Source organism: Acidiphilium sp. MT5 (assembly GCF_054767495.1).
Map to the genome: position 1 here is coordinate 229,121 of NZ_BAABMR010000004.1, position 43,018 is coordinate 272,138.

General features: G+C 62.3%; 39 protein-coding genes, 1 tRNA gene and 1 pseudogene (1 of these 41 only partly in view). 18 read left to right on the forward strand and 23 right to left on the reverse strand.

The features are described 5' to 3' along the window. From rpoC to rplK, 6 genes are all read right to left on the reverse strand, one after another. A protein-coding gene (gene rpoC / locus ACYUCQ_RS06575; RefSeq protein ID WP_460253709.1) for a DNA-directed RNA polymerase subunit beta' crosses the window boundary here: on the reverse strand, positions 1-123 show its beginning. Its footprint begins 4,041 nt before the window's first position; only the first 123 of its 4,164 coding nucleotides appear in the window; it begins with the start codon at positions 121-123; its stop codon lies beyond the left edge, outside the window. A 78-nt stretch (positions 124-201) separates the two neighbouring features. Further along, entirely contained in the window at positions 202-4,407 is a 4,206-nt protein-coding gene (rpoB, locus tag ACYUCQ_RS06580) for a DNA-directed RNA polymerase subunit beta (protein WP_460253710.1), read from the reverse strand. A gap of 190 nt (positions 4,408-4,597) precedes the next feature. After that, positions 4,598-4,978: a 50S ribosomal protein L7/L12 gene (gene rplL, locus ACYUCQ_RS06585; protein WP_460253711.1), complete on the reverse strand. Its 381-nt coding sequence runs from the start codon at positions 4,976-4,978 to the stop codon at positions 4,598-4,600. Between the two features lie 73 nt (positions 4,979-5,051). Continuing rightward, positions 5,052-5,585, reverse strand: a complete 534-nt coding sequence (rplJ, locus tag ACYUCQ_RS06590) for a 50S ribosomal protein L10 (RefSeq protein ID WP_460253758.1) — start codon at positions 5,583-5,585, stop codon at positions 5,052-5,054. Positions 5,586-5,862: 277 nt separating this feature from the next. Next, on the reverse strand, positions 5,863-6,555 hold the full coding sequence (gene rplA, locus ACYUCQ_RS06595) for a 50S ribosomal protein L1 (protein ID WP_460253712.1): 693 nt from the start codon (positions 6,553-6,555) through the stop codon (positions 5,863-5,865). 2 nt (positions 6,556-6,557) lie between these two features. Further along, positions 6,558-6,992, reverse strand: coding sequence for a 50S ribosomal protein L11 (gene rplK / locus ACYUCQ_RS06600; protein ID WP_460253713.1), 435 nt, complete (start codon positions 6,990-6,992; stop codon positions 6,558-6,560). Between the two features lie 242 nt (positions 6,993-7,234). Here rplK and ACYUCQ_RS06605 point away from each other — a divergent pair, with 242 nt between their 5' ends. After that, on the forward strand, positions 7,235-8,215 hold the full coding sequence (locus ACYUCQ_RS06605) for an aldo/keto reductase (protein WP_460253714.1): 981 nt from the start codon (positions 7,235-7,237) through the stop codon (positions 8,213-8,215). A gap of 77 nt (positions 8,216-8,292) precedes the next feature. On the opposite strand, the gene ACYUCQ_RS06610 is transcribed toward ACYUCQ_RS06605, so the two are convergent. The 6 genes from ACYUCQ_RS06610 to ACYUCQ_RS06635 all read right to left on the reverse strand — a co-directional run bounded on the left by ACYUCQ_RS06610 (position 8,293) and on the right by ACYUCQ_RS06635 (position 13,762). Then, complete coding sequence (locus tag ACYUCQ_RS06610; protein ID WP_460253715.1) at positions 8,293-8,958, reverse strand: OmpW/AlkL family protein; 666 nt, start codon at positions 8,956-8,958, stop codon at positions 8,293-8,295. A gap of 105 nt (positions 8,959-9,063) precedes the next feature. Further along, positions 9,064-10,464 (reverse strand): glutamate--tRNA ligase, encoded by a 1,401-nt coding sequence (gltX, locus tag ACYUCQ_RS06615; protein WP_460253716.1) that lies wholly within the window; start codon positions 10,462-10,464, stop codon positions 9,064-9,066. 24 nt (positions 10,465-10,488) lie between these two features. Next, on the reverse strand, positions 10,489-11,316 hold the full coding sequence (locus ACYUCQ_RS06620; protein ID WP_460253717.1) for a TIGR01459 family HAD-type hydrolase: 828 nt from the start codon (positions 11,314-11,316) through the stop codon (positions 10,489-10,491). Beyond that, the gene (locus ACYUCQ_RS06625; protein WP_460253718.1) at positions 11,313-12,383 is read right to left on the reverse strand and encodes a quinone-dependent dihydroorotate dehydrogenase; all 1,071 of its coding nucleotides are present in this window, start codon (positions 12,381-12,383) and stop codon (positions 11,313-11,315) included. Before ACYUCQ_RS06625 ends, ACYUCQ_RS06620 begins: the two co-directional genes overlap by 4 nt. Continuing rightward, complete coding sequence (locus tag ACYUCQ_RS06630) at positions 12,383-12,826, reverse strand: hypothetical protein (RefSeq protein WP_460253719.1); 444 nt, start codon at positions 12,824-12,826, stop codon at positions 12,383-12,385. The genes ACYUCQ_RS06625 and ACYUCQ_RS06630 overlap by 1 nt, the downstream gene beginning before the upstream one ends. Before the next feature lie 84 nt (positions 12,827-12,910). Next, entirely contained in the window at positions 12,911-13,762 is an 852-nt protein-coding gene (locus ACYUCQ_RS06635) for a fumarylacetoacetate hydrolase family protein (RefSeq protein WP_460253720.1), read from the reverse strand. Positions 13,763-13,947: 185 nt separating this feature from the next. Here ACYUCQ_RS06635 and aptA point away from each other — a divergent pair, with 185 nt between their 5' ends. Genes aptA through ACYUCQ_RS06655 form a run of 4 tightly spaced genes read left to right on the forward strand, consistent with a single transcriptional unit; the run spans position 13,948 to position 18,034 of the window. Next, positions 13,948-15,273 carry an omega-aminotransferase AptA gene (gene aptA, locus ACYUCQ_RS06640; protein WP_460253721.1) on the forward strand — a complete coding sequence of 442 codons (1,326 nt, stop codon included), beginning with the start codon at positions 13,948-13,950 and terminating at the stop codon, positions 15,271-15,273. Between the two features lie 43 nt (positions 15,274-15,316). After that, on the forward strand, positions 15,317-16,747 hold the full coding sequence (locus ACYUCQ_RS06645; RefSeq protein WP_460253722.1) for an NAD-dependent succinate-semialdehyde dehydrogenase: 1,431 nt from the start codon (positions 15,317-15,319) through the stop codon (positions 16,745-16,747). Between the two features lie 5 nt (positions 16,748-16,752). After that, the gene (locus ACYUCQ_RS06650) at positions 16,753-17,481 is read left to right on the forward strand and encodes an SDR family oxidoreductase (RefSeq protein WP_460253723.1); all 729 of its coding nucleotides are present in this window, start codon (positions 16,753-16,755) and stop codon (positions 17,479-17,481) included. 43 nt (positions 17,482-17,524) lie between these two features. Continuing rightward, positions 17,525-18,034 (forward strand): GlcG/HbpS family heme-binding protein, encoded by a 510-nt coding sequence (locus tag ACYUCQ_RS06655; protein WP_460253724.1) that lies wholly within the window; start codon positions 17,525-17,527, stop codon positions 18,032-18,034. Positions 18,035-18,038: 4 nt separating this feature from the next. Here the strand turns inward: ACYUCQ_RS06655 and ACYUCQ_RS06660 are convergent, their stop codons facing one another. From ACYUCQ_RS06660 to ACYUCQ_RS06670, 3 genes are all read right to left on the reverse strand, one after another. After that, on the reverse strand, positions 18,039-19,553 hold the full coding sequence (locus ACYUCQ_RS06660; RefSeq protein ID WP_460253725.1) for a S53 family peptidase: 1,515 nt from the start codon (positions 19,551-19,553) through the stop codon (positions 18,039-18,041). 157 nt (positions 19,554-19,710) lie between these two features. Beyond that, positions 19,711-20,010, reverse strand: coding sequence for a PilZ domain-containing protein (locus ACYUCQ_RS06665; protein ID WP_460253726.1), 300 nt, complete (start codon positions 20,008-20,010; stop codon positions 19,711-19,713). A 375-nt stretch (positions 20,011-20,385) separates the two neighbouring features. Then, positions 20,386-21,597, reverse strand: a complete 1,212-nt coding sequence (locus ACYUCQ_RS06670) for a glycosyltransferase (RefSeq protein ID WP_460253727.1) — start codon at positions 21,595-21,597, stop codon at positions 20,386-20,388. 145 nt (positions 21,598-21,742) lie between these two features. Here ACYUCQ_RS06670 and ACYUCQ_RS06675 point away from each other — a divergent pair, with 145 nt between their 5' ends. The 8 genes from ACYUCQ_RS06675 (at position 21,743) to ACYUCQ_RS06710 (ending at position 30,238) form a co-directional block, all read left to right on the forward strand. Continuing rightward, complete coding sequence (locus ACYUCQ_RS06675; protein ID WP_460253728.1) at positions 21,743-22,867, forward strand: alpha-D-ribose 1-methylphosphonate 5-triphosphate diphosphatase; 1,125 nt, start codon at positions 21,743-21,745, stop codon at positions 22,865-22,867. A gap of 79 nt (positions 22,868-22,946) precedes the next feature. After that, the gene (gene pcaH / locus ACYUCQ_RS06680) at positions 22,947-23,660 is read left to right on the forward strand and encodes a protocatechuate 3,4-dioxygenase subunit beta (protein ID WP_460253729.1); all 714 of its coding nucleotides are present in this window, start codon (positions 22,947-22,949) and stop codon (positions 23,658-23,660) included. Then, positions 23,657-24,187: a protocatechuate 3,4-dioxygenase subunit alpha gene (gene pcaG, locus ACYUCQ_RS06685; RefSeq protein ID WP_460253730.1), complete on the forward strand. Its 531-nt coding sequence runs from the start codon at positions 23,657-23,659 to the stop codon at positions 24,185-24,187. The genes pcaH and pcaG overlap by 4 nt, the downstream gene beginning before the upstream one ends. Positions 24,188-24,190: 3 nt before the next feature. Next, a complete protein-coding gene (gene pcaF / locus ACYUCQ_RS06690) occupies positions 24,191-25,429 on the forward strand; it encodes a 3-oxoadipyl-CoA thiolase (protein ID WP_460253731.1) in 1,239 nt (412 codons plus the stop codon). A gap of 5 nt (positions 25,430-25,434) precedes the next feature. Beyond that, entirely contained in the window at positions 25,435-26,610 is a 1,176-nt protein-coding gene (locus ACYUCQ_RS06695) for a lyase family protein (RefSeq protein ID WP_460253732.1), read from the forward strand. Continuing rightward, positions 26,589-27,329 carry an HAD-IA family hydrolase gene (locus tag ACYUCQ_RS06700; RefSeq protein ID WP_460253733.1) on the forward strand — a complete coding sequence of 247 codons (741 nt, stop codon included), beginning with the start codon at positions 26,589-26,591 and terminating at the stop codon, positions 27,327-27,329. The genes ACYUCQ_RS06695 and ACYUCQ_RS06700 overlap by 22 nt, the downstream gene beginning before the upstream one ends. 129 nt (positions 27,330-27,458) lie before the next feature. Further along, complete coding sequence (locus tag ACYUCQ_RS06705) at positions 27,459-27,944, forward strand: (2Fe-2S)-binding protein (protein ID WP_460253734.1); 486 nt, start codon at positions 27,459-27,461, stop codon at positions 27,942-27,944. Continuing rightward, positions 27,941-30,238 (forward strand): xanthine dehydrogenase family protein molybdopterin-binding subunit, encoded by a 2,298-nt coding sequence (locus ACYUCQ_RS06710; protein WP_460253735.1) that lies wholly within the window; start codon positions 27,941-27,943, stop codon positions 30,236-30,238. Before ACYUCQ_RS06705 ends, ACYUCQ_RS06710 begins: the two co-directional genes overlap by 4 nt. 4 nt (positions 30,239-30,242) lie before the next feature. On the opposite strand, the gene ACYUCQ_RS06715 is transcribed toward ACYUCQ_RS06710, so the two are convergent. After that, positions 30,243-31,001: an SDR family NAD(P)-dependent oxidoreductase gene (locus tag ACYUCQ_RS06715; protein WP_460253736.1), complete on the reverse strand. Its 759-nt coding sequence runs from the start codon at positions 30,999-31,001 to the stop codon at positions 30,243-30,245. 113 nt (positions 31,002-31,114) lie between these two features. Between ACYUCQ_RS06715 and ACYUCQ_RS06720 the strand changes: the two genes are divergently transcribed. Further along, a complete protein-coding gene (locus ACYUCQ_RS06720; RefSeq protein ID WP_460253737.1) occupies positions 31,115-32,239 on the forward strand; it encodes a zinc-binding dehydrogenase in 1,125 nt (374 codons plus the stop codon). A 90-nt stretch (positions 32,240-32,329) separates the two neighbouring features. After that, complete coding sequence (locus ACYUCQ_RS06725) at positions 32,330-34,552, forward strand: heavy metal translocating P-type ATPase (protein ID WP_460253738.1); 2,223 nt, start codon at positions 32,330-32,332, stop codon at positions 34,550-34,552. Here ACYUCQ_RS06725 and ada read toward each other — a convergent pair. Together ada and ACYUCQ_RS06735 are read right to left on the reverse strand one after the other, a co-directional pair. Further along, complete coding sequence (ada, locus tag ACYUCQ_RS06730) at positions 34,506-35,639, reverse strand: bifunctional DNA-binding transcriptional regulator/O6-methylguanine-DNA methyltransferase Ada (RefSeq protein ID WP_460253739.1); 1,134 nt, start codon at positions 35,637-35,639, stop codon at positions 34,506-34,508. The two genes, ACYUCQ_RS06725 and ada, sit on opposite strands and share 47 nt — an antisense overlap. Positions 35,640-35,873: 234 nt before the next feature. Further along, positions 35,874-36,314 carry a PaaI family thioesterase gene (locus tag ACYUCQ_RS06735; RefSeq protein ID WP_460253740.1) on the reverse strand — a complete coding sequence of 147 codons (441 nt, stop codon included), beginning with the start codon at positions 36,312-36,314 and terminating at the stop codon, positions 35,874-35,876. A gap of 168 nt (positions 36,315-36,482) precedes the next feature. Here ACYUCQ_RS06735 and ACYUCQ_RS06740 point away from each other — a divergent pair, with 168 nt between their 5' ends. Continuing rightward, a complete protein-coding gene (locus tag ACYUCQ_RS06740) occupies positions 36,483-36,878 on the forward strand; it encodes a VOC family protein (RefSeq protein ID WP_460253741.1) in 396 nt (131 codons plus the stop codon). A 69-nt stretch (positions 36,879-36,947) separates the two neighbouring features. Here the strand turns inward: ACYUCQ_RS06740 and ACYUCQ_RS06745 are convergent. Next, a tRNA-Arg gene (locus ACYUCQ_RS06745) sits at positions 36,948-37,024 on the reverse strand. Between the two features lie 34 nt (positions 37,025-37,058). Next, on the reverse strand, positions 37,059-38,051 hold the full coding sequence (locus ACYUCQ_RS06750) for an alpha/beta fold hydrolase (RefSeq protein ID WP_460253742.1): 993 nt from the start codon (positions 38,049-38,051) through the stop codon (positions 37,059-37,061). A gap of 48 nt (positions 38,052-38,099) precedes the next feature. Here ACYUCQ_RS06750 and ACYUCQ_RS06755 point away from each other — a divergent pair, with 48 nt between their 5' ends. Both ACYUCQ_RS06755 and polA read left to right on the forward strand, forming a co-directional pair. Then, positions 38,100-38,318 carry a zinc-finger domain-containing protein gene (locus ACYUCQ_RS06755; RefSeq protein ID WP_460253743.1) on the forward strand — a complete coding sequence of 73 codons (219 nt, stop codon included), beginning with the start codon at positions 38,100-38,102 and terminating at the stop codon, positions 38,316-38,318. After that, positions 38,315-41,056: a DNA polymerase I gene (gene polA / locus ACYUCQ_RS06760; RefSeq protein WP_460253744.1), complete on the forward strand. Its 2,742-nt coding sequence runs from the start codon at positions 38,315-38,317 to the stop codon at positions 41,054-41,056. Before ACYUCQ_RS06755 ends, polA begins: the two co-directional genes overlap by 4 nt. A 77-nt stretch (positions 41,057-41,133) precedes the next feature. Here the strand turns inward: polA and ACYUCQ_RS06765 are convergent, their stop codons facing one another. From ACYUCQ_RS06765 to ACYUCQ_RS06775, 3 genes and pseudogenes are all read right to left on the reverse strand, one after another. Further along, complete coding sequence (locus ACYUCQ_RS06765; protein ID WP_460253745.1) at positions 41,134-41,790, reverse strand: hypothetical protein; 657 nt, start codon at positions 41,788-41,790, stop codon at positions 41,134-41,136. 557 nt (positions 41,791-42,347) lie between these two features. Then, positions 42,348-42,854 (reverse strand): GNAT family N-acetyltransferase, encoded by a 507-nt coding sequence (locus ACYUCQ_RS06770; RefSeq protein ID WP_460253746.1) that lies wholly within the window; start codon positions 42,852-42,854, stop codon positions 42,348-42,350. 64 nt (positions 42,855-42,918) lie between these two features. Further along, positions 42,919-43,018, reverse strand: a pseudogene (locus tag ACYUCQ_RS06775) (IS5/IS1182 family transposase); the annotation flags it as partial.

A 43,018-nucleotide genomic window follows, 5' to 3' on the forward strand; every position in this document is an offset into this window, starting at 1 on the left:
CGGCTTCTTGATCTCGCCGAACGACCAGGAACGGATTTGCTCGGGTGAGGCGATTTGGATTTTAATTTGGTCGAAAGTCGCCGCCTGGCCAGTCTGGCCAAGAATTTTCATCAGGTCGTTCATCTCATATCCCTTTCACGGGGCCGTCGGGCGGGAACCCGGCGGCGGAATCGCCATTCATCATCAGAGAGCCGAAGCGGATCAGGTCGGGGTCGATTGATCGAGATCGACATTCAAACCAAGGGCTTTCAGTTCCTTGGTCAACACGTTGAAACTCTCGGGCACGCCGGCTTCGAAATTATCCTGCTCGCGCACAATCGCCTCATAGACCTTGGTGCGGCCAGAAACGTCATCGGATTTCACCGTCAGCATTTCCTGCAAGGTGTAAGCCGCGCCATAGGCCTCGAGCGCCCAGACCTCCATTTCGCCGAAGCGCTGACCGCCAAACTGCGCCTTGCCACCCAAAGGCTGCTGGGTGACCAAGCTATACGGCCCGATCGACCGTGCATGGATCTTGTCATCGACCATGTGACCGAGCTTGAGCATGTACATATAGCCGACCGTGACCTTGCGTTCGAACTCTTCGCCCGTTCGGCCATCGCGCAGCACCATCTGCCCGGACACATCAAGCCCCGCTTTTGCCAGCATCGCCTCGATGTCGGTAATCCGCGCCCCATCGAACACCGGCGTCGCAATCGGCACGCCCTTGCGCAAATTCTCGCAAAGTTCGTTCAGCTCGCGATCCGTCATCCCGGCAATTTCGCTGTTATAAATATCCAGCCCGTACACATCCTTGAGGCTGGTCAGCAAAGCCTGCCGCGCTTCGCCGTCACGACGATACGCATCATACAGCTCGCCGATTTGCCGCCCAAGATTGGCGCAAGCCCAACCCAGATGGGTTTCCAGGATTTGCCCGACATTCATGCGCGAGGGCACGCCCAGCGGGTTCAGCACCACATCGACCGGTGTGCCATCAGCCAAGAACGGCATATCCTCGACCGGCACGACCTTGGAAACCACACCCTTATTGCCATGACGCCCGGCCATTTTGTCGCCCGGCTGCAGCTTGCGCTTCACCGCGACGAACACTTTGACCATTTTCATCACGCCCGGCGGCATTTCATCGCCGCGCTGCAGCTTCTCGACCTTGCTTTCGAACCGACTTTGCAGCTTTTGCACCGCCGCATCGAATTCGCGCCGCAGCGTCTCAATCTCGGCCATCACCGCGTCGTCCTGAACGGTCAGGGTGCGCCAAGCGCCACGCGGGATTTCCGCCAGCACGTCCTCGGTGATTTCGGTGCCGCTTTTCAGCCCTTTGGCGCCCGCACCGGCCTTCTGGCCGAGCAGTTTTTCGCGCAGACGGCTGATAAAGGCGCGCTCTTGAATGCCGCGCTCGTCATCGCGGTCTTTGGCCAGACGCTCGATTTCGGCGCGCTCAATCGCCAAAGCGCGCTCATCCTTGTCCACCCCGCGCCGATTGAACACCCGCACATCCACCACCGTGCCGGACACGCCGGGCGGCAGCTTGGTGGAAGTATCCCGCACGTCCGAGGCTTTTTCACCGAAAATCGCCCGGAGCAGCTTTTCCTCTGGCGTCATCGGGCTTTCGCCCTTCGGCGTGACCTTGCCCACCAAAATATCGCCGGGGTTAACCTCCGCGCCGATATACACGATCCCCGCCTCATCGAGGTTGCGCAAGGCTTCCTCGCCGACATTCGGGATATCGCGGGTGATTTCTTCCTGGCCGAGCTTGGTATCGCGCGCCATCGACTCGAATTCCTCGATATGGATCGAGGTAAACATGTCATCGCGGCCAATCCGCTCAGAAATCAGAATACTATCTTCGAAATTATAGCCGCTCCACGGCATGAACGCGCACAAAACATTGCGGCCCAGCGCCAATTCACCCAGCTCCGTGGACGGACCATCCGCGATGATTTCGCCCTCAGCCACCCGATCACCCACGCGCACCAGCGGACGCTGGTTGATGCAAGTCGATTGGTTGGAACGCATATATTTGCGCAGACGATAAATATCGACGCCGGCCGTCGTGCCATCCTCGCCAGTGGCCCGCACCACGATGCGCGCACCATCGATCTGATCGACCACGCCAGCGCGCCGCGCCACAATGGTCGCACCCGAATCGCGCGCCACCGCCGCTTCCATGCCGGTGCCGACCAACGGCGCATCCGAGCGGATCAACGGCACCGCCTGGCGCTGCATGTTCGAGCCCATCAAAGCGCGGTTCGCGTCGTCATTTTCCAAGAACGGGATCAACGCCGCCGCAACCGACACGAGCTGCTTGGGTGACACGTCAATCGCGGTGACTTCCTCTGGCTTGACCAACCGGAAATCGCCATTGCGGCGCACCGAGACCAAATCCTCGGTCAATGTACCATCGCTGGTCTTCGGCGCATCCGCCTGCGCGACGGTGAGTTTGTCCTCCTCCATCGCTGACAGATACCGATATTCGTTCTGCACTTTGCCGTCTTTGACCATGCGATACGGCGTTTCGATGAAGCCGTATTTATTGACCTTCGCATAGGTCGCGAGCGAGTTGATCAGACCGATATTCGGCCCTTCCGGCGTTTCAATCGGGCAAATCCGGCCATAATGGGTCGGATGCACGTCGCGCACCTCAAAGCCGGCGCGCTCACGGGTCAAACCACCCGGCCCCAACGCCGATAGGCGGCGCTTATGGGTCACTTCCGAGAGCGGATTGGTCTGATCCATAAACTGGCTCAATTGCGAGGAGCCAAAGAACTCCCGCACCGCCGCCGCCGCCGGCTTGGCGTTGATCAAATCATGCGGCATCACCCCGTCAATATCAACAGAGCTCATCCGCTCGCGGATCGCCCGCTCCATGCGCAGCAGACCAACGCGATATTGATTTTCCATCAGCTCACCGACCGAGCGAACCCGGCGATTGCCCAGATTATCAATATCGTCGATCTGGCCGCGACCGTCCTTCAATTCGCACATGATCTGAATGGTGCGCAGAATATCGATTTTGCGCAGCACCCGCATTTGGTCATCACACTCAATGCCCAGGCGCATATTCATTTTGACCCGGCCAACCGAGGACAAATCATAGCGCTCGGAGTCAAAAAACAGGCCGTTCAGCAGCGCCTCGGCGGTCTCGCTGGTCGGCGGCTCGCCAGGGCGCATCACCCGGTAAATATCAACCAGCGCGTCATCGCGATTGGCGTTTTTATCCACCGCCAGCGTGTTGCGAATCCACGGACCGTTCGATTGATCGATCGCGAGCGTCGGGATCGATTCCAGCCCCGCCGCCTCGAATACGGCCAGCTTCGCCTCGGAAATTTCATCGCCTGCATCGGCGAAAATCTCGCCGGTATTCGGGTCGAACAAATCCTCCGCCACATAGCGGCCAATCACGTCATTGCGACCCACCAGTACCCGCTTGGTGGTCTCAGCAATTTTCCGTGCCGCCCGCGCGGTCAGTTTTTCATCGGTCTTCGCGACGATTTCACCGGTGTCCGCATCGACCAGATTTTCCGAAAGCTTCACCCCGCGGAACGCCTCGACATCGAAGGGTCGCGCCCAGGCCAAATCACCCTGCGTGTCACGAACCTGCTCAAACACCACTTGGCGATAGAACGCGTTCAGAATTTCTTCCGCGTCCATGCCCTTGATCTCGCCAATTTCCAGCTTCTCGCCCTTGGCCAGCCTTGCCGCGCGCAGGGCCTCGGTCGCCACACTATCGAGCGCATAGAGCAGCGTGGTGACCGGCAATTTACGCTTGCGGTCAATCCGGACATAAATCAAATCCTTGGCGTCGAATTCAAAATCGAGCCACGAACCGCGATACGGGATCACCCGTGCAGCGAACAAATACTTGCCGGATGCGTGGGTTTTGCCCTTGTCATGATCGAAAAACACGCCGGGGCTGCGGTGCATCTGGCTGACAATCACCCGCTCGGTGCCATTGACCACGAAGGTGCCATTGTCGGTCATCAACGGCATATCACCCATGTAAACAGGCTGCTCTTTGATGTCGCGGATCGACTTCGCGCCGGTATCCTCGTCAATATCCCACACGATCAACCGCAGCACCACCTTCAACGGCGCGGCATAGGTCATCCCGCGTTGGATGCATTCCTCAACGTCGTATTTCGGCTCTTCCAGCTCGTAATAGACAAATTCCAAACGACCACGGCCGGTAAAATCCTCAATCGGGAACACCGATTTGAAGACTTCCTGCAAGCCCGTGGTGGAACGCGCATCTGGCGTGACATGCATTTGCAAAAACGCGTCATAGCTCGCCCGCTGCACATCGATCAGATTGGGCATCGGCGTGACTTCAGGGATGCGCCCAAAGCTTTTGCGAATCCGCTTGCGGTTCACCGATGAAAGCCTGCTCGTGCCACCAATAATCACGTTCATATTTTGACCCTATCCCGATCTGCACCCACGCTGGCGCGCCCGAACGGCCCGCCACATTTCGCCCGCACGCGACCCAGCATTGCCTTAATGCTGGGGCACAACGCCAAACAGGCGGGCGCCAAAAGGCACCCGCCGGTTCAACTCCAACAAGCCCCGCCCGCGCCCCACCGAGCCGCGAACGGGATATGGATTACTGGATTTCGACAGATGCGCCCTGCTCTTCCAGAACCTTCTTGATCTTCTCGGCTTCGTCCTTGGTCGCACCCTCTTTGACGGTCTTCGGTGCGCCTTCAACCAAGTCCTTCGCCTCTTTCAAACCGAGACCGGTAATGGTCCGGATTTCCTTAATGACGTTGATCTTCTTGTCGCCACCCGACTTCAGGATGACGTCAAATTCGGTCTTTTCCTCAACCGGGGCCGCAGCCGCGCCGCCACCAGCCGGAGCCGCCGCAACCGCAACCGGTGCCGCAGCCGAAACGCCCCACTTCTCTTCGAGCAGCTTCGAGAGTTCTGCCGCTTCGAGAACGGTGAGAGCCGATAGTTCATCAACCAGCTTCGCTAGATCAGCCATGTTCGTATGTCCTTAATATGAGAGTTTGTGTGGTTCCATGCAAGCGCTATTCGCGCCCGCCAATTCAAGCCCGTCAGGCCGCCTCTTCCGTGGTGGCGTCATGCGCCTTGGCATAGGCCCCGAAGACCCGCGCGAGCTGCCCAGCCGGTGCCTGCAACACGCCCGCCACCTTCGTCGCCGGCGCTTGGATCAATCCAAGCAGCTTGGCGCGCAGCGCGTCGAGCGAGGGCAGTTCGGCAAGCGCCTTGACGCCAGATGCATCAAGCATCTGCGTTCCCAAAGCACCACCGACCAGCACGAACTTCTCGTTGGTCTTGGCGAACTCGACGGCAGCTTTCGCCACAGCGACCGGGTCACGCGACCACGCAAGCGCGGTCGGACCTTTCAGCAGCGGCTTAATCCCGTCGAACCGGGTCCCATCCAGGGCGATATGAGCCAGACGGTTTTTCGCGACCTTATATTGTGCACCCGCCGCCCGCATCCGCCGGCGCAACTCCGTGACATCGGCAACCGTTAACCCGTCATTACGGGTGATAACGATCATCGAAGTCTCGGCGAACACCGTCGAAAGCTGGTCGACGAAATCACGTTTTTCTGCGCGATCCACGTCGGTCTCCTCGCTTTGGCTTTGCACGTTTGGACCGTGCAAAACCGGGTTGCCCAGAGCGGCCAGGACCATCCCGGCCGCTCGCTCGCCTGTCCGTGAAATTGGAACCACCGGAGCATTGCTGCCCCGACACCCCATCTCCGGCTTGCGGGTTTCCCCCTTAAAACCCTCGCGGGTTACAGGCCGTCTTGGACAGGTTGATGCGCCGATTCACACCAGCGCACCCTCATGACGGCGCCAGACCCTAGGATCCGCCGCCGCGCATTGGTCAATTCAATCAAGCGGCCAGCGTCGATACATCAACCCGCACGCCGGGGCCCATGGTCGAGGACAAAGCTGCTTTTTGCAAATATGTTCCCTTCGCGCCGGTCGGGCGTGCCTTCTGGATCGCATCGACCAGGGCCTTCGCATTCTCGACCAGCTTTTCGGTCTCAAAGCTCGCCTTGCCGATACCGGCATGGATAATCCCCGCCTTCTCGGCGCGGAACTCCACCTGACCCGATTTCGCAGCCGTGACCGCACCCTTCACATCCATCGTGACGGTGCCCAGCTTGGGGTTGGGCATCAGGCCGCGCGGGCCAAGAATTTTACCCAAACGGCCCACCAGCGCCATCATGTCCGGGGTGGCAATGCAGCGATCAAACTCGATCTTGCCGCCCTGCACCGCCTCAGCCAAATCATCAGCACCCACGACATCAGCACCCGCCGCACGCGCCTCGTCTGCCTTCGCACCGCGCGCAAACACGCCAACGCGCAAGGTCTTGCCCGTGCCATTCGGCAACGAGATCAAGCCACGCACCATCTGATCGGCATGACGCGGATCAATGCCGAGATTGAGCGAGATTTCGATCGTCTCATCAAACTTCGCCGTCGCGTTGGTTTTCACCAAGGCCACCGCATCGCCCAACGCATAGGATTTATTATGATCAACCGCAGAGGCCGCTTTGGCCAAACGCTTATTCTTTGCCATGATCAGCCCTCCACCACCGAAAGACCCATCGACCGGGCTGAACCGGCCAACATGCGCACCGCGCCATCCACGTCATTGGCGTTCATATGCACCATTTTCGTCGCCGCGATCTCGCGCAACTGGCTCATCGTCACCCGGCCCACCGTGGCGCCCTTGCCGGTCGTGGTCGAACCCTTGGTGATGCCCGCCGCTTTCTTGAGGAAATAGGTGTTCGGCGGGGTCTTGGTGATGAACGTAAAGGTGCGATCGCCATAGGCGGTAATCACCACCGGCACCGGCATACCCACTTCCATCCCCTGGGTCGCAGCGTTGAAATCTTTGCAGAACTGCATGATGTTCAAACCACGCTGACCGAGCGCCGGGCCAACCGGCGGTGACGGATTGGCCTTACCGGCCGGAATTTGCAGCTTGATATAACCAACAATCTTTTTCGCCACGCGGCGATACTCCTCAATCTGATGGCCTCGCCTGAGCGAGAAACGCCAATAGACCGCGGTACAACCGGCCGAACCAACCCTGGTTCAACCTCCCGCGTTCTGGTGAAGCGGCGGCTATAGCGGGTTGCCCCGACGCTGTCGAGTCGCTTCTGCCTCCCTCTACGCGCATTGCCAAGCACCCCCACGCGCCCCATCTCCCCTCCATCATCCTTTCTCGAAATTTCCAGCACGGAGACTGCCCGATGAAAACCCGCTCACTTGGCGGCTTGACCGTCTCTGCCCTTGGCCTTGGCTGCATGGGCATGTCCGATTTCTACGCCGGCCGGGATGATGCCGAATCCCGCTTAACGCTGGAGCACGCGCTTGAGCGCGGCATCACCTTCTTTGACACCGCCGACATGTATGGCTTTGGTGACAACGAAATCCTGCTCCGCCCGTTCCTCAAAGCGCATCGGAGCAAAATCGTCCTCGCGACCAAATTCGGGAATGAGTTCACTGCTGATCGCCAGCGCGTCGGCGTCAATGGTCGCCCCGAATTCGTCAAGCGCGCCTGCGATGCCAGCCTGTCACGCCTCGGCATCGAGACCATTGATCTCTATTATCAGCACCGCGTCGATCCCAACGTGCCGATTGAAGAAACCGTGGGCGCGATGGCTGATTTGGTCAAAGCCGGCAAAGTCCGCCATCTCGGCCTCTCCGAAGCCGCTCCCGCCACGCTGCGCCGTGCCGTCAAAATCCACCCGATCAGTGCGCTGCAAACCGAATATTCACTCTGGACGCGCGATCCGGAGGGCGAATTGCTGGCAACGGTGCGCGAACTCGGCATTGGCTTCGTGCCCTACTCGCCGCTCGGTCGCGGCTTTCTGACCGGCGCGATCACCAAGCCCGACGATCTCGCCGCCGATGATTGGCGGCACAATAATCCGCGCTTTCAGGGCGAGAATTTCGTGAAAAATCTCAAGCTGGTCGAAGCCGTGCGCGATTTGGCGGCGCAAAAAGGCTGCACGCCGAGCCAATTGGCGCTGGCCTGGGTGCTGGCCCAGGGCGAGGACATCGTGCCGATCCCCGGCACCAAGCGCCGCACCTATCTCGCTGAAAATATCGGCGCGGTGGATGTGACGCTCACGGCCGATGATCTCGCCACGATCAACCGGATCTTGCCGCCGGGCACCGCCGCCGGCACGCGCTATCCGCAAGTCGCCATGGCCGCACTTAATCGTTAACGACGCGCCCCCGTGTGAGCGTGACGTGAGAGCGTGATTGGTCATCACCCATCACGCTCCCACCTTTGCTTGCTGCGTCAGAACCGATAGCCGACACCCGCACCGACAATGGTTGGGTCCAGATTGGTGTGGGCAATCACCGTGCCATGGCCAACGCTCGCCCGCGTTGAGACGAATGTTTGCTTGACCACGAAATTGGCATACCAATTGCCGCGCAGGCGGTAATCAAACCCCGCCTCAATCGCCGGGCCAATCCCGGTGCGATAGGTCACGGTATTCAGCCCCAGCGCCTTCAAATCCGCCGCCGTGTGCTGATCATAAAACAGCATCAGCGTCACGCCCGCACCAACATAGGGCACAAAATTACCCATGCCGCCAAAATGATATTGCATCGTCACGGTGGGCGGCAACACCCAAACGCTCCCGACTTTGACCGTGCCGAGCGCCGAATTATCCACCCACACATTATGGCGCGAGGTGCCGGCAATCGCCTCAACCGAGAGGTTTGGTGTGAAAAAATACGATAAATCCACCTCAGGAATGGCAGTGTTCGAAGCACTCACCGTACCGCCAATCGCCGAGACATTGCTCGACATGTTTTGCGGCAACACGCCATCCACCCGCAGGCGCACCATCAAATCACCGCTGGAAAATCCTGTCGGTTGCGCCAGCTGCGCCGAGGCCGGAGCCGCCACCGCCATCAGGGACGCCATGGCAACCCCGGCTAATAATTTGCGCATCATCTCTATTTCCTTCCGCATCAGGTCAGCGCTCAAGCGCGCCGACAACGCGAAGGAGTTTTAGGTGCCGCACCGCAGCACGCGTTGATTTAAATCAACTGTTTGCGATCACTCGGCCAGTATGGCAAAAACGCGACGCTCGACCTCGATCTGACCCAGTGTTGCCATCACCGCATCAATCGGCGAGCTGGTGGTGCTGCCGGTGAGCGCCGCGCGCAACGGTTCCGCAACGATGCCCAGTTTTTTCTCGACCGACTCGGCATACGCCACCATCGCTTGATACAAAGCCGGCGCGGTATAATCGGTCTGCGCGAAAGCCAGCAGCAAGGCCGACAAATCATCGCGCGCCTCTTCGGTGAGCAGCGCCAAAGCCTTGGGCGTGAAGGGCAGCGGCACCTCACGCACCAGAAACAGCGATGAGTCGGCCAGTTCCGCCAGCGTGCGGGCGCGTTCTTGTAAACGCGGCATCAAAACGCGCACCCGCTCGGCCCCGATAGCATCGAGCGGTCGCTCGAGCAGTGCCTCGATGCGGGGCAGCGTCAGCGCGGTCAAGCGGGCAGGATCGGCGGCGCGAAGCCACACCGCATTGACCTGGATCAGTTTTTTGTAATCCATTTTTGCGGCGCCGCGGCCCACACCATCCAGATCGAATAGTTTGATCTGCTCATCGCGCGAGAGAATTTCCGCATCGCCATGGCCCCACCCCAGGCGAAGCAGATAATTACACAGCGCCTCCGGCAGATAACCCTCATCGCGGAATTGCAGGGTCGAAACCGCGCCGTGACGCTTCGAAAGTTTGCCGCCATCCGGGCCGTGGATCAGCGGCAAATGCGCAAATTCTGGCCGCGCCCACCCCATCGCATCATAGATTTGCGCCTGGCGGAATGTGTTGGTCAAATGATCATCGCCGCGAATCACATGGGTAATGCCCATATCATGGTCATCGACCACCACCGCGTGCAGATAGGTCGGCACGCCATTGGAGCGCAGCAAAATCATGTCATCGAGTTCGGCATTTTGCACGCGCACCTCGCCCTTGACCCGATCATGCACCAAAGTTTCACCGCTGCGCGGTGCCTTCAACCGGATCACCGGCTCCACACCCGGCGGGGCGTCAGACGGGTCACGATCACGCCAACGGCCATCATACCGAAACGGCTTTTTCGCCGCATCGGCCTGCGCGCGCATCTCGGCCAATTCCTCGCGCGAGCAATAACAGCGATAGGCCGTGCCCGCCCGCACCATCGCCTCAGCAACCTCACGGTGCCGTTGATACCGGGTGGATTGAAACACGGCCGGCGCATCAGGCTTGAGATCGAGCCAATCGAGCACGTCAAAAATCACCTGCGTCGCCGCCGGCGTGCTGCGCTCGGTATCGGTGTCTTCCACGCGAAGCAAAAATTCGCCGCCATGATGGCGGGCGAACAGAAAATTGAACAAAGCCGTGCGCACGCTGCCAATATGCAGCATGCCGGTGGGCGAGGGTGCGAAGCGAACACGAATGGTCATGACCAATGCGCTATCACGAAACCCCTACCAAGTGAACGCGGGCAAAATCGCAACAGGGCTGAGCCCGGCGCTGGCGCAAGCGGCTTGCGCCTGTTCGGGCGTGAAGCTGTGGATACCCGCAAGGATCAACACCGAATCAATCCCAGCCGCCTTCGCCCCGGCAATATCGGTGCGCAGCGAATCCCCCACCGCGAGGGTGCGTTGGCGCCGCGTACCCAACATTGCGAGGGTGGGGCCATAAATGGCCGGGTCGGGCTTGCCACGGGTAATCACCGCGCCGCCGCGCGCTGCATAAATCCCGGCCAGCAAGCCCGCGCAAATAATACGCTTGCCCGCCCGCACCACTTCGAGGTCAGGATTGGCGCACACCATCGGCAAGCCCGCCGCCAAGGCCGCATTCAACACATCATCATAAGCCGCCGGATCGCTCTCGCCCGCCAAATCATCCGGGCCGGTATTCAGCAAAAAATCCGCTTGCTCCGCGCGCTCAACCTCAACCAACGGCAAATCGTCAAACAAATTCCGATCCCGCGCTGGGCCCAAATGCAATAAGCGCGAACCCAGCCCAGCAAAGGCCGGATCGGTGCGATCACGCAAGGCGCTATGCACCGCCTCGCCACTGCTCATCACCCCATCATGCAAATCCGGCGTGATCCCCATGGCGGCGAGTGCGGTCACCACAGCGGCAGCCCGGCGCGGCGCATTGGAGAGAAACACCACGCGCTTTTGCCACGCGCGCAACCAAATCAACGTATCAATCACCCCCGGATAAGGCTGCACCCCGTCATGCACCACACCCCAGAGATCAACGATGAACCCGTCATACGCGCTGGCAAGGTCGGAAAAGCTCATGGTGCCAACTCCGCCAGACGATCCGCATCACGCCCGATAATATCCGTGAGCTGCTCGCCGTCATATTGCGCAAGTAACCCCGGCAAACCCGCAACGATACGCTCGATCACCGCCGGACCCTGATACACAAAGCTCGTGTAAAGCTGCACCAAATGCGCCCCCGCGCGCAGCTTGGCGAAGGCTTGCGCCGGTGTCGCAACGCCCCCCGCCCCGATCAGCACCAGCCGATCCCCGGCGAGCAAACGGATTTTCGCGAGCATGCGCGTCGAGCGATTAAACAATGGCGCGCCGGACAGGCCGCCCGCCTCGCTGCGCGCGGCATCACGCAGGCTCTCCGGTCGCGCCAACGTGGTATTACTGATGATCAACCCGGCAACACCCTGCTCAAGAGCCATGGCCACCAGATCAGGCAGCGCCGCCTCATCCAAATCAGGCGCGAGCTTGACCAGCAAAGGCGGATGCGTCGGCACAGTCTGGGTTATCGCGCCGAGAATCGCCCCGAGCCGATCCACACGCTGCCAATCGCGCAGGCCGGGCGTATTCGGCGAGGAGACATTGATGGTGATGTAATCGGCATCATCGGCAATCTCTTGAACCAGAAACGGATAATCGACCAGCGGTTCCGCGCCCTCTTTATTGATCCCAAGATTAGCCCCGAGCATGGTGCGCCGCCCTGGCACGCGAGCAGCGGCGGCAAACCCTGCTTTGAACGCCGCGATCCCATGATTATTAAAGCCCATCCGGTTGATCAACGCTTGCGCGCCATGCAGCCGGAACAAGCGCGGTGCCGGATTGCCCGGCTGGGCGCGGCGGGTGACGGTGCCGGCCTCGATGAACGAAAACCCAACCCCGGCCAAGCCCTTCAGCGCGACCGCATCCTTGTCAAACCCCGCCGCCAAGCCAATCGGATGGGCAAGCTGACGGCCAAACACCGTGCTCGCGAGACGCGGATCAACAATCAGCGCCTGATGCCCCCAACCGGCGCGCAACGCAGCGATGGCGAGGCGGTGCGCCGCCTCCGGCGGAAAACGCTGCAGGAGCGGAACGGCCAGATCGGCGAGCGCCATTATTTCGCGAGAACCACAATCTCCGGCCCCGTCGGTGCCGGGGCCTTGGCAATCGTCGTCGGCCCGGCGAGCGAAACGTGGCTGGTGGCCACGCCATCAGCCACGATGGCATCCGCGACCAACGCCGCTTCCGGCGCAAGCGGGGCGAGCTGTTCTTCGGTCACACTCGGGATTGCCGCAGGCGGACCCGCCAAAGCCACGCGAAACTGCGCCGTCGGTTTAATTTTCAGCGCCGCTTTCACCGCATAACTCAGCGATGGCCCCCAATCAGCCGCGTTTGCGGGAATGATCACCAACGGCAATTGCCCATCAAACTTGGTCAGCGCCGCGACATTCACCAGCGACGGCGCATCGGCATACGGCCCCGGCACTTTCGGATGCGTCAACGCACATCCGGCCAAAGCGGGAACCACGATCAAAGCGAGGAGCGAAATTTTGCGCATGCCCGGCATTTACTGGAGTGCCGGGCAATCGACAATGGGCATCACCGCACACCGCCACCGCGTTACCGCAGCTTCATCTCCCGGTCACGCGCTGGCCCCGATCACGCGCTGACATTGTTCACCAAGCCCGGTCACGCCAAGCCGCATCACCTGCCCGGCCCGCAAAAATATCGGCTCCGGCTTTTTGCCAAGCCCCACGCCCGGCGGCGTGCCGGTGGCAATAATGTCGCCGGGCTGCAACGCAATGAAATCACTGACATACGAGACCAGCTTGCGCACACCAAAAATCATGGTGCTTGTATTACCCGTCTGCATGCGCTGGCCATCGACATCGCACCATAAATCCAGGTTCTGCGGGTCCGGCACCTCATCGGCGGTCACCAAATACGGCCCGGTCGGCCCAAAGCTGGGGCAACCCTTACCCTTATCCCAGGTGCCGCCGCGCTTCATTTGGTAATCGCGCTCGCTGACATCATTCACCACGCAATAGCCAGCAACATGCGCCATCGCCGCAGCCTCGGTGATATACGACCCGCCGGTGCCGATCACCACGCCAAGCTCCACCTCCCAATCGGTGCTGGTCGAGCCGCGCGGGATCACCACATCATCATTCGGGCCGGCATAGGCGCTGCCCGCTTTCAGAAAAATAATCGGCTCCGCCGGGATTTTCGCGCCGGTTTCGGCGGCGTGGTCGGCATAGTTCAGGCCAATGCAAATGAAATTGACCGGGCGCGGCACCGGCGGGCCGATGCGGGTATCGGCTGGCAGTAACGGCAAGGAAAACGGATCGATCGCGGCCAACGCCGCCAGCCGCGCCGGGGCAAGCGCCTCACCATCCAGCCGCACCAAATGGGCGGAGAGATCCCGCAACCCGCCCGCGCTATCGAGCATGCCGGGCTGTTCCGCACCAGGCACACCATGCCGAAATAATTTCATCTTTGCTCCCCTGAATTCAACGCCCCGCAAGCTTAGGCCAAGCCCCGCGCCAAGGAAAGCATGCCAGCGACGCTGACCGAACCCCTGACTAGAATATTAAACGCCCTCTTGCGCGAACCGCTATCCAATATATTACTTGCCGAAACCGTGTCGAAAATATTAAACTTTTCCCGGAGGACAACATCATGAGCCAAGCAACCCCGCGTTCCAACGAACCGCTGATCCATCACTGGATGCCGTTCACCCCCAACCGGCAATTCCTGGAGGCGCCGCGCATGATCGCCCGCGCCGAGGGCGTGCATTACTGGAACAGTGCCGGTGAAAAACTGCTCGATGGTATTTCCGGCCTGTACACCACCCCCGCCGGGCATGGCCGCCGCGAAATTCGCGAGGCCGTCGCCAAGCAACTGGAAGAGCTTGATTTCGCCCCGCCATTTCAATTCGGGGTGCCTGGCTCGTTCCGGCTCGCGCATGAGCTGACCCGTATTTTACCCGCGCCGTTAAGCCGGGTATTTTTCGCGGGATCAGGTTCGGAAGCGGTGGAAACCGCGCTGAAAATCGCCATCAACTACCATCGCGCTCGTGGCCAAGGGCAGCGCCAGCGGCTGATCGGTCGCGCGCGCGGCTATCATGGGGTCAATTTCGCTGGCTGGTCGGTCGGTGGCATGGTCAAGAACCGCGAAGCCTTCGGCCTCGGCCTGCCCGGCGTTGCGCATATGCGCCATACCCACATCCCGGAAAATCGCCATATCATCGGCCAAGGCCCGCATGGCGGCCTTGATCTCGCGGATGATTTGCAACGCCTGATCGATCTGCACGGCGCGGACACGATTGCCGCCTGCATCGTCGAGCCGATCGCCGGCTCGACCGGCATTCTGGTGCCGCCGGTGGATTATTTGCAGCGCCTGCGCGCCATTTGCGACAAGCACGGCATTTTGCTGATTTTCGATGAGGTGATTTGCGGGTTCGGGCGCACCGGCCATCCGTTCGCCGCCCAAGCCTTTGGCGTGACGCCCGATATCCTCACCATGGCCAAGGCGATCACCAACGGCAATATCCCGATGGCGGCGATCGCCGTGCGCGAGGAAATCCAGCAGGCGATTTTCGATGTCGCCGGGCCGGATGCCATCGAATTTTTCCACGGCTACACCTATTCAGCGCACCCGGTGGCCTGTGCGGCGGCGTTGGCGACGCTGAAAATCTATCGCGATGAGGATTTATTCGCCCGCGCCGCCGCCCTCTCGCCGAGCTTCCTGGCCCGGATTGCGGATCTGGCATCGCTGCCCGGCGTGATCGATACGCGCGGCTACGGCCTGCTCGGCGCCGCCGATCTTGCCCCCGGCGCCAGCCCCGGCGCCCGCGGATTCGCCGTAATGCGGCGCTGTTTCGATGAGGGCTTGGTGCTGCGGGTCACCGGCGATACGGTGATTTTCTCGCCGATGTTCATCACCAGCGAAGATCAGCTCGACGCCATGTTTGCTATTCTCCGGCGCGTGCTCGCGACCATATAAGGTTTTATCCTCGATCATCTCATCACACGGAACGGAGCAAATCATGTATCAAGACGTCATGCTGCATATCGGCGGCAGTTGGGTGGCTGCGCAATCAGGCCGCACCATCGACATTATCAATCCGGCGACCGAAGAAAAAATTGGCGCGCTCGCCCACGCAGAGCGCGCCGATCTGGACGCCGCCATCAACGCTGCCGAAGCCGGTTTCGCGGTGTGGCGTAAAACCAGCCCGCAGGCCCGCGCCAAAATCATGCGCAAAGCCGCCGGCCTGATCCGCGAGCGGGCCGACGCGATTGCCCGGATCATGACCGTGGAACAAGGCAAAACCCTGCCCGAAGCCAAGGGCGAGACCATGCTGGCCGCCGACGTCATCGAATGGTTCGCCGAAGAAGCCCCGCGCACCTATGGAAGGGTGATCCCGGCGCGCGCGGATGGCATTTATCAACTCGTGGTCAAAGAACCGCTGGGCATTGTCGCCGCCTTCACGCCCTGGAATTTCCCGATCAACCAGGCGGTGCGCAAAGTCTCTGCCGGTCTCGCTGCCGGCTGTGCGGTGATTTTGAAAGGCCCGGAAGAAACACCCGGTTCCTGTGCAGAATTGGTGCGCGCCTTCGCCGATGCCGGGCTGCCGCCGGGTGTGCTGAACCTGGTGTTCGGTGTGCCGTCGGAAATCTCGGAATATCTGATCCCGCACCGCGCCGTGCGCAAAATCTCGTTCACCGGCTCCACCGCCGTGGGCAAGCATCTGGCCGCCCTCGCGGGCAAACATATGAAGCGCGCCACCATGGAGCTTGGCGGCCACGCCCCAGCCATCGTGTTCGAGGATGCGGATTTGGATGCTGCCGCCAAAATCCTCGCGGCCAACAAATTCCGCAACGCCGGACAGGTTTGCGTGGCACCCACGCGGTTCCTGGTGCAAGATTCGGTCTATGACGGCTTCATGGAACGCTTCCTCGGCGCGGTCGCCAAAATCAAGGTGGGGGACGGTTTGGACCCCAGCTCAACCATGGGCCCGCTCGCCAATGAACGCCGCATCCCCGCTATCGAAGGCTTGATCGCCGACGCCCAGAAGCATGGCGGCAAAATCGCCGCCGGCGGCGCGCGCATTGGCAATAAGGGCTATTTCTTCCAGCCAACGGTGATGACCGACGTGCCGACCAGCGCACGCGCGATGAATGAAGAGCCGTTCGGCCCGCTCGCCCTGGTCAACCGGTTCTCGACCTTCGATGAAGCCATCGCCGAAGCTAACCGGCTGGATTACGGGCTGGCTTCCTATGCCTATACGCGCTCGACCAAAACCGTCACCGCACTCGGCCACCGGATTGAAAGCGGCATGATTTCAATCAACCATCACGGCATCGCCCTGCCGGAAACGCCATTCGGCGGCATGAAGGATAGCGGGATTGGCTGGGAAGGCGGCGCCGAAGCCATCGACGCCTATTTGACGACCAAATTCGTCACCCAGGCGTCGTAGGCCGCATGACCGGATTGCTCGCGGGCAAGACGGCGCTGATTACCGGCGGCGGCGGTGGCATCGGGCTTGGGATCGCCCGTGCCTTCGCCGCCGAAGGCTCTAGCGTGCTGATTTGCGGTCGCGATGGCGCAAAACTTGCCAAAGCGGCGTGCCAAATCGGCCCCAACGGGCACGCCTTCACCGCCGACATCACCCGCGAAGCCGACCGCGCCGCCCTGTTCGCCGAAGCGGCGCGGCTATTCGCGGATCGATTAGATATTCTGGTCAATAATGCTGGCCGGGCCACCGCCAAGCGCACCGAAGACCTCGATGTGGAGGATTTTGCGGCGGTGATGGACGTCAATGTCACCGCGTCCTTCGCCTGCGCGCAACGCGCCTTTCGGATCATGAAAGCCCAAAAATCCGGGCGGATCATTAATATCGGCTCGGTTTCCGCCCGCGTGCCCCGGCGCAACGCCGTGCCCTACACCACCTCGAAATTCGCCCTTGAGGGCATGACCCGCGCCATGGCGCTCGATGGCCGCGCCCACGGCATCGCCGTGTCGATCCTACATCCAGGCAATACCGAGAGCGAAATCTGGCCAGACGCCGAGGCGGTGCGCGCCGCTGAGGGGCTGATGCCAGCCGCCGAGGTCGCCCGTGCGGCGGTGCTGATGGCGAGCCTACCGGACGGGATCAACATGCTGGAAGCCATCATGCTGCCCCTCGCCATGCCGCTGCTCGGGCGCGGATGATGCGCCGCGCGGGGCAATCCACCAGAAAATGCGGAGCAAAACCATGAAAATCCACCGGATTGGCATCGTATCGCTGGCGCTCTTGCCCGCCTTGCCTGCCTTGGTCGGCAGCGCCGCCGCCCACAAGCCACCCAGCCTGACCATCGCCCGGCTGACCATGGGCACCGCCCTCATCATGGCGCAAGCCGCGATCAAGGATTGCCGCCAGCGCGGCTATGAGGTGGCGGCCAGCGTGGTGGATCGCGATGGTGTGCCGCAAGTCTCGCTGCGCGACAGCCTCGCCTCACCGCTGGCGCTGCGGCTGAGCATCGACAAGGCATATACCAGCGCGATGTTCAACAAGGCCGGAACCGTGCTTGAGCAAACCCATCGCTACGCCTCGCTCGCCACCACTGGCGGGCATTTGGTGTTTGCCGGCGGCGGCGTGCCGATTGAGGTGGGTGGCGTGTTCTATGGTGCCATCGGCGTCGCGGGCACGCCTTCAGGCCATACGGACGAGGCTTGCGCGAAAGCGGGCCTTGCTGCCGCGCGCGATCGGCTAGAGTTCCAGTAACAGATCAAGCCGCGACGAGGGCCGCAAACAGCGCCGCTCCGCGCATCACGCCCAGCCCGGTGCAGGCGTTCCAGCCCGGGCCAGCATTATAGCCCAGCGTGGTGCCGGCGGGCACATTGTTGCCCGTGGTGATCTCGCGCAAGGCCGCCTGATGCGCATAGAGCGCTGGATTCGCCTGACCAAGCCTCTTGCCGCGCGCCTGATTGACCAGCGCAAAAAACCCCGCCCACAGCGGCGCAACCGCACTGGTGCCGCCCACCGCAAAGCTCTGGCCATCCACCGTCACCTGATATCCCGTCGCCGGATCGGCATCGCCCGCTACGTCCGGCACACCCCGCCCGGCTTGGCCGGTGCTTACATTGCGCGGCAGCGTCACCGCACTCTGATAGGCGGGGACCGGGAATAAGGTGGAAATACCCCCACCGGTGCCACTGCTGCCGCTATTCCAGACTGCCTCAGCGGTAATCGCACCGCCGCTCACCGTCAGGCTGGTCCCACCACACGCCACCACAAACGGGCTGGAAGCCGGAAAATCGACATGCACTGCGCCATCATTCACCCCATCGGTCGCAAGATTATCGCCCGCCGCCACCGTCACCGTCAGCCCCGCAGCAGCAGCATCCTGCAAGGCGGTATTGAGGGTGGTGCGCGCCTGGGTGGAATAATTTTCCTCGGGCGACCCCCAACTGATCGACATCACCGAGGGGCGATTAGTGGCATCGGTCGCCGCGAAACTGATCGCATCGGCAAACCCCGCATCGGTATTGGGCGTGAAATACACTGCGAGCTTGGCACCCGGCGCAATCGCCCCGGCAACCTGGATATCAAGTCCCACCTCGCCATCCGCCCCATTCGGCGTGCTCGGCGCGTTGGCGGCCCCATCGACACTGACCGCGATCACGCTCGGCGGTGCCAGGCCCATCGCGCCGAACGCGGCGGTAATGTCGCTCTGATGAAATCCACCGCCCAGCTCGATAATCGCGATACATTCGCCAGCCCCGGTCGGGTTGGTGGGAATGCCATAAAACGCGCCGATCTGGCGCGGCAAATAGGCCGCAACACTCTGCCCTGGGGCAAGGCGCTGCAAACGGGACGAGGCGACGGGCCGCGTATCCAGCCCTAGCACCGATTCAACAATCGGCGCGATGCTCTCATGCAGGTGCAAAGCACCAATATAGGCTCGGAACCGGCCTTCTGCGCCCTCATACCAATGCAAATCGGCACCGAATTCCGTGCGCATCAAAGCGGCGCTGCCGCTGAGCCGGATCAGCCGGCGCCGGGCATCCGCTTCAATCACCGTCAACCCGTGCTGGGCGGCGAACGCAGCAATCGCGGCCACATCCGGCGCGTGTGCGGCTTCGCGCGCGGTCAGCACATCTGGCTCCGCCGCATGCTCGCGGGGCTTGACGTAGAGGCTCAGCGTCACCGGCTCTTGATCATCCAGCCGATTTAAGCGCCGCGCATTATGGGGGGCGTGGTGATGGCTGGCCGCGAAACGATGATAATGATCCTGCGACATGACTTGCTCCTGCAAGCCTCAATGGTGGCGCAAATCGCTCCCGCAGCGCAAGTGCGCGCCGATCACACCCAACAAAAAACTAACGCGAATCGACTAACAATTTGGGCACTAACCAAAATTAATCAAAATCAGTCTCAAGACCAAACAGCGCTGCGACTCAGATGAACCCGCGATCGAATTCCAGACCCACCTCGGCGCAAGACGCCCAAACAAGCCGCGCCAACCGCCGCGTGCCGTTGGAAAACTCAACTGTCAATTGGTTCGGCAGAACATGGGTTGATCCCAACTGCACGCGCAGCCCGTTTTGCGAACGATCAACAATCACACAGTCAAAAATCGATTTACTGAAACCACCAAAAATCAACTTGGCCGAATCGAGCACCCGTTGACGCTCTTGCTTACGGCGCTCGCTACGATTTTTCTGTGCCTCATCAAGAAGACTTGCGTTAGACGCCAATATTATACCCATAACCCACCTGCCATTACATGAATGAAAATTAAGCGAATCGACTCGACAACTAAGTCCTTTGGGTATCAAAACCCCCACGGAAAGTCTACACTTCTGCGTTGCATCTTTCTAAATTTTTCTTAAAGATTTGCGTGTCAAGCCCATCACCCGACCCTAGTCGAGTCGAATTAGTATTAACGATTGGTAAGCTAGGGCGCGACTATAGAATGGATCTCATTGAAATCGTGAGAATCGACGCCAAAGCCTGCAACAAATCGAATCGATTCGGCTCACCGAAAAAATGGAATTCAACATTTTTTTGGTATCATTCCCAAATAAAATATTCCCACCACCTCTGATCGGCCTAACGCTTAAGTCAACAACTTAAGCGTCAAAATAAAGAATTTTCGCCAATTTGGTGGGGATTTCAAACAAGGCATGGTTTTGTAAACGTCGTGCGTGAATCCGAAACCTTTCCAAACGCCGCCCTTCAAACAAACGCGTCACCGCCGCCGGGCAATCGCGAAAGCTTTTCACCACCAGACCCACACGATGGGTCGCGACCCAATCGGCATTATAGGTCTCTTGCGGCATTGTCCGGCGATTGCGCTCAATAATCACCGGCAATCCGCAATGCAGCGCCTCGCTGATACTGCCCGGCCCCGGCTTGCCAATAAAAAAATCGGCCAGCCGCATGTAATGCGGCACCTGATCGGTAAAACCAATCGCGCAGCAGCGATCAATACCAGCAAGCTGCGCCACAAGCCGTTGATTATGCCCACACATCACAATCGACTGCACCGGAAACGGCACCTGCGCCAGCTTGCGCACAATCAAGCGGGCGGCCTTGGACCCATTGCCGCCAAACATCACCAACGCGGTCGGCATCGTCGGGTCCAACCCCAGCTTCACGCGCTCAGCCCGCCGGTCCTGTGGCGCCGGCGCGTAAAAGCCGGGCTTGAGCACCATGCCGGACACCTGCATGATCCGCTCCGGCGGGTACTTCATCGCCCGCGCCTGCTCAACCGCGCGCTCGCTCCCGCAAATGATGAACTGATCCTGTGGCTCCTGCCAAAAATGCGGCGGGCGATCCGCCAGATCAGTCATGATGGTGACATAGGGGGTGGTGGGATGGGCGCGCCGCAGCGAGCGAAACAGCACCGCGTTGAAGTTGGGGATCAATGACACCACCAAATCAACATCCTGGCTTTGCCAATACGCATCAAGCACCGCCTCCAGCCGGGGCGCTTGCAGGCGAATCCCGGCCTGCAAACCGCGCAGCATCGGCAGCGACCCGTAAGTCCAGCCACGCTTCAGCAACCCGTTATAAACATCCTCGGAGGAAATGCGCCGCTTGGTGATCCGCGCCACCGGATCAACCGGCTCCAACAGCGTTTGCAAATTAACCAGATCGACCTGCCAGTGCGGATAGCGCTCGCCAATCACCGCCCGCAACGCCATCGCCGCATTGCGATGGCCGCCGCCCGCATCGAAATACACAAAATGCACCCGCACCGGCCGTGCTGCGATCAGCGCACCCATCGCCCGGCCCATATCCCGCTCGGACAGTGCCGACGGCAGCGATTCGCCCATCATGGCTGTTCCATCATTGCCGGAGCGATAAAGCACGGCGCGGCGCGGACCGGCATGATTTTTTCATGACAATTCAGGCACCAGCCTTCGAGCGCCGAGCCAGAGCGCAGCCTCGCTCGCCCTTCGAAATTGCGCTATCAGCGCCCGCATGATGATCCTCACCAACGCGCAGATCGTGCTCCCCGACCATATCATCGCCGGACATCTCACGGTTGAGGATGGGTTGATCGCCACCATCGAACCCGGCCATGGCGGTGCTGGGATCGATTGCGAGGGGGATTTTCTGATCCCCGGCATTATCGATCTGCACACCGACAATCTCGAACGCCAGGTGCTGCCGCGCAGCAATGCGCGCTGGCCCTCCCGCTCGGCGCTGCTCGCGCATGACGCCCAATGCGCCGTGGCCGGCGTGACCACCGTGTTCGATGCCCTGTGCCTCGGCGATATCGGGTTTGAAAAAGAGCGCCTGCAAACATTCCTCGATGGCCAGCGCGACCTCGCCGCCCTAACCGGCACCCATCTGCTCAAGGCCGACCATTTTCTGCATTTGCGCTGCGAATTGCCCTCGCCAATGATGCTGGACCTGCTTGACGCCGCGATCACCGACAAGCTGGTCCGGCTGATCAGCCTAATGGATCACAGCCCCGGCGTCGGCCAATATGCCGATATCGAAAAATACCGGCAGATGCGTGCCAGCGAAGGCCATCACCCGGATGCCATCACCGCGATGATCGAACAGCTCCAGCAAAGCCGCGCCCGCTGGACCCTGCCCAATCGCGCAGCGGTGCTGAACCGGGCCAGGGATCATGGCATTCCCGTCGCCTCGCATGATGATCGCACACTCGCCGAGGTGATCGATAATCATCGTGATGGCATCGCCATCGCGGAATTCCCGGTGACCGAGGAGGCCGCCGCGTGCGCACGCACGCACGGCATCGCCACCATCGGCGGTGCGCCCAACATCGTGCGCGGCGGGTCGCACTCCGGCAATGTCGCGGTGCTCGATTTGGTGCGCGCCGGCCTGATCGACGCGCTCGCCTCCGATTACGTGCCCGCCTCCATGATCGAAGCGGCCTTTGCCTGCGTCACCCAAGGCATACTCGCGCTGCCCGCCGCCATCGCCCTGATCAGCGCCGGGCCCGCCGCCATGGTCGGGCTTGCGGATCGCGGACGGCTGGCACCCGGTTTGCGGGCGGATCTGGTGCAGGTGCGCCTGCATCACGACATGCCGGTGATCCGCGCCGTCTGGCGCGCCGGCACCCGTGTTGCTTGAAGCCCCGGCGCACTGCTATCCCAGCGCATAACGACAAGCACGCCGAGGAAGCCCCATGTGCCCCAACGCCACCACACCCATGCCCACACCAATGCCCATCGCGTTCGATCCGCTGGCACCCGACACCCAACCGCCGCATTTTGACCCTTCCTATCGCAGCACAATCCTGCGCAGCCCGCGCCACGCGCCGATCACCATTCCCCACACGCTCACCGAAACCACCGGCCCGGATTTCGCGCCGGAGCGGTTCGCGCCGGTCATCGACATGACCCAGCATCACGGCGGCGCCGCCCTGGGCGAGCGCATCATCGTCACCGGCCAGGTGCGCGATGAAGCCGGACGACCCGTGCCCCACACCATGATCGAAATCTGGCAGGCCAATGCCGCCGGGCGCTACAACCACGCCCATGACCAGCATGACGCCCCGCTCGACCCGCATTTCCACGGCAATGGCCGGGTATTTACCGATCAGGACGGCAGCTATCGCTTCATCACCATCAAGCCCGGGGCCTATCCCTGGGGCAATCACGCCAATGCCTGGCGGCCCAACCATATCCATTTCTCGCTGTTCGGTGCTGGCTTTGCCGCCCGGCTGATCACCCAGATGTATTTCCCCGGCGATCCGCTGCTGGCCCTCGACCCGATTTTTCTCGCCACCCCCGATCCAGCCGCACGAGCGCGCCTGATTGCCGCGTTCGATCTCGCGGTCACCGAACCGCACCACGCACTCGGCTACCGGTTCGACATCACGCTCCGTGGCCACGCCGCCACCCCGATGGAGGATAGCGCGTGATCCCGACCGCAAGCCAAACGATCGGCCCCTATTGGCACCTGATCGATGATCCAAGCTGGTCCGACCTGACCCGCTTTGGCGCCCAGGGCGACATTATCACCCTCTCAGGCCGGCTGACCGATGGCAACGACGCGCCGGTGAGCGATGCCGCCATCGAATTATTCCAAGCCGCCCCCGCGCGGTCCGCCATTTTCCCCGGCTTTGGGCGCGCCGCGTGCGATGCGGCGGGCCAGTTCCGGTTCGTGACCCTGAAACCAAGTCCGCTGCCCGGTCCAGCCGGTGCGCGCGGCAACACGCCGCAAGCCCCGCATTGCGGCCTCGCCATCCTCGCGCGCGGGCTGCTCAAGCCGCTCTTCACCCGGCTCTATTTCGCAGGCGAACCGCTGAATGCGACCGACCCGATCCTAGCGCTGATTGAGCCGCCCTCCCGGCGCGCAACCTTGATCGCCCAAGCCATCGGCCCCGGCCATTACCATCTCGATATCGCCCTGCAAGGCGCCGCCGAAACCGTCTTTCTGGAGTTCTGACCCATGCGCGAGGCTTTCATTTGCGATTATATCCGCACACCGTTCGGCCGGTATGGCGGCGCTTTGGCCAGTGTGCGCGCCGATGATCTGGCCGCCATCCCGCTGCGAGCCTTGCAGGCGCGCAATCCCAAGCTCGATCCCTCGGCCATTGACGAGGTCTTGCTCGGCTGCGCCAACCAGGCCGGCGAGGATAACCGCAATGTCGCGCGTATGGCGGTGCTGCTCGCGGGCTTGCCCGAGCAAATTCCCGGCGCCACGATCAATCGGCTGTGCGGCTCGGGCCTGGATGCCGTCGGCACCGCCGCCCGCGCGATTCGCACCGGCGAAGCCTCACTGATCCTGGCAGGCGGTGTGGAGAGCATGACCCGTGCGCCGTTCGTGATGGCCAAGGCGCAGGAGGCATTCAGCCGCAGCAACGAGGTGTATGACACCACGATTGGCTGGCGCTTCATCAACCCGTTGCTGCGCGCGCACTATGGCGTCGATTCGATGCCGGAGACCGGCGAAAATGTGGCCGCCGAATTCGCAGTCAGCCGCGCCGACCAGGATTTATTCGCCTATCGCAGCCAAATGAAATGCGCGGCAGCCCAGCAAGCCGGGTTTTTCGCGGGCGAAATCACCCCGGTCACGATTGCCGGGCGCAAGGGCGATATCATCGTCAACAGCGATGAACATCCAAGGGCGGACACCACGCTGGAGGGGCTTGGCAAACTCAAAACCCCGTTCCGCACCCCCAACTCAGGCCCAGGCTCCGGCACTGGCTCAAGCACGGGCACCGTCACCGCCGGCAATGCCTCTGGCGTCAATGATGGGGCCGCCGCCCTGCTGATCGCCTCAGCCGAAGCCGCGCAGGCCCATGGCCTGACCCCGCGCGCCCGGATCATCGGCATGGCAACAGCGGGCGTCGCCCCGCGGATCATGGGCATCGGCCCCGCACCCGCCACGGAAAAACTGCTCGCGCGCACCGGCCTGTCGCTCCGCGAGATCGACGTGATCGAGCTGAACGAGGCGTTCGCGAGCCAAGCCCTCGCCGTCACCCGCCGCCTCGGCCTCGCCGATGATGATCACCGGGTCAACTCGCATGGCGGGGCAATTGCGCTGGGCCACCCGCTCGGTGCCTCCGGCGCGCGGCTGGCCGGCACCGCCCTGCGCGCCCTGGAAGCCCATGGCGGCAAACGCGCCTTGGCCACCATGTGCATTGGCGTCGGTCAAGGCATTGCCCTCCTGCTCGAACGGGTCTGACCGCGATGCTGCCGCTGCCCAACCAGATGGCAGCCACCAAGACGATGCGCGCCATTTTCGAGGCGCAGGGCGGCGCGCAGGCCCTGCTCGATGTGGAGGCCGGGCTGGCGCGCGCCAACGCCGCCCTCGGCCTGATCAGCCAAGCCGCCGCCAACGCAATTTGCGCCGCCTGCGATGCCAGCGCGCTCGATTGCGAAACCCTCGCCGCCCAAGGCGCTCATGCCGGCACCATCGTTATCCCGCTGGTCGCCTGGCTGCGAGCGCGGGTGCCCGATCACGCGCCGGCCGTCCATCGCGCAGGCACCTCACAAGACATTATCGATACCGCGTTGGTCCTCCAGCTTCGCCACGGTTTGTCGCTCCTGGAGGCGGATGCGGCGGTCATGGGGGCGGCGCTGGTGGCGCTGGCCCGCCGTTACGCCACCACGCCGATCCTGGCGCGCACCCTGCTGCAACCCGCCTTACCCAGCACCATGGGGTTAAAAGCCGCCTCCTGGCTCGCCCTGATCACCGATATGCGCGCCTCGCTGTGCCAAGCCGCCGCCGACGCGCTGACGCTGCAATGCGGCGGTGCGGCAGGCACGCGGGACGGGTTGGGCGCTGACGCCCCCCGCTTCATCGCCGCCTTCGCCGCCGCCCTGTCCCTGCCACCGGGCGGCCTGCCCTGGCACACACGCCGCGCCCCGCTGGCGCGTCTGGGCTGCGCGCTCGCCGCCGGGCTGGGCAGCCTCGGCAAAATCGCGACCGATATTTCGCTCCTGATGCAGCCGGAAATTGCCGAACTCGCCGAACCGAGCGCGCCGGGGCGCGGCGGTTCCTCGGCCATGGCGCATAAGCATAATCCGACCTTGTCGATCATCGTGCGGGCCGCCGCCCTGCGCGCCCCGCATCTCGCCGCGACCCTGCTCAGCGCGATCCCGCAGGAGCATGAGCGCGCTGCCGGTGCCTGGCAGGGCGAACAGGCCGTGTGGCCGGAGCTGATGCTCACCGCCAGCGGCGCGTTTGCCGCCCTCCGTGAAGCGATCACCGGCCTCACCCTCGATCCGGCAGCGATGACCCGCCATCTCGCTTTGACCCCCGCCACCGCGCCCTCGCCCGCCATTCCGGCGATGATCGATTTTGCTTGCGCGCAGCATGAGGCCATGGAAAACCAACCAGCATGGATGATCTCCAAGCCCTGATTTTCGATGTCGATGGCACCTTGGCCGAAACCGAGGAGCTGCACCGGCTTTGCTTCAATGCCGCCTTTGCCGAAGCCGGGCTTGATTGGTCCTGGTCGCAGCCGCTCTATCGCGACCTGCTCGGTGTGACCGGCGGCAAAGAGCGCATTGCCTATTTCATCGAGCGATTCGGGGGCCGCCCAGCCCTCCCCGCCGCGCAAATCGCCGCCCTGCATGCCGCCAAAACCGCCCTCTACACCAGCCGCATGGCCGAAGGTGCCATCGCCCCGCGCCCTGGCATTCTGCGCCTGATCGCCCAAGCGCGCGCCGCCGGGCTGGCTTGCGCGATTGCCACCACCACCAGCCGTCCGAATGTCGATGCGTTGCTCGCCGCCTTCGCCCCCGACGCGCTGAGCTGGTTCGATGCCATCGCGGCAGGCGATCAAGTCGCTGCGAAAAAACCCGCCCCGGATGTGTATCATTTGGCGCTCGACCAGCTTGGTCTGCCCGCCGCCGCCTGCCTCGCCATTGAAGATTCCCGCAACGGCCTCGAATCCGCCCGCGCCGCCGGCCTCGCCTGCATCATCACCCGCAGCCCCTATACCGATGGTCAAAATTTTGCCCCGGCCCTGCACGTGGTCGATCATCTCGGCGATCCGGATCATCCCTGCCCGGACATTGCGGGCGGCATGGTCACCCTGCCGCTCCTGCGCGATTGGCACCGCCGCGCCCGCCGCTGATCAGCGCCCCGGTGATTGTCAAGCGGGTGATTGTCACGCGGGTGATTGTCACGCGGTCGGTCGCCATCGCTTGCTTTCGCGCCACCCAACCCAATCTCTTCCTGCAAACATCCATTGAAAGCGCTGCGGATGACCAAGCCGATCATACTCACCATCAACGGCCAAACCCACCCAATCGAGGCTGACCCGACGTCGCCGCTGCTCTATGCCTTGCGCGATAATCTCGGCCTGCACGGGCCGAAATTCGGCTGCGGCCTCTCAGAATGCGGGGCCTGCACGGTGCTGATTGATGGCGTGGCGGTGCATGCCTGCGTCACCCCGCTCACCGCCGCCATCGGCCATCAGGTCACCACCCTCGAAGGGCTCAGCGTCGGCGGCAAGCCAAACGCACTGCAACAGGCATTTATCGATGAGCAAGCCGCGCAATGCGGCTATTGCCTCAATGGCATGATCATGACCGCCCAAGCGTTGATCACCCGCAACCCGCACGCCACGCGCGATGAGATCAAGGCCGCCTTGCAAGGCAATTTATGCCGCTGCGGCACCCATCTGCGGATTCTGCGCGCCGTTGAGCGGATCACCCAACCTCAAATCCCAACAGGCGCCACGCCATGAGCGCGGGTGCAAAATTGCGGCTGAGCCGCCGTGACATGCTCGGCTTTGCCACCGGCATGGTGGTGAGTTTCCCGCTGCTGGCGCGCAGCGACATGACCAAGAGCGCCAGCCGCGTCGCCACCGCAGCGCCACCGCCCAACGCCGCCAAGCTCTATGCCTGGCTCGCCCTGCATCCGGATAACACCGCAACCTTGTTCACCGGCAAGGTAGATGTCGGCACCGGCGCGCAAACCGCCCTCGCACAAATCGCCGCCGAGGAGCTTGATTTCCCGATTGACCGGCTGAGCGTGGTGATGGGCACGACCGCCGAAACCGTCGATCAAGGGCCAACCTATGGCTCGCTGACCATTCGCTATGCCGGCCCGCAAATCCGCGCCGCCGCCGCCGCCGGGCGTGCCGCGCTGATGGAGCGCGCCGCCGCGCATTTCGCCACCCATCCCGACCTGATCGAGGCGCGGGATGGTTTTTTCACGGTCCAAGGCGCGCCGCATCGCCGCATCGCCTATGGCACGCTCGTCGCCGGCCAGCGTCTTGATGTCACCATCGGCGCCACGGGGCGGGGCTTTGCCATGCAAGTCGCCCCACACGCCAAGCTGAAAAACCCAAAACACTATCGCGTGGTTGGTCAATCGATCCCGCGCAAGGACATTCCCGCCAAGGTCACCGGCGCGTTCACCTATGTGCAGGATGTCAAACTGCCCGGCATGCTGCATGGCCGCGTGGTGCGGCCCTATGGCGTGCATTCCCGATTGATCAGCGTCGATGACGGCGCGGTCAAGCAGGTTCCAGGCTTCGTGCAACTGGTCCGCCGCGATAATTTCCTCGGCGTGGTGTGCGAAACCGAATGGGGCGCGATTACCGCCGCCAAAATTCTAGGCTCAGTGCTCCACCCGAAAAATCCGCAGGCCTACGCTGCCAAATGGTCAAATTGGCAAGGTCTGCCCGCCATGGCGGCGCTGGAAACCGCCGTGCGCGAAGCCCCCGGCCAAGAGGCGGTGGTGTTAGAGCGCGGCGGGGTGGATCAAGCCATGGCGGGCGCGCCGCGCGTGCTGAAAGCAAGCTTCCAAAGCCCGTTCCAAATGCACGGCTCGATCGGCCCCTCCTGCGCCATTGCCGATGTCACCCGCGAGCGCGCGATTTTTTGGTCCGGCACCCAAATGCCGCATCAAGACCGTCACGATATCGCCAAACTGCTCGAGATGAACCCCGACCAACTCGAAATTCGCTGGTTCGAAGCCGCCGGTGCCTATGGCCGCAACGGGCTTGATCATGCGGTGGCGGATGCGGCGATCCTGTCGCAAGCCGTGGGCAAGCCGGTGCGCGTGCAATGGATGCGCTGGGATGAGCATGGCTGGGAGCCGAAAGGCCCACCCATCGTGCAGGATCTGGAAGCCGCCATCGATGCGGGCGGCAAGGTCACCGCCTGGAAACATCATATGTGGGTGCCGACACTGGGCGATACCACGCTGATCGCCTGCGCCCTGATCGGCCATCCCAACCGCGTCGGCGCCATCGGTCATGGCTCACCAGCGGTCACCTACGCCTATGATTTTCCCAATGCCCGGATCACCGGCCATGATGAAGGCAAGGTCGCGCTGCGCACCGCCTGGCTGCGCTCACCAGCACAATTCGAGACCACCTTCGCCATGGAAGCCTTTATCGACGAGCTGGCCGCCGCCACCCAAACCGACCCGCTGCAATTCCGGCTCGATCATCTGAAAGACCCGCGTGCCATCGCGGTGCTGCGCGCCGCCGCCGCGCATTATGGCTGGCAGCCCCGCCCCGCGCACGGCAAAAAGCCGCAAGACGGCAAGCCCGCCCAAGGGCGCGGCATCGCCTGGGTCAATCGCGATGACACCCGCGTTGCGACCATCGCCGATGTGGTGGTCGATCCCGCCACCGGGCGCATCCACGTGACCCGCGTGGTGGTGGCGCAAGATTGCGGCCTGGTGATCAATCCAGATGGGGTTCGCAATCAGGTCGAAGGCAATGTCATTCAATCGCTCAGCCGCACCTTGCATGAGGAAGTGACGTTCGATCATGCGAATGTCACCAGCCGGGATTGGGTCGGCTACCCGATCCTGCGCTTTGATCAAGTGCCCGACAGTATCGAGGTCGTTCTCGTCAATAACGACCCGAACTATCCCAGCCACGGCGCAGGCGAACCCGCCACCTGCCCGACAGCCGCGGCCATTGCGAGCGCGGTGTTCGATGCCACCGGCGCGCGGCTGCGCCAATTACCCTTCCGCCCGGCGCGGGTGAAGGCGGCCCTCACCTCGGTTGCGACCCTATAGCCCGCTACCACGGCTCGGCGAACGGGCGGATTTCCTGCTCGAACGTCCACGCATCGATCGGCTGACAATGCAGCGCCCAATACGCGTCCGCGACGGCTTGCGGACGCATCAACTGCCTCGGCTCAATCGCCGCCACCGCCGCCTCACCGCCGCGCGCACGCATCCGCTCGCGCACCCAGGCCGTATCCACGCCAGCATCAATCACCAAATGCGCCACATGAAGCCCGTGCGGCCCCAATTCGCGCGCCGCTGACTGTGCGACAGCGCGAAGCCCAAATTTGGCGCTGGCAAAAGCCGCATAACCCACCCCACCGCGCAACGAAGCCGTCGCACCCGTGAAAAAAATCGAACCTCGGCCCCGAGGCAGCATGTGCCGCGCCGCCTCGCGTCCGGCCAAAAATCCGGCAAAGCAGGCCATTTCCCACACTTTGCGAAACACTCGCGCCGTGGTGTCAACCAACGGGAAATTGACATTGGCGCCGACATTGAAAATGCACAATTCCAACGGTGCCATCGCCTCGGCCTCCGCTAGAAACGCCACCATCTGCGCCTCATCGCGTGCATCGAGCGCCCGCGCCTCAACCCGCCCGCCAGCTTCTGCAATTTCTTGCTGCAAGGGCCGTAATTTCTCGCCGTCGCGCCGTCCGATGAACACAATATAGCCCTCTGCCGCGAACCGCTTGGCGATGGCTGCGCCAATGAAATCCCCAGCCCCAATCACCGCGACCGTCGCCGCCCGATCACGCTTTGCCCGCTCGCTCATTATTGCTCTCTCCTCAGGCAGTGATTAACTGATGACCAAATTGCACCAAACAACCTGCCTGTCATCGCGATCAAGCGCCAGCCCATTCAAATCCAGCCACGCCAGGAGCCATCATGACCCATACGCTGCCCGAGACCGGCCTGCAGATTTTCTCAACCGTCACCGAGGCCGGACGGATCGAATTGTCGATCCGCCCCGTGCCGGTACCGCAACCCGCCGATGACGAGGTGATCATTCGGGTGGAAGCTACCCCGATCAACCCGTCCGATCTCGGCCTGCTACTCAGCGTCGCCGATATCACCCAACTCACCACCGAAGGCGGCATCACCTCGGCCCCCATCCCGCCGCATCTGCAACGCTTGGTCGCCGCACGGCGCGGCACGGCACTGCCGATTGGCAATGAAGGGGCCGGCACAGTGGTTGCCGCCGGCACCAGCGCCGCCGCCCAAGCCTTGCTCGGCAAAATTGTCAGCCTCGCGGGCGGGCAGATGTATGCGCAATATCGGCGCGCCAAAGCGCAAGATTGCCTAGAGCTTCCCGCCGGCGTCAGCGCCGAAGCGGGCGCGTCGAGCTTCGTCAATCCAATGACCGCTTTGGGCATGATCGGCACTATGCGCAAGCAAGGCTTCACCGGCTTGGTGCACACCGCCGCCGCCTCCAATCTGGGCCAAATGCTGGTGAAATTGACCCAGGCCGAAGGTATTCCGCTGGTCAATATTGTGCGCAGCGACGCCCAAGCCGCCTTGCTGCGCGGCATCGGCGCCACCCATGTCATCGATTCAACCGCCGAGAACTTCCCCGCCGCCCTCGCCCAGGCGATTGAGCAAACCGGCGCCTACCTCGCTTTCGATGCCATTGGCGGCGGGCGTTTGGCTCAGCACATCCTGCAAGCCATGGAAACCGCCGCCGGGCGCGGCAAACCCTATAACGTCTATGGCACCACCCAGAACAAGCAGGTCTATATCTATGGCAGCCTGAACACCGGCCCCACGGAAATAGCCCGCAGTTTCGGCTTTTCCTGGAATGTCGGCGGCTGGCTGCTGACCCCCTATTTGCAAGCGGCAGGCGGTGCGGAAATCGCGCGCATGCGCCAATTCATCCGCGATCATCTTCACGATATTTTTGCCAGCCACTACACCGCGCATATCGCGCTGCATGACGTGCTCAACCCCGCGATCATCGCGAAATTCGCCCAGCGCGCCACCGGAGCGAAATACCTGATCAACCCAACCCGGTGAGCGCATCAGCCTCAAGCTTGACCTTCCTATGATGGCAATCCCTACATAGGACGCACCGGAGCGAAATCCCCGGTGCAAAAGGATCACGCTATGGCCGACTATTCGATCACCGACCAGCTTAATCTCGCGATTCAGGGCATGACCTGCGCGTCCTGCTCGGGTCGGGTTGAGCGCGCTTTGCGTGCCGTGCCCGGCGTGGCCCAAGCCCAGGTCAATCTCGCCGCCGAAACCGCGCAGATCACCGGGGCGGGGCTTGATGCCGCAACGCTCATCGCCGCCGTGCAGAAAATTGGTTTTGACGCGCGCGATCTCGAGAAAGTCGCACCATCCGCCGAAGCCGCCCGCCACCAGCAAGAAGCCCGGCACGACCGTATCCAACTCTTGATCGGTGCCGGCCTCACCACGCCGTTAGTGCTCAGCATGATCGCGCATCTCGCGGGCTTGCCCTTGGGCCTGCCCGGCTGGGCCGCCCTGACGCTCGCCACGCCGGTACAATTTTGGGTCGGCGCCCGATTTTACCGCGCGAGCTATAAAGCCCTGCGCGCCGGGGCCGCGACCATGGATGTACTGGTCGCCCTCGGCACCACCGCCGCCTACGGCATGAGCCTGTTTCTGCTCATCCGCGCCTGGATCGATGGGGGCCAACCGGCACTCTATTTCGATAGTTCCTCCATCGTCATCACCCTGATCCTGTTCGGTAAAACCCTGGAATCGCGTGCCAAACGCCAAACCGGCGCCGCACTCCAAGCCCTCACCGCGCTGCGCCCGGATCGCGCCACGCAACGCCTGCCCGATGGGCGCGAACGCGATGTCGCGGTTGAAAGCCTGATGGTGGGTGATCTGGTGATCGCCAAGCCCGGCGCGCGCATCGCCGTCGATGGGCTGGTGCGCGAAGGCGAAAGCAGCGTCGACGAATCCATGCTCACCGGCGAGAGCGTGCCCGTGCCCAAAGGCCCCGGCTGCCCTGTCACCGGCGGCGCGATCAATGGCGATGGCTTATTACTTATTGAAACCACCGCCATCGGCGCGGAAACCACCTTGGCGCGCATCATCAGGCTGGTCGAAAACGCACAAGCCGCCAAAGCGCCGATCCAAAAACTGGTTGATCGGGTCGCCGCCATCTTTGTCCCCGCCGTGCTGGTCGTCGCCGCGATCACGCTGCTCGGTTGGTGGTTCACCAACGGCCAGCTCGAACACGCCATCCTCAGCGCCGTCGCGGTGCTGGTGATTGCCTGCCCCTGCGCGCTCGGCCTCGCCACCCCCACCGCGATCATGGCCGGAACCGGCGTCGCCGCCACCCACGGCATTCTGATCAAGGACGCCGAAACCCTTGAGCGCGCCCGGCTGGTCGATACCGTCGCCTTCGATAAAACCGGCACCCTCACCGAAGGCCAACCCACCGTGCTGGCGATTGACGCCGCCGAGGGCAGCGATCCAGCGACCATCCTCCGCCTCGCCGCCGCCCTGCAACGCGGGAGCGATCATCCGCTGGCCAAAGCCGTGCTGGCGCGCCAGGCGGACAACCCCATCCCTATCGCAACCAAGCTGCAGGCGCTGCCAGGGCGCGGCATTGAAGGCGTGGTGGAGCAAAAATCCATAGCACTGGGCAGCAACCGTCTGCTCCACGACCTAAATGTAAATCTCAGCACCATCCCCAGCGCCTTGACCGCCAACGCCCAAACGCTGGAACAGCAGGGCCGCAGCATCGCCTGGCTGATCGATCGCGGGGACGAAGCCGCACACAGCACAGCGCGCGTGCTAGGGCTGATCGGCTTTGGCGATGCGATCAAACAAACAGCGCCCGCCGCCATCGCGGCCTTGCGCGCACGCGGCCTGCGCGTTGTGCTGCTCACCGGCGATAACCAAGGCAGCGCCGCCATCGCCGCCCACGCGCTCGGCATCACTGAGGTCAAGGCCGAAATCCTACCCGCGCAAAAAGCCGATGCCATCGCCCAATTCCGCGCGCAGGGCCGCATCGTCGCCATGGTCGGCGATGGCGTTAATGACGCCCCCGCCTTGGCCGCCGCCGATCTCGGCATCGCCATGGCCACCGGCTCGGACATCGCCATGCATAGTGCGGGGATCACTCTGATGCGCGGCGACCCGGCATTGGTCGCAGCCGCGCTCGATATTTCGCGCCGTACCTACCGCAAAATCCAGCAAGGCCTGTTCTGGGCCTTCTTCTTCAACGCCATCGGCATCCCGCTCGCGGCGTTGGGCCAACTCAGCCCCGTCATCGCTGGCGCCGCCATGGCGTTTTCCTCCGTCACCGTGGTTTCAAACGCGCTTTTGCTCCGACGCTGGCATCCCTGATCGGTGCCGCTCCGTGCGCGCCGCTCTCGCGTGCGAGCAAGGCGCGTTTACGCTCAATCCCCCACCGATAACCCGCAAGACCCCCTTGCGCCGCAATCACCCGATGACAGGGGATTGCAACCGCTAACGGATTAGCGCCGCAGGCCCGCGCCACCGCACGAAACGCGGTGGGCTTGCCAATATCCACAGCAATATCGCCATAAGTTCGCGTCTCGCCCGCCGGAATCGCCCGCAGCTTCTGCCAAACAAGACGCTGAAACGCCGTCCCGCGAATATCGAGCGGCAAGTCAAAGCGCGCCGCATGGCTTGGGTGATCCACCAGAGCGACCACCTGATCCACCCATGCCGCAAAATCAGGCGGCGCTGCGGCAAGCCCGGCCTCGGGAAATCGCTGCTGAAGCTCGTGCAAAAGCTGCGCCCGATCCGCCCCCAGTAAAATCGCGCATAAGCCCCGCGCCGTCGCCGCCACCAAAACCGCGCCAAGGCTGGAGTCGCCATAAGCGAACCGAATGCTCTCGCCTTTGCCCCCCGCCCGATAGCGCGAAGCCGTCATACCCAGCATCGCATCAGCCGCCTCGTAAAATCGCCCGGATGAATTGAACCCGGCCTGATACATCGCCTCGGTCACGCCCGCCCCCTCGGCCAATTGATCCTGCACCCGCGCTTGACGATGCGCCGCCGCATAGGCCTGCGGCGTCACCCCGGTGATGCGCCGAAACATCCGGTGGAAATGATAGGGGCTGATCTTGGCCCGCCTTGCGAGATCAGCCAATGTCAGCTTTTGCTCCGACCGCTCAATGCTCCGGCAAGACGCCGCAATCAACGCCACTTCGCGCTCGGCACGCGGCGGCAAATCAGGGCGGCACCGCCGACACGGGCGAAACCCAGCCCGTTGCGCGTCCTCCCGCGTCGCATGAAACGCGATATTCTGGGGTAGTGGCGGGCGCGCCGCGCAGGAGGGATAGCAATAAACACCGGTCGTCACGACGGCATAGAAAAACCGCCCATCCGCCCGCGCATCGCGCGTCCGCACAGCCGCAAGCCGCATCACATCATCGGTAAACCGGTCCTGCACGGGCCGCATCATTCCCCCTCCCTCCGATCAGGCACCAGCCATTAGATCAATATTGGTTGAGGTTGAATCGGCAGATTCGAGCTAAACCAATGAAATTGATCGACAAACAGAGGCTAGAGCGAGATTGATGATAAGCAATCACGCTCCAGCGCCAACACGCCAACGCAAATCATCATCTCAAGCCCGACGCACTCCGAACCTTGCGCGGCAATTCAAAATGCGCCCTAACACCACATTCGCCCCGGTTCAGCGCTCCATCACAATCAATGTCGAGGTCGCGGTCGCGTAGAGCTTGCCCGCCGCATCGGTCAGCCGCGCCTCGGCAAACGCTGCCCGCCGTCCCATCGACACCACCGAACCGATGGCCCGCACCATGCCGGTTTCAGCGGTCAACGCCCGGTGATAGGCAATTTTTAATTCCAAGGTCGAATAGGTTTGCGCCGCACTCAGCTGAGAATGCACCGCGCAGCCACAGGCGGAATCGAGCAAGGTCGCGGCGTAGCCACCATGCACCGTGCCAATCGGATTATAAACCTCAACCCCAGGGCACCCCTCAAACACCACACGGCCCGGCGCCACCTCAACCAAATCAAATCCCACAGTCCGACCAATTCCCGGCATTTTGCCGGCGCGCATCAACGCCTGTAACTGCTCAAGGCCGGTGGCTTTCTCGGCACCATCATTCATCACGCGCTCCTGATTATTTTGCTCCGCACCTTATCACAGGCATGACGCTCGCGTCCGCGCCCGTCACACCAGAAAATCCGCGCCAGACTCGCCCAGTCATAAAATCTGAGAGCAAATCCAGCCAGCCAGCGCGCTTGCAGCCGATCAACCCGCCCCCATGTCCCCTCAATGCCCCCCGTAACCAAGCTCCGTGTTGCCCGCCCAAGCGACAATATCGATGCGTTGATCCCGTTCTATCGGGATGGCCTTGGCCTTGATCTGCTGTTTCGCTTCGCGAACCATGACGGCTTTGATGGCATCATGTTTGGTTGCGCCGACGCGCCCTATCACTTCGAATTCACCCAAGCCCGCGGCCACGCCCATGGTCGCGCGCCCACGCAGGATCATCTGCTGGTCTTCTACCTGCCTGATCTGACCGCGTGGCAGGCCGCGATCGCCCGCATGGCGTCGGCAGGGTACATGCCGGTGCCCGCGTTCAACCCGTACTGGGATCAACATGGGCGCACATTTGAAGACCCGGACGGGTATCGGATTGTCATCCAGCAGGCCGATTGGAGCGCCTGATCAACATCCCCAGTTCGCGCCCCAACCCCAGCCGCAAACACCCAAATCGACGATAAATACCTGAAAATATGGCGGACCTGACACGATTCGAACGTGCGACCTTTGCCTTCGGAGGGCAACGCTCTATCCAGCTGAGCTACAGGTCCTTCTTGCTCCGCTTAGCCCGGTTCTGCGGCGAACTCAATGCTCGGCTAGGAAAATAACCGCCTCGGTCGGCGCGGATGACGGGATCGGCCGGTTGGGATGGCGAATGAACGACAAAATATCGCCCATCGGCACCGCGCGCTGATGATCCAGCACCATTAAATGATAATCTTGCGGATAATACGCCAGCACCACGCCAGGATCGGTCGGCATCGCCCGCCAGCATTGCGCCATCGCCGCTTTAGGGATCAGTTGATCATGCCCGCCATACAGCACCAACGCATGGGCCGGCGCGAAACGCGCACATGCCGCCTGCGCACGGCCCATCAGCCGCACAATCCCGGCCACGGCGGCCAAGCGCGTATGCAAAATCGTCAACGGGTCCCGTGACAGCCGGATCAAGGCGGCGATATTATCCGAGGCCAAAATATGCGCCTGCCGCCCGGTTAGCCGCAAATTAGGCGCAACCGCACCGCCCAACGCCGCCGCCCAGCGGGTCGGTGGTGCCATCGCCCGGCCACCCCACACCGCCGGCGAAATCAACACATAGGACGCCACCGCCCGATCCCCCGCCGCACCCACCATCAGCGCCTCCGCCGCCCCCATGCTCTCGCCCATCAACGTAATCGGCGTCTGCGGATAGCGCCGGTGCAAAATCGCGACCATCTGCCGTACATCGCGCAGCAGCGTCGGCGTGCCCGGCCAGAAACCGCGCCCCGGCGCCGCACCAAAGCCGCGCTGATCGGGCGCGATGAGCAAAATCCCGTGCCGCGCTAAAATCGGCCCCACCGTCACCCAAGCATCGCGGCTATCATCAAACCCATGCAATGCCAGCACCACGGCGCGTGGCCGCCCCGCCGGACGCCAATCGCGATAGGGCAGCCGAGCGCCCGAAGCGAGGGTGAAAGAGCCATTGGTGACAATCGGAAAGCCGGGCTTGGCCTGCGGCGCAGAATCGCGCACCGCACAGGAGGCCAGCAGCAAAATCGATATAAAACCCAAAATTGCGCGCAGCCTCTGGTCGATCATCGCTGCGCGCCATATCATGAGGGTGAAAAATTCCGCAACGAGGTGCCCATGAGCCAGCCCAGCATCACCAATCCGCCCGACGCCCCCGGCCATGCCGGCCAAGGCAGCCAGCCGATTGAGATCATCACCGCCACCCAACGCACCGTCTCATGCGATGGCGGCGTCGGCCCGCTCGGCCATCCACGGGTCTATTTGCGCATCGAATCCGATCATATCGACTGCCCCTATTGCACCCGCCGCTACACGCTGTCGGAGCACGCCGCTTGAACCAGCACCGCCTGGTGCTGATCGATGGTTCGGGATTCATTTTCCGCGCCTTCCACGCCCTGCCGCCGATGACCCGCGCCGATGGCACGCCGGTCAATGCCGTCTATGGCTTCTGCGCCATGCTCGCCCGGCTGCTGAAAGACCACACGGACAGCCATATCGCCGTCATTTTCGATGCCGGGCGAACCACATTCCGCAACGAAATCGACCCGAATTACAAAGCCCACCGGCCCGATCCTCCGCCCGAACTGATCCCGCAATTCGCCCTGATCCGCGAAGCCACCAGCGCCTTCGGCGTCCCCGCCATCGAGCTTGAAGGCTTTGAGGCCGATGACCTGATCGCCAGCTACGCCGCCGCCATGACCGCCACCGGCGGTGCCGTCACCATCGTGTCCTCCGACAAGGATTTGATGCAGCTTCTCACCGATCGGGTCGATATGCTGGACCCGATCAAATCAACCCCCATCGGCCCCGCCGAGGTCATGGCCAAATTCGGCGTAACACCCGCGCAAATGATCGACGCCCAAGCCTTAATGGGCGATAATGTCGATAATGTCCCCGGCGTCCCCGGCATCGGCCCGAAAGGCGCCGCCCAGCTCATCGCCGAGTTTGGCACGCTGGAAAATATTCTCGCCGCCGCTACCAGCGGTGCGATGAAACCCTCAAAACGCTGTGATGCGCTCATCGAACACGGCGAAGCCGCACGCCGCTCCCGCCGTCTGGTCGAATTGCGGCGCGATGTTGCGCTCCCGCTGCCGATCGAAGCACTCACCACCAGCATCACCAATCAAGCGCACCTTACCGCCTTTCTCGAAGCCCAAGGCTTCAAAAGCATTTTGCACCGGCTCGGCGCCACACCCGGCATCACCGCACCCTCCCCCGCCCCAGCGCCCATGCCGGTCCTCGCCCCCCCAGCCACCGGGCGCGAAGCCATCCCGTTCGGCCCCTATGAAACCATCGACACCCCAGACGCGCTGGATCGCTGGATCGCGGACATCCAAACCACGGGTTATTGCGCGCTCGATACCGAAACCACCGATCTTGATGCCCGCCACACCCGCCTGATCGGCATTTCGCTCGCCACCGCCCCAGGCCGCGCCGCCTATCTGCCCCTCGGCCATGTCAATGGCGAACAATTGCCGCGCCCCCTGGTCTATCAAAAACTAACAGCAATCCTCACCGACCCCGCTATTCTAAAAATTTTCCATAACGCCAAATTCGACATCCATGTGCTCTCCGGTGCCGGCTTGCCGGATGCAACGCCGTTCGATGACACGATGCTCATCTCCTACGCCCAGGATGCCGGCGCGCACGGTCACGGCATGGACGAGCTTTCGCTGCTGCATCTTGGCCATCGCCCGATCAGCTTTGATGATGTCACCGGCACCGGGCGCAACCGCGTCTCCTTCGCCGAAATCGCGCTAGACCGCGCCACCGCCTATGCCGCCGAAGACGCAGACGTCACGCTCCGGCTCTGGTTAGCGCTGCGCCCCCGCCTGCGCGAGAAACAAGCACTCTCGTTATACGAACAATTGGAACGCAAACTGGTCCCGGTGCTAATCGGCATGGAACGGGCTGGCATCAGCGTGGATCGTGATGATCTGGTCGCGATGTCCGCCGAATTTGCCCGGCGGATGGATCATATCCAGCGTGAGATCGAACAATTAGTGGGCCACGCTTTTAATCTCGGCAGCCCCAAGCAATTGGGCGAAATCCTGTTCGATGAAATGAAACTGCCCGGCGGCAAACGCACCAAAACCGGCGCCTGGGGCACCGATGCCGCTGTGTTAGAAGGCCTCGCCGAATCCGGTCATCCCCTCCCCGCTCGGATTCTCGATTGGCGGCAACTGCAAAAACTGAAATCCACCTACGCCGATGCCCTGGTCAATGATATCGATCCGGCAACCGGGCGCGTGCATACCAGCTACGCCCAAGCCATCGCCGCAACCGGTCGGTTATCGTCCAATGACCCTAATTTGCAAAACATCCCGATCCGCACCGAGGAAGGGGCGCGTATCCGCCGCACCTTCATCGCCGCACCCGGCCATGTGTTAGTCTCAGCCGATTATTCGCAAATCGAATTGCGCCTGCTCGCCCACGTCGCTGACATTAGCGCGTTGAAAAAAAGCTTTGCCGATGGCGAAGATATTCACGCCCGCACCGCCTCCGAAGTGTTCGGCGTGCCGATGGCGCAGATGGACCCGCTCACCCGCCGCCGCGCCAAAGCGATCAATTTCGGCATCATTTACGGTATTTCCGCCTTCGGCCTCGCCCGGCAGCTCGGCATCGAAAACGGCGAAGCTCGCCGCTATATCGAGGCCTATTTCGCCCGCTATCCGGAAATTCGCCGCTATATGAACGAAACAACCGAATTTGCCCGCACCAACGGCTATGTGCTCACCCCCTTTGGCCGGCGCTGCTATGTGCCCGGCATTACCGATAAAAACGCCGCCCGCCGCAGCTATGCCGAGCGCCAAGCGATTAACGCGCCGTTACAAGGCGGTGCCGCCGACATCATCAAGCGCGCGATGATCCACCTGCCCGCCGCCCTGCACGCCGCCGGCCTCAACGCCGTGCTGCTGTTGCAAGTCCATGACGAACTCGTTTTCGAAGCCCCGCAAGCCGAAGCCGCGCGCCTCGCCGAGCTTGCCAAAACCACCATGCGCAACGCCGCTTTTCTCTCCGTGCCGCTCGAAGTCGAAGCCGGCATCGGCCAAAATTGGTCAGAGGCGCATTAGAGCCGCTTGGATTATTGTTGATCGCGTCCTTTTTATTGCGATATTGCAATGAAATAGGCGCCATGAGGTGGTGCGCCTTAAAAATGATCGCAGCGGAGCGGGCTGAAGAAGGCGCGAAAGGCTTGCCGTTGGTCCCATGGGGTGGGTGGGCTTAGGGGTGTTGGGAAGGGTGAGGGTTTGGGTGGGCGGATGGCGCGTGGGGTGCGGGGGTGGGTGTTGGGTTTGGCTGATTGGGTGGGGGTTGATTGGGTTGGGGGCGGGAGATGGCTGGGGCGGGGGAGGCCGAGCATGCGGCAGAGCGAGCGCAGGGGCGGGTGGAGTGCGGGGGTTTGTGCGATCAGGGCGCGCATGGTGGGATCGGCGAAAATTTGTTCGAGGGCGGCGCGGTGGGGCAGGCAGATATTGGGGATTATCTCGGTTGCGGGGACGAGGCGGAGCAGCCAAGCGTGATGGCGGGGCACGGGATCGGGCCGGTAGGGGCGGGGCGTTTCGGGGCGCGGCGCGCGCGGACGATAGGGGCGGGGAGGTTTGGCGGGTGCAAGCGGGGAGGTTTGGGCGGTGCGGAGCAAAAATTCGAATTTGGTGGCCATGCGGGTGAGGCGGAGCGAGATGGCATTGAGCAGGGGGGTGGGCAGGCCGATTTGATGCCCGCGCCCGATGACGGCGTTGCGCAAGCCGCGCACGAGGGCGGCGAAGCGGTGCGAAAGACTAACGGGGTGGGTTTGATCGGGCACGGAGCGATAAAAGCATGAACGGGGGTGGGTGCGAAAGGGAAAAGTTTGGGGTGACTAACAGATTATGGTGGGCCAGAGTGGTAACGGGTGCGGTTGATTTATACGATGGGGTGGGAGGCAGGATTTGGGTGTGTAGGGATAATTTGAACCGCGACCCGTTTCGCTTGCGCGATTGCGGCGACGCCGGTTCCGATTTTATCGGTGCCCAACAGACGCGGATACGCCCTCAATTTTTGGTTATTGATGGCCGCTATGATTGCCCGCATGGCACTGCCATTGTTGGTGGCGAGAAAACCTAGCTTGAGCATAGAGTTCGAAACGCTTGCAACGCGACGGTGTTGTTTCATATCGTGTCGGCTGTCGAGTAGGGTGAATTTTAGGCGGCTCGAACCTGGGGCGGCGGTGCTTTCGGTCCGGGCGATCATCGACGCGAGGGGGCGGGTGGCACGCCAATAGGCAGATTTGCGCTCATCATCGCCGTTCGAATCAGCGCCACCGTTCCTCCAGAGCGGTCGTTCACAGGAGGATATCCCTTGGCCGGGTTGGGTGGAAAACTGTCAGTCTGCTTCGCGGTTGTTGCTGGGAGAAAGCGGACCCTTGGAATCAACGAGGTTCAGATGCAGGAACTGATTGAAATCGCTTCGCTCGTATTCCGCGAATGCCGCGCCATCTGTGAAGCCCCGCCGCCGATATAGCGCGAGTGCCGGTTCGAAAGTCGGTCCGCTGCCGGTCTCAAGGCTCAGCCGGCAAGCACCTCGCGCCGTTGCCGTGCCGATAATAGTTTCAAGTATGGCAGCACCGGCGCCCATGCGGACGAACTCCGGGTGTGTCCGCATTGATTTCACCTCGGCGTTTCCGTCTGCTAACATCTTCAGCGCTCCAATGCTGGCAACACGGCCATCGCACCACGCGGTCCACACGGTCACCTCTGGGGCCTTCAAGCCCGACAGATCGAGCGCAAAGACACTGCCGGGTGGCGAATTGGCGTGCATTCCTGCGAGATGTAGAGCCAGAAGCGCTCGGGTTTGCTCTCCCGACAGGTCGTCTTCCCGAATTTCAAACATTTTGCCTCCTACCGCTCCGCTTCAGCTTACCTTAGAGTCTGACTCGTAATTTGGTCTGATTTTTTCATGCGCGTGCGACAAATCTGACGGTTCGGCGGATGGAGGCGATGAGCAGCCAGGCTTCTGACGAGGCGATGGAGGCTTCCCAATCCTTGGCGAGGCGT

Excerpts from the sequence above, each read along its gene's own strand:
- ACYUCQ_RS06770 (WP_460253746.1), bottom strand. The coding sequence starts at position 42,854 with ATGTTTGAAATTCGGGAAGACGACCTGTCGGGAGAGCAAACCCGAGCG.
- ACYUCQ_RS06715 (WP_460253736.1), bottom strand. The coding sequence starts at position 31,001 with ATGAGCGAGCGGGCAAAGCGTGATCGGGCGGCGACGGTCGCGGTGATT.
- ACYUCQ_RS06605 (WP_460253714.1), top strand. The coding sequence starts at position 7,235 with ATGAAAACCCGCTCACTTGGCGGCTTGACCGTCTCTGCCCTTGGCCTT.
- ACYUCQ_RS06725 (WP_460253738.1), top strand. The coding sequence starts at position 32,330 with ATGGCCGACTATTCGATCACCGACCAGCTTAATCTCGCGATTCAGGGC.
- ACYUCQ_RS06675 (WP_460253728.1), top strand. The coding sequence starts at position 21,743 with ATGATGATCCTCACCAACGCGCAGATCGTGCTCCCCGACCATATCATC.
- aptA (WP_460253721.1), top strand. The coding sequence starts at position 13,948 with ATGAGCCAAGCAACCCCGCGTTCCAACGAACCGCTGATCCATCACTGG.
- rpoB (WP_460253710.1), bottom strand. The coding sequence starts at position 4,407 with ATGAACGTGATTATTGGTGGCACGAGCAGGCTTTCATCGGTGAACCGC.
- ACYUCQ_RS06720 (WP_460253737.1), top strand. The coding sequence starts at position 31,115 with ATGACCCATACGCTGCCCGAGACCGGCCTGCAGATTTTCTCAACCGTC.
- ACYUCQ_RS06705 (WP_460253734.1), top strand. The coding sequence starts at position 27,459 with ATGACCAAGCCGATCATACTCACCATCAACGGCCAAACCCACCCAATC.
- ada (WP_460253739.1), bottom strand. The coding sequence starts at position 35,639 with ATGATGCGGCCCGTGCAGGACCGGTTTACCGATGATGTGATGCGGCTT.
- gltX (WP_460253716.1), bottom strand. The coding sequence starts at position 10,464 with ATGACCATTCGTGTTCGCTTCGCACCCTCGCCCACCGGCATGCTGCAT.
- ACYUCQ_RS06710 (WP_460253735.1), top strand. The coding sequence starts at position 27,941 with ATGAGCGCGGGTGCAAAATTGCGGCTGAGCCGCCGTGACATGCTCGGC.
- rplA (WP_460253712.1), bottom strand. The coding sequence starts at position 6,555 with ATGGCAAAGAATAAGCGTTTGGCCAAAGCGGCCTCTGCGGTTGATCAT.
- ACYUCQ_RS06655 (WP_460253724.1), top strand. The coding sequence starts at position 17,525 with ATGAAAATCCACCGGATTGGCATCGTATCGCTGGCGCTCTTGCCCGCC.
- ACYUCQ_RS06670 (WP_460253727.1), bottom strand. The coding sequence starts at position 21,597 with ATGATGGGCGAATCGCTGCCGTCGGCACTGTCCGAGCGGGATATGGGC.
- rplL (WP_460253711.1), bottom strand. The coding sequence starts at position 4,978 with ATGGCTGATCTAGCGAAGCTGGTTGATGAACTATCGGCTCTCACCGTT.
- ACYUCQ_RS06620 (WP_460253717.1), bottom strand. The coding sequence starts at position 11,316 with ATGAGCTTTTCCGACCTTGCCAGCGCGTATGACGGGTTCATCGTTGAT.
- ACYUCQ_RS06755 (WP_460253743.1), top strand. The coding sequence starts at position 38,100 with ATGAGCCAGCCCAGCATCACCAATCCGCCCGACGCCCCCGGCCATGCC.
- ACYUCQ_RS06740 (WP_460253741.1), top strand. The coding sequence starts at position 36,483 with ATGCCCCCCGTAACCAAGCTCCGTGTTGCCCGCCCAAGCGACAATATC.
- ACYUCQ_RS06610 (WP_460253715.1), bottom strand. The coding sequence starts at position 8,958 with ATGATGCGCAAATTATTAGCCGGGGTTGCCATGGCGTCCCTGATGGCG.
- ACYUCQ_RS06635 (WP_460253720.1), bottom strand. The coding sequence starts at position 13,762 with ATGAAATTATTTCGGCATGGTGTGCCTGGTGCGGAACAGCCCGGCATG.
- ACYUCQ_RS06695 (WP_460253732.1), top strand. The coding sequence starts at position 25,435 with ATGCTGCCGCTGCCCAACCAGATGGCAGCCACCAAGACGATGCGCGCC.
- ACYUCQ_RS06650 (WP_460253723.1), top strand. The coding sequence starts at position 16,753 with ATGACCGGATTGCTCGCGGGCAAGACGGCGCTGATTACCGGCGGCGGC.
- pcaF (WP_460253731.1), top strand. The coding sequence starts at position 24,191 with ATGCGCGAGGCTTTCATTTGCGATTATATCCGCACACCGTTCGGCCGG.
- ACYUCQ_RS06625 (WP_460253718.1), bottom strand. The coding sequence starts at position 12,383 with ATGGCGCTCGCCGATCTGGCCGTTCCGCTCCTGCAGCGTTTTCCGCCG.
- ACYUCQ_RS06700 (WP_460253733.1), top strand. The coding sequence starts at position 26,589 with ATGGATGATCTCCAAGCCCTGATTTTCGATGTCGATGGCACCTTGGCC.
- ACYUCQ_RS06630 (WP_460253719.1), bottom strand. The coding sequence starts at position 12,826 with ATGCGCAAAATTTCGCTCCTCGCTTTGATCGTGGTTCCCGCTTTGGCC.
- ACYUCQ_RS06750 (WP_460253742.1), bottom strand. The coding sequence starts at position 38,051 with ATGATCGACCAGAGGCTGCGCGCAATTTTGGGTTTTATATCGATTTTG.
- pcaH (WP_460253729.1), top strand. The coding sequence starts at position 22,947 with ATGCCCACACCAATGCCCATCGCGTTCGATCCGCTGGCACCCGACACC.
- ACYUCQ_RS06645 (WP_460253722.1), top strand. The coding sequence starts at position 15,317 with ATGTATCAAGACGTCATGCTGCATATCGGCGGCAGTTGGGTGGCTGCG.
- ACYUCQ_RS06660 (WP_460253725.1), bottom strand. The coding sequence starts at position 19,553 with ATGTCGCAGGATCATTATCATCGTTTCGCGGCCAGCCATCACCACGCC.
- ACYUCQ_RS06735 (WP_460253740.1), bottom strand. The coding sequence starts at position 36,314 with ATGAATGATGGTGCCGAGAAAGCCACCGGCCTTGAGCAGTTACAGGCG.